Annotated in this window: 55 protein-coding genes (2 of these 55 only partly in view); 48 read left to right on the top strand and 7 right to left on the bottom strand. The window is 37.1% G+C overall.

Going from position 1 to position 57,671, the window contains the following annotated elements:
* The 17 genes from ftsZ to recD2 form a co-directional block, all read left to right on the top strand.
* On the top strand, positions 1-731 hold the 3' portion of the coding sequence (gene ftsZ / locus U8519_RS03180) for a cell division protein FtsZ (RefSeq protein WP_334328875.1). Its footprint begins 499 nt before the window's first position; the window shows 731 of its 1,230 coding nt (coding positions 500-1,230); its start codon lies beyond the left edge, outside the window; its stop codon occupies positions 729-731.
* Positions 732-757: 26 nt separating this feature from the next.
* Positions 758-1,159, top strand: coding sequence for a cell division protein SepF (locus U8519_RS03175; RefSeq protein WP_334328874.1), 402 nt, complete (start codon positions 758-760; stop codon positions 1,157-1,159).
* An 18-nt stretch (positions 1,160-1,177) separates the two neighbouring features.
* Positions 1,178-1,444: a YggT family protein gene (locus U8519_RS03170; RefSeq protein WP_334328873.1), complete on the top strand. Its 267-nt coding sequence runs from the start codon at positions 1,178-1,180 to the stop codon at positions 1,442-1,444.
* Positions 1,444-2,241 carry a YlmH family RNA-binding protein gene (locus tag U8519_RS03165; protein ID WP_334328872.1) on the top strand — a complete coding sequence of 266 codons (798 nt, stop codon included), beginning with the start codon at positions 1,444-1,446 and terminating at the stop codon, positions 2,239-2,241. Before U8519_RS03170 ends, U8519_RS03165 begins: the two co-directional genes overlap by 1 nt.
* Positions 2,242-2,256: 15 nt before the next feature.
* A complete protein-coding gene (locus U8519_RS03160) occupies positions 2,257-3,120 on the top strand; it encodes a DivIVA domain-containing protein (RefSeq protein ID WP_334328871.1) in 864 nt (287 codons plus the stop codon).
* 181 nt (positions 3,121-3,301) lie between these two features.
* Positions 3,302-6,082 (top strand): isoleucine--tRNA ligase, encoded by a 2,781-nt coding sequence (ileS, locus tag U8519_RS03155; RefSeq protein ID WP_334328870.1) that lies wholly within the window; start codon positions 3,302-3,304, stop codon positions 6,080-6,082.
* 3 nt (positions 6,083-6,085) lie between these two features.
* On the top strand, positions 6,086-6,313 hold the full coding sequence (locus tag U8519_RS03150) for a cold-shock protein (protein ID WP_125567703.1): 228 nt from the start codon (positions 6,086-6,088) through the stop codon (positions 6,311-6,313).
* A gap of 42 nt (positions 6,314-6,355) precedes the next feature.
* Complete coding sequence (locus U8519_RS03145; protein ID WP_334328869.1) at positions 6,356-7,777, top strand: MFS transporter; 1,422 nt, start codon at positions 6,356-6,358, stop codon at positions 7,775-7,777.
* Positions 7,770-8,336 (top strand): NUDIX hydrolase, encoded by a 567-nt coding sequence (locus U8519_RS03140; RefSeq protein ID WP_334328868.1) that lies wholly within the window; start codon positions 7,770-7,772, stop codon positions 8,334-8,336. Before U8519_RS03145 ends, U8519_RS03140 begins: the two co-directional genes overlap by 8 nt.
* A complete protein-coding gene (locus tag U8519_RS03135; RefSeq protein WP_334328867.1) occupies positions 8,323-8,637 on the top strand; it encodes a hypothetical protein in 315 nt (104 codons plus the stop codon). Before U8519_RS03140 ends, U8519_RS03135 begins: the two co-directional genes overlap by 14 nt.
* 20 nt (positions 8,638-8,657) lie before the next feature.
* Positions 8,658-9,350, top strand: a complete 693-nt coding sequence (locus U8519_RS03130; RefSeq protein ID WP_334328866.1) for a 5'-methylthioadenosine/adenosylhomocysteine nucleosidase — start codon at positions 8,658-8,660, stop codon at positions 9,348-9,350.
* A gap of 15 nt (positions 9,351-9,365) precedes the next feature.
* Positions 9,366-10,514, top strand: a complete 1,149-nt coding sequence (locus U8519_RS03125) for a cysteine desulfurase family protein (RefSeq protein WP_334328865.1) — start codon at positions 9,366-9,368, stop codon at positions 10,512-10,514.
* A gap of 52 nt (positions 10,515-10,566) precedes the next feature.
* On the top strand, positions 10,567-10,902 hold the full coding sequence (locus U8519_RS03120; RefSeq protein ID WP_334328864.1) for a hypothetical protein: 336 nt from the start codon (positions 10,567-10,569) through the stop codon (positions 10,900-10,902).
* Between the two features lie 16 nt (positions 10,903-10,918).
* Complete coding sequence (gene mnmA, locus U8519_RS03115; protein WP_334328863.1) at positions 10,919-12,037, top strand: tRNA 2-thiouridine(34) synthase MnmA; 1,119 nt, start codon at positions 10,919-10,921, stop codon at positions 12,035-12,037.
* 150 nt (positions 12,038-12,187) lie between these two features.
* On the top strand, positions 12,188-12,838 hold the full coding sequence (locus tag U8519_RS03110; protein WP_334328862.1) for a histidine phosphatase family protein: 651 nt from the start codon (positions 12,188-12,190) through the stop codon (positions 12,836-12,838).
* An 11-nt stretch (positions 12,839-12,849) separates the two neighbouring features.
* Positions 12,850-13,494, top strand: coding sequence for a tetratricopeptide repeat protein (locus U8519_RS03105; RefSeq protein ID WP_334328861.1), 645 nt, complete (start codon positions 12,850-12,852; stop codon positions 13,492-13,494).
* A complete protein-coding gene (gene recD2 / locus U8519_RS03100; protein WP_334328860.1) occupies positions 13,481-15,874 on the top strand; it encodes an SF1B family DNA helicase RecD2 in 2,394 nt (797 codons plus the stop codon). Before U8519_RS03105 ends, recD2 begins: the two co-directional genes overlap by 14 nt.
* Before the next feature lie 566 nt (positions 15,875-16,440).
* On the opposite strand, the gene U8519_RS03095 is transcribed toward recD2, so the two are convergent.
* From U8519_RS03095 to def, 4 genes are all read right to left on the bottom strand, one after another.
* Positions 16,441-17,397 (bottom strand): diacylglycerol/lipid kinase family protein, encoded by a 957-nt coding sequence (locus tag U8519_RS03095; RefSeq protein ID WP_334328859.1) that lies wholly within the window; start codon positions 17,395-17,397, stop codon positions 16,441-16,443.
* Between the two features lie 99 nt (positions 17,398-17,496).
* The gene (gene rnjA, locus U8519_RS03090; protein ID WP_334328858.1) at positions 17,497-19,188 is read right to left on the bottom strand and encodes a ribonuclease J1; all 1,692 of its coding nucleotides are present in this window, start codon (positions 19,186-19,188) and stop codon (positions 17,497-17,499) included.
* A gap of 3 nt (positions 19,189-19,191) precedes the next feature.
* The gene (locus U8519_RS03085; RefSeq protein WP_334328857.1) at positions 19,192-19,404 is read right to left on the bottom strand and encodes a DNA-directed RNA polymerase subunit epsilon; all 213 of its coding nucleotides are present in this window, start codon (positions 19,402-19,404) and stop codon (positions 19,192-19,194) included.
* Between the two features lie 170 nt (positions 19,405-19,574).
* On the bottom strand, positions 19,575-20,135 hold the full coding sequence (gene def / locus U8519_RS03080) for a peptide deformylase (RefSeq protein WP_334328856.1): 561 nt from the start codon (positions 20,133-20,135) through the stop codon (positions 19,575-19,577).
* A gap of 173 nt (positions 20,136-20,308) precedes the next feature.
* On the opposite strand from def, the gene U8519_RS03075 reads away from it, so the two are divergent.
* From U8519_RS03075 to holA, 17 genes are all read left to right on the top strand, one after another.
* Positions 20,309-21,085: a hypothetical protein gene (locus tag U8519_RS03075; protein WP_334328855.1), complete on the top strand. Its 777-nt coding sequence runs from the start codon at positions 20,309-20,311 to the stop codon at positions 21,083-21,085.
* Positions 21,086-21,237: 152 nt separating this feature from the next.
* Complete coding sequence (locus tag U8519_RS03070) at positions 21,238-22,236, top strand: D-2-hydroxyacid dehydrogenase (RefSeq protein ID WP_334328854.1); 999 nt, start codon at positions 21,238-21,240, stop codon at positions 22,234-22,236.
* A gap of 148 nt (positions 22,237-22,384) precedes the next feature.
* Positions 22,385-23,488 carry a thiamine pyrophosphate-dependent dehydrogenase E1 component subunit alpha gene (locus U8519_RS03065; RefSeq protein ID WP_334328853.1) on the top strand — a complete coding sequence of 368 codons (1,104 nt, stop codon included), beginning with the start codon at positions 22,385-22,387 and terminating at the stop codon, positions 23,486-23,488.
* 2 nt (positions 23,489-23,490) lie between these two features.
* Positions 23,491-24,468: an alpha-ketoacid dehydrogenase subunit beta gene (locus U8519_RS03060; RefSeq protein ID WP_334328852.1), complete on the top strand. Its 978-nt coding sequence runs from the start codon at positions 23,491-23,493 to the stop codon at positions 24,466-24,468.
* A 31-nt stretch (positions 24,469-24,499) separates the two neighbouring features.
* Positions 24,500-25,795, top strand: coding sequence for a 2-oxo acid dehydrogenase subunit E2 (locus U8519_RS03055; protein ID WP_334328851.1), 1,296 nt, complete (start codon positions 24,500-24,502; stop codon positions 25,793-25,795).
* Between the two features lie 2 nt (positions 25,796-25,797).
* Positions 25,798-27,225: a dihydrolipoyl dehydrogenase gene (gene lpdA, locus U8519_RS03050; protein WP_334328850.1), complete on the top strand. Its 1,428-nt coding sequence runs from the start codon at positions 25,798-25,800 to the stop codon at positions 27,223-27,225.
* A 207-nt stretch (positions 27,226-27,432) separates the two neighbouring features.
* Complete coding sequence (locus U8519_RS03045; protein WP_334328849.1) at positions 27,433-27,726, top strand: UPF0223 family protein; 294 nt, start codon at positions 27,433-27,435, stop codon at positions 27,724-27,726.
* On the top strand, positions 27,710-28,492 hold the full coding sequence (locus U8519_RS03040) for an inositol monophosphatase family protein (RefSeq protein ID WP_334328848.1): 783 nt from the start codon (positions 27,710-27,712) through the stop codon (positions 28,490-28,492). The genes U8519_RS03045 and U8519_RS03040 overlap by 17 nt, the downstream gene beginning before the upstream one ends.
* A 71-nt stretch (positions 28,493-28,563) precedes the next feature.
* Positions 28,564-30,414, top strand: coding sequence for a translational GTPase TypA (gene typA / locus U8519_RS03035; RefSeq protein ID WP_334328847.1), 1,851 nt, complete (start codon positions 28,564-28,566; stop codon positions 30,412-30,414).
* 236 nt (positions 30,415-30,650) lie between these two features.
* On the top strand, positions 30,651-31,832 hold the full coding sequence (locus U8519_RS03030) for an FtsW/RodA/SpoVE family cell cycle protein (RefSeq protein ID WP_334328846.1): 1,182 nt from the start codon (positions 30,651-30,653) through the stop codon (positions 31,830-31,832).
* Between the two features lie 4 nt (positions 31,833-31,836).
* Complete coding sequence (locus tag U8519_RS03025; protein WP_334328845.1) at positions 31,837-32,109, top strand: YlbG family protein; 273 nt, start codon at positions 31,837-31,839, stop codon at positions 32,107-32,109.
* 7 nt (positions 32,110-32,116) lie between these two features.
* Positions 32,117-32,668 (top strand): 16S rRNA (guanine(966)-N(2))-methyltransferase RsmD, encoded by a 552-nt coding sequence (gene rsmD, locus U8519_RS03020; protein ID WP_334328844.1) that lies wholly within the window; start codon positions 32,117-32,119, stop codon positions 32,666-32,668.
* A gap of 1 nt (position 32,669) precedes the next feature.
* On the top strand, positions 32,670-33,161 hold the full coding sequence (gene coaD / locus U8519_RS03015; RefSeq protein ID WP_334328843.1) for a pantetheine-phosphate adenylyltransferase: 492 nt from the start codon (positions 32,670-32,672) through the stop codon (positions 33,159-33,161).
* A 5-nt stretch (positions 33,162-33,166) separates the two neighbouring features.
* Positions 33,167-34,216: a SepM family pheromone-processing serine protease gene (locus tag U8519_RS03010; protein ID WP_334328842.1), complete on the top strand. Its 1,050-nt coding sequence runs from the start codon at positions 33,167-33,169 to the stop codon at positions 34,214-34,216.
* 63 nt (positions 34,217-34,279) lie between these two features.
* The gene (locus U8519_RS03005) at positions 34,280-34,909 is read left to right on the top strand and encodes a helix-hairpin-helix domain-containing protein (protein WP_334328841.1); all 630 of its coding nucleotides are present in this window, start codon (positions 34,280-34,282) and stop codon (positions 34,907-34,909) included.
* Positions 34,906-37,158, top strand: coding sequence for a DNA internalization-related competence protein ComEC/Rec2 (locus tag U8519_RS03000; RefSeq protein WP_334328840.1), 2,253 nt, complete (start codon positions 34,906-34,908; stop codon positions 37,156-37,158). Before U8519_RS03005 ends, U8519_RS03000 begins: the two co-directional genes overlap by 4 nt.
* Entirely contained in the window at positions 37,133-38,146 is a 1,014-nt protein-coding gene (holA, locus tag U8519_RS02995) for a DNA polymerase III subunit delta (protein WP_334328839.1), read from the top strand. Before U8519_RS03000 ends, holA begins: the two co-directional genes overlap by 26 nt.
* A gap of 89 nt (positions 38,147-38,235) precedes the next feature.
* Here holA and rpsT read toward each other — a convergent pair whose 3' ends face one another.
* Entirely contained in the window at positions 38,236-38,484 is a 249-nt protein-coding gene (gene rpsT / locus U8519_RS02990; protein ID WP_125566624.1) for a 30S ribosomal protein S20, read from the bottom strand.
* A 216-nt stretch (positions 38,485-38,700) separates the two neighbouring features.
* On the opposite strand from rpsT, the gene rpsO reads away from it, so the two are divergent.
* From rpsO to U8519_RS02920, 14 genes are all read left to right on the top strand, one after another.
* Complete coding sequence (rpsO, locus tag U8519_RS02985) at positions 38,701-38,970, top strand: 30S ribosomal protein S15 (RefSeq protein WP_334328838.1); 270 nt, start codon at positions 38,701-38,703, stop codon at positions 38,968-38,970.
* A gap of 187 nt (positions 38,971-39,157) precedes the next feature.
* Complete coding sequence (locus tag U8519_RS02980) at positions 39,158-40,855, top strand: ribonuclease J (protein ID WP_334328837.1); 1,698 nt, start codon at positions 39,158-39,160, stop codon at positions 40,853-40,855.
* A gap of 41 nt (positions 40,856-40,896) precedes the next feature.
* On the top strand, positions 40,897-41,847 hold the full coding sequence (locus U8519_RS02975; RefSeq protein ID WP_334328836.1) for a tetratricopeptide repeat protein: 951 nt from the start codon (positions 40,897-40,899) through the stop codon (positions 41,845-41,847).
* 206 nt (positions 41,848-42,053) lie between these two features.
* Complete coding sequence (gene tuf, locus U8519_RS02970) at positions 42,054-43,244, top strand: elongation factor Tu (RefSeq protein WP_334328835.1); 1,191 nt, start codon at positions 42,054-42,056, stop codon at positions 43,242-43,244.
* A gap of 221 nt (positions 43,245-43,465) precedes the next feature.
* Complete coding sequence (tig, locus tag U8519_RS02965; RefSeq protein WP_334328834.1) at positions 43,466-44,752, top strand: trigger factor; 1,287 nt, start codon at positions 43,466-43,468, stop codon at positions 44,750-44,752.
* A 174-nt stretch (positions 44,753-44,926) separates the two neighbouring features.
* Entirely contained in the window at positions 44,927-46,180 is a 1,254-nt protein-coding gene (gene clpX, locus U8519_RS02960; RefSeq protein WP_334328833.1) for an ATP-dependent Clp protease ATP-binding subunit ClpX, read from the top strand.
* Positions 46,181-46,230: 50 nt separating this feature from the next.
* Positions 46,231-46,815, top strand: coding sequence for a ribosome biogenesis GTP-binding protein YihA/YsxC (gene yihA, locus U8519_RS02955; protein ID WP_334328832.1), 585 nt, complete (start codon positions 46,231-46,233; stop codon positions 46,813-46,815).
* An 845-nt stretch (positions 46,816-47,660) separates the two neighbouring features.
* Positions 47,661-48,905 (top strand): tyrosine--tRNA ligase, encoded by a 1,245-nt coding sequence (gene tyrS / locus U8519_RS02950; RefSeq protein WP_334328831.1) that lies wholly within the window; start codon positions 47,661-47,663, stop codon positions 48,903-48,905.
* Between the two features lie 23 nt (positions 48,906-48,928).
* Complete coding sequence (locus tag U8519_RS02945) at positions 48,929-50,359, top strand: Na+/H+ antiporter NhaC family protein (protein WP_334328830.1); 1,431 nt, start codon at positions 48,929-48,931, stop codon at positions 50,357-50,359.
* Between the two features lie 310 nt (positions 50,360-50,669).
* Positions 50,670-51,611 (top strand): aspartate carbamoyltransferase catalytic subunit, encoded by a 942-nt coding sequence (locus tag U8519_RS02940; protein ID WP_334328829.1) that lies wholly within the window; start codon positions 50,670-50,672, stop codon positions 51,609-51,611.
* Positions 51,568-52,842, top strand: coding sequence for a dihydroorotase (locus U8519_RS02935; protein ID WP_334328828.1), 1,275 nt, complete (start codon positions 51,568-51,570; stop codon positions 52,840-52,842). The genes U8519_RS02940 and U8519_RS02935 overlap by 44 nt, the downstream gene beginning before the upstream one ends.
* Before the next feature lie 23 nt (positions 52,843-52,865).
* Positions 52,866-53,558, top strand: a complete 693-nt coding sequence (pyrF, locus tag U8519_RS02930; protein ID WP_334328827.1) for an orotidine-5'-phosphate decarboxylase — start codon at positions 52,866-52,868, stop codon at positions 53,556-53,558.
* Positions 53,558-54,196, top strand: a complete 639-nt coding sequence (gene pyrE / locus U8519_RS02925) for an orotate phosphoribosyltransferase (protein ID WP_334328826.1) — start codon at positions 53,558-53,560, stop codon at positions 54,194-54,196. The genes pyrF and pyrE overlap by 1 nt, the downstream gene beginning before the upstream one ends.
* Positions 54,196-55,218 carry a quinone-dependent dihydroorotate dehydrogenase gene (locus U8519_RS02920; protein ID WP_334328825.1) on the top strand — a complete coding sequence of 341 codons (1,023 nt, stop codon included), beginning with the start codon at positions 54,196-54,198 and terminating at the stop codon, positions 55,216-55,218. The genes pyrE and U8519_RS02920 overlap by 1 nt, the downstream gene beginning before the upstream one ends.
* Before the next feature lie 52 nt (positions 55,219-55,270).
* On the opposite strand, the gene U8519_RS02915 is transcribed toward U8519_RS02920, so the two are convergent.
* Positions 55,271-56,863 (bottom strand): L-lactate permease, encoded by a 1,593-nt coding sequence (locus U8519_RS02915; RefSeq protein ID WP_334328824.1) that lies wholly within the window; start codon positions 56,861-56,863, stop codon positions 55,271-55,273.
* A 23-nt stretch (positions 56,864-56,886) separates the two neighbouring features.
* Positions 56,887-57,671, bottom strand: the 3' portion of a protein-coding gene (locus tag U8519_RS02910; protein ID WP_334328823.1) for a cation:proton antiporter. It continues 436 nt past the right edge of the window; only the last 785 of its 1,221 coding nucleotides appear in the window; its start codon lies off the right edge, out of view; it ends in the stop codon at positions 56,887-56,889.

Raw genomic sequence — 57,671 nt, 5'->3', positions numbered from 1 at the left:
ACAGCAAGCTATTAGAGATCGTTGATAAGAAGACTCCAATGGGTGAAGCATTTAGTATCGCTGATGACGTTCTACGTCAAGGTGTACAAAGCATTTCTGACTTGATCACATCACCTGGATTTGTTAACTTGGATTTTGCTGATGTTAAGACAGTTATGTCTGATCAAGGATCAGCCCTAATGGGTATTGGTACAGCTAACGGTGAGAATAGAATCACTGATGCAACTAACAAGGCTATTTCTTCACCACTATTGGAAGTTTCAATCGATGGTGCTAAACAAGTCTTGCTTAACATTACTGGTGGTCCGGACTTGTCATTATTTGAAGCTCAAGATGCTGCACAAATCGTTTCAGAACAAGCTACATCTGACGTTAATATTATCTTTGGTACTTCAATCGATGAGACACTTGGCGACCAAGTTAAGGTTACAGTTATTGCTACTGGTGTTGAAAGTGAAGACAAGAAGAGATCAGTTCAAAAACGTCCTCAATTAAACAACCGCATGGCAACACTTGATAATAATGCTCCTGAAGCTCCTAAACAAGCTCCAAAGCAACAACAAAGTGATCCATTAGCTGACTGGGACATCAATCATGATGACAGTTCAAACAACAATGTTTCTGGAGAAAAAGGTGACTTTGAAATCTTTAAGAAACCTGAAACAATTGATTTGAACGATAATGATGATGATTCAACTCCTCCAATTTTCAAGCGTAGAAATAACAAGTAATAAAATAGTTAGAAGGAGAACCTATTATGGCTTTTGAAAAATTAGGTAATTTCTTTGGAATTAATGACGAAGATGGTTATGATGAACAAGACAATGTAGAACAGCCAGCTGCTGATTATTCTGGTAACGAGAAGGTAGTTTCTATGAGTGCTGCAAGTGAACCTAGAACTGCAAGTAGTAAGATAGCAATTTATCAACCAAGAGTATATTCAGATGCTAAAGTAGTTGCTAAACAATTGTTAAACAACAAAGCTGTAATTGTTAATTTCAATAATATAAATGATGAGCAATCAAAAAGAATCGTCGATTTTTTGACTGGTTCGATTTATGCTCTTAATGGTGAGATCAAACGTGTTGGAGACAAGATTTTCTTATGCACTCCACCTAAGTTTGAGATTGATGGAAGCATTCCAGAATTAAATGAATAAAATAGATAGGGGAACCTTATGGATCGTATTTCTTACGGTTTGCCACTGATCATCGGTGGAGCGTTTCAAATATATGAGTTGATCGTATTTGTATATTGTATTTTGACGTTTATACCTGCACTATACAATTCTGTATTTGGTCGTTTCATTGCTAGTCTGGTGGAACCTTTTTTCAGAGCAATTTCGAAGATTATTCCTACAAGATTTGGGATGATTGATTTTTCCCCATTAATTGCTTTAATTATTCTAGAAATAGTACAGAAAGTGATCTTTTATATAATCTAATGACTGAAAAAGAAAATGTAAGCTTAAAAAGTGGATATTTTCGTCCAGAAGAAAAGCCCTTTATTGATAAAATGAGCGATCTGCTACTTAGAACACAAACTATGTATATCCCACAATTGACTGATTTTCTTAATTTAAGAGAGCAGCTGATTCTAAATAATCTCGTCAACAAATATGATGACCTTTATGTTCATTATTTTGGCGGATACGAAGGGGCAGAGAGAGTCAGGGGTATTATTGCTCCTGACTATTTTGTACCTAAAGAATCTGATTTTAAGATTTCAATGTTTGAGATCAGGTATCCAGAGAAATTTGCGAATTTACATCATGGACAAATTTTAGGAGCTTTGACTGGATCAGGAGTTGAACGAGATCACTTTGGAGATATAATAACTGACGGAGAAAACTGGCAATTCTTTGTATTTGACCAGATGAAAGATTTTGTATCTGAACAAGTACAGAAGATCGGACCTTACAAGGTTCATTTGTCACAGAAGAGTTTCAACGAACTCTTGTTACCAAAGGACGATTCACACGACGAAGTAATAAATGTACATTCGCTGCGTCTAGATACTGTTGTAGCAACTGCTTATGACTTATCGAGACAGACAGCCAAAACACTAGTTGAGCATGGAAAAGTCCAAATCAATTGGGTGCCAAACAAAAATGCAAGTTCTTTTATAACGATCAATGATACGTTGAGTGTGCGTGGATATGGTCGAGTAAGAGTTAATGATATTATGGGTAAATCCAAGGGCAATAAATACATATTGTTCGTTAATATTATTAATAAATAAATAGGGGTGGAGATTATGGTATTGTCACCAATAGAAATACATGATAAGGAATTCGAACACAAATTCCGTGGTTACAACCGCGATCAAGTAGATAAATTTCTAAAACAGGTTGCTCAGGATTATGATCTTGCCCTGCAAAAGAACGAGCAGATACAAAAAGAATTGGAAGATACTAAGGAACAATTGAAGTATTTCACCGATATGCGTGATGCTTTGAATCAATCAATTATTGTTGCTCAAGATGCTGCTGATAAGGTGAAAACTAATGCTGAACAAGAAGCGCAAGTGATTGTTGAAGAGTCTCAAAGGAAGGCACGTGATCTGCTAGATCAATCTACTGCTAAGTCGAATCAGATCCTTGAAGATGCTTCAAGTAAGGCTCGTCAAGTGACGATCGAAACTGATGATCTTAAAAAGAAATCGGCTGATTACAGACGTGGCTTGGAAGAGATCTTGCGTCAGCAATTGAATATGATCAAGAGTCCTGAATGGGAGAAACTCTCACAAGATACGTCGACCAATGATTTGAAGCAACGTGTGGGGATGCAAGCTGATTATGAAGCAAATAATCAAAATGCCAATCAGAATGCTGGGCAGAATATGAATATGAACCAAAATTCTGCACCTGAACAAAATAATTTTGATCAGAATAATGCTGATGTATCGGGCGATAATTATGAAAACGCCCAAACAGATTATGAAAATTCATCAGATACCATTCCCAATGAGGAACAAATGAACTATAATAACAATATTCCCGATGAGGAACCGGCAGATCCATATACAGTTAACCATGAACAAAATGCACCAACTTTTAATTTTGCTGATGACCAAACTGATGATGCTGGTACTGATGATAATGAGGAATCTAATAATTAAGAGAACAAGTGCTTAATAAAACATTTTTCAGCGAGCTAACGTATGGTGTGAGGTTAGTAAAATAATTTATTTAGTATATCAGCTCTTAAACAATTTTATAATCAATTACCAATAGGTGGTATAACGAAGAACTCGTCCTAGAATTGGATGGGTTCTTTTTAATTTCAAGAGGGGTGAAAGAATGAAAGTCAAAGATACACTTAACTTAGGAAAAACAAAATTCCCAATGCGTGGAAATCTTCCTAACAAAGAAGCAGAATGGCAAAAAGCCTGGGAAGAAAACAAAATTTATGAAAAGCGTCAAAAATTAAACGAAGGTAAACCAACCTTTGAACTATTAGATGGACCTCCATTTGCTAATGGTGATATTCATATGGGGCATGCTTTGAACAAAGTCTCAAAGGATATTATTGTTCGTTATCATTCAATGAACGGATTCCGTTCACCATATGTTCCTGGATGGGATACTCACGGTCTTCCAATCGAACAACAATTAGCCAAAAAGGGTGTTAAGCGTAAGGAAATCGGTATGTCTGAATATCGTAAGATGTGTTTGGACTTTGCTGAAGGTGAAATCAAGAAACAAATGGCTGGATTCAAACGTCTAGGTGTTTCAGCTGATTGGGATCACCCATACATTACTTATCAACCAGAATTCGAAAAAGAAGAAGTTAAAGTATTCGGTGAAATGGTTGACAAAGGTTATATCTATCGTGGTAAGAAGCCTGTATATTGGTCACCATCATCAGAATCTACACTTGCTGAAGCTGAAATTGAATATAAAGATGTTAAGTCACCTTCAATCTTTGTAGCTTTCAAAGTTCGTGATGGTAAAGATTTGTTAGACAATGATACTTCATTCATTATTTGGACAACTACTCCATGGACAATGCCATCTAACGAAGCAATTTGTGTTAATCCTAAATTTAACTATTCATTGATCAATGCTGATGGTAAGAAATACGTTGTTGCTGAAGAACGTATTAGTTTCTTACAAGAAAAACTTGGTTGGGAAAATGTAGAAATCCTCAAGACATTCAAAGGTGCAGACCTTGAAGGATTAACTGCAACACACCCATTCTATGACCGTGAATCACAATTGATTCTTGGTAACCACGTTACATTGGATGATGGTACTGGATTAGTACATACAGCTCCTGGATTTGGTGCTGATGACTTCGTTGTTGGTATGAAATACAAGCTTCCAGTATTTTCACCTATTGATGAACACGGATGCTTCACTGACGAAGTTCCAGAATACAAGGGTGTATTCTACGATGATGCTAACAAGATGATAACTGAGAGAATGACAGAAAATGGCTCATTGTTGAAGCTTGATTTCTTCACTCACAGTTACCCACATGATTGGCGTACAAAGAAACCTGTTATTTTCCGTGCTACACCACAATGGTTCGCATCAATTGACAAGTTCAGACCACAACTATTGTCAGAACTTGAAAAGGTAAGTTTCATTCCTGATTGGGGTAAAACTCGTCTTTACAACATGATTCGTGACCGTGGCGATTGGGTTATCTCAAGACAACGTGCTTGGGGTGTTCCACTACCAATTTTCTACGCTGAAAATGGTGAACCTATCATGACCAAAGAAATTATTGATCATGTTGCTGATTTATTTGGCAAATATGGCTCAAACGTTTGGTTTGAACGTGACGCTAAGGACTTACTACCAGAAGGTTACACAAATCCCGCTAGTCCAAATGGTAAATTCACAAAAGAAACAGATATTATGGATGTTTGGTTTGACTCAGGAACAGCTCATGCTGGTGTTGCTAAATTACGTGATAATTTAACATTCCCAGCTGACTTAGTTCTTGAAGGTTCCGACCAATATCGTGGTTGGTTCAACTCACTATTGATCACTTCAGTTGCGGCCTTTGGCGTTGCACCATACAAAGCTATTCTTTCTCAAGGTTTCACACTTGATAAGAATGGTGTCAAGATGAGTAAGTCATTAGGTAACGTTATTGCTCCTTCTGATATTGAAAGACAATTCGGTGCTGAGATCATTCGTCTTTGGGTTGCTTCTGTTGATTCAAGTTCAGATGTTCAAGTATCTGTTGATTCATTCAAGCAAGTTTCAGAAACATACCGTAAGATCCGTAACACTCTTAGATTTATGATCGCTAACACAACTGATTATGATCCTAAGACAAATCGTGTAGCGTATGATGATCTTCGTCCTGAAGACAAGTATATTGCTGTTAAGTTGAATGACTTAGTTAAGAATCTTCATGATGAATATGACAGTTACGACTTTGCTGACGTAACTAAGAACGTTGTTCGTTTCATCACTAATGAACTTTCAACTTTCTATCTTGATTTTGCCAAGGATGTTGTCTACATTGACCCTGAGGATTCACATTCACGTCGTTCAATGCAAACAGTTATCTATGATGCAGTTGTTAAGATTGCTAAGTTGATGACACCAATCTTGCCACATACTATGGAACAAGTTTGGGAATACTTGAAGGAACCAGAAGAATACGTTCAATTAACAGAAATGCCGGAAGTTGAAGAACTTGCTGGTTCTGAAGAAATCGAAAAAGACTGGTCAGTCTTCATGAACTTTAGAGACGACGTTCTTAAGTCCCTTGAAGTTGCACGTGCTGATAAGTTGATCGGTAAATCACTTGAAGCCAAAGTAACGGTTTATCCAAGTGAAGAACTTCAAAAGACTTTTGATAAGATCAATAGTAACTTTGGTCAATTGTTGATCGTTTCTCAATTTGAAATCAGTACAGATGCTGCTCCAGCAGAGGCTGACAAGTATGAAGATGCTAGCGTCTTAGTTGAAAAAGCTGATGGTGAAGTGTGTCAAAGATGTCGTATGATCAAGACTGATGTCGGTGATGACTCAAACTTCCCAACTTTCTGTGCTAGATGTGCTAAGATTGTTACTGAGGAATATCCTCAAACAATTGAAGAAGGTTTTGAGGGCTAATATATGTTTCAAGGAAAAATAGTACGTTTTAATACTGAACGTGGTTTTGGATTTATTAATAATGGAGAAGAAGATATCTTTTTCTTTGCGGATTCAATTCTTAATCGTGAAGATTACTTTATTAAGCCTGATCTCAATGTGGAATTTGAAGTTGCTCCTGGATTCAAGGGTCCACAAGCGGTCAATATTACCATATTAGAAGCTGAACAAGATGAAGAAAGCGCTGAATAGTGCTTTCTTTTTTATTGAAATAATTTATTTGGGAGAATTGTTATGAACGAAGAAGTTAATCCAAAGCGGTGGATGGTACTTATTTCGGTAGGAATTTTTACCTTAATGTCTACTCTAGATGGTTCCATTGTTAATATTGCTTTGCCTGTTATCAGTAAAGATTTAAATATCCCAATGAATATGGCCGAGTGGATCGTGTCGATCTATTTAGTTACCATTTGTATTTTCTTATTGTTATTTGGTAAATTGGCCGATTCGATTGGTAAAATCAAGGTTTTTAAAACCGGATCGATTCTTTTCATTATTGGATCGTTGATCTGTGGATTTGGGATAGATCTGCCGATTTTACTATTGGGTCGTGTGGTCCAAGCCTTTGGTGCTTCAATGGCGATGGCCACCAATAATGGAATAATTACTCAAACATTTCCATTAAGAGAGCGTGGATACGCCCTAGGTTACATTGGTTCATTCGTTTCGATCGGTTCTATTGCCGGGCCTGGTATCGGTGGCTTGATCTTGTCACAATTTCATTGGAGCTATATTTTTTGGATCAATCTTCCTATCGGTGCTATCGCTTTGTTATTGGGATATTTGAATTTACCCAAAAAAGAACCGAAAAACCCTGCCAAAATCGATCGACGTGGATTTGCGGTTTACTTTGTGACACTGATACTTTTCTTTGCGGCAATATTCATTGGTCAGTCGGTTGGATTTAGTAATATTTATATTATTTTGACCTTTATAGCGGCCATTGCTTGCTTTGTATTGTTCATTCATCTACAGAAGATCACTGAACAACCGATGATCGAACTGAGAATTTTTAAGAATCATGATTTTACTTTAGGATTAGTAGTAGGCTTCTTGATCTTTGTAACTAACTTCTTCTTTAATGTCGTTTCGCCATTTTATTTGGAAAATGCATTAGGAATGAAAGCTTCGATTGCCGGTTATATCTTGATGATGTTCCCAGTAGTTCAGGTCATTGTTGCGCCGATTTCAGGAAAAATGTCCGCAAAAATAAATCCAATTTTGTTAACGATAGCTGGTTTATTAGTTCTGGCTATTGCTCAAATTGGATATTTATTCTTTAATGTTAATACAGGACTTTGGTTCATCTTATTGTTTATTGGTTTGAACGGTTTAGGAAATGGACTGTTCCAAGCACCTAATAATACAATGATAATGAGTTCCGTTGAACCAAAAGACTTAGGAATTGCTGGTGGATTGAATGCTTTAGCACGTAATCTAGGAATGATTATCGGTGTATCAGTATCAACCACTGTATTGTTCTTATCGATGAGTAATTTTTATGGTAAGTCAGTGACGACCTATATTGATGGCAGACCAGATATCTTTATAGATGGTATGCGTGTTACAATGTCCTTTGCATTAGTAATTTGTTTGATTGCTATAATTATGTCAGTAATTAGATTATTAAAATCACGAGGTTTAAAGAATGAATAAAGAAGATTCAAGATATTATGAAGAAGTAGTTGCTTCGAAGCGCATGTTTGGCGGTAAGATTTTTGATGTTGATGTTGAGCAAGTTATCCTACCAAATGGTGTTCCAGCTATTAGAGAATTAGTTAGACACCATGGTGCGGTTGGAATTATGCCATTTACTTCTGATGGTAAGATGGTATTTGTGCGTCAATGGCGTGAACCGATGGAACAAGAAACATTAGAAGTTCCAGCTGGTAAGATCGATCAGGATGAAGGCTCAGATCTTAAAGAAGTAGCATTGCGTGAAATGAATGAAGAATTGGGACTGACAACGGATCAAATAGAAGAGGTCACTTCTTTTTATTCCAGTCCTGGTTATTCGGATGAAAAATTGACAATGTTCAGAGCTGATAATCTCAAAGAAGTTGAAAACAAGCGTCCGCTTGATCCTGATGAATTTTTGAATGTTGAAAAGTTAACACTTGAAGAAGCCAAAGAACAAATTAAAGCCGGTGTCATTTGTGATGCAAAATCTATCTATGCTGTAACTTATTGGGAGTTAATGAATGCAAAGGCTTAGTGAACTTTGGGATAAGTTCAAGAATGTTTTAGTTGATACTTTTTCTGGCGGTAAAAAAAGCGATCCTAATAGCTCAGTTGTTTCGGCTGATGAGGTAGAAAAAAGACAACGTGAGTTGCGTGATCAAGAACGTAAACGTGTCGAAGAAGAGTATCGTAAGGAACATCCTGATCAAATTGAACAAGAAAAAATGATATCTTTTGAGAATAAGACAAATCGCTTGAAAAAAAGGCTGAACATTGCCATCATTACAGTATTCGGCTTAATTGTGATCGTCTTTTTAGTATTGTTTTTTGTTTAAATAAAAAAGGAGAATTATAAATGAAAATTGGTGTAATCGTTCCAATGGAAGAAGAAATTAAATTGCTCAGAGAATCATTGAGTGATGTTAAGAAAGAGACGACTGCAGGTGTTGAGATCACTATTGGTACTTACAAGACTCATACAGTTTATATGGCTCAAAGTGGTATTGGTAAAGTTCAAGCTGGGATGACTACAACACTTATCAACGATCGTTATCAACCTGACTTGATCGTTAATACTGGTTCAGCTGGTGGTGTCGGTGAAGGATTGAAAATCGGTGATGTAGTTATTTCACGTCGCTTGGCATATCATGACGTTGATGCGACTGGATTTGGCTATGCAGTCGGACAATTACCACAACAACCATTGTATTTTTACGCTGATGAAGATTATGTTGAGAAGATCGAGGCTGCTGCAAAGAGAACTGGTTTAGTATCTCATACTGGTTTAATTGTAACTGGAGACCAATTTATTGACTCTAGCGAAAAAATTGCTACAATTAAAAAGTCGTTCCCAGATGTCTTGGCATCTGAAATGGAAGGTGCAGCTGTGGCTCAGGTGTGTGCACAATTCAAAACACCATTCGTTGTTATTCGTTCAATGAGTGATGTGGGAGACGAAGATGCTAGCGTTAATTTCGACGACTTCGTTATCGAAGCTGGTCGTAAGTCGGCACAAATGTTATTAAATTTCTTGGATCAAGAAGTATAGAAGGGGATTTTTAAATTGGAGTTTACTTATTTAGATAATGCTGCCACGACACCAATGGCTAAGGAAGTTGTTGATGTTATTTCTGAACAAATGGCAAATAATTTTGGAAATGCTTCAGCAACCAATTATTTTGGTCGTCAAGCACGCAAAGTATTGGACGAAAGTCGTCACACTATTGCCCAAAGTATCAATGCCAAAGATTCAGAAATCGTTTTTACAAGCGGTGGAACTGAAAGTGATAATACTGCTGTTATTGAAACGGCTTTGTCACGTCAAAAATTAGGTAAACATATTATTACTACAGCAGTTGAACATGAGGCAATTTTAAAGTCCATGTCATACCTTGAAACATTAGGCTTTGATATTACATATCTCAAACCCAATACTCGTGGTGAAATAACAGTCGATCAAGTGAAGTCTGATTTGACAGACGATACCATTTTGGTTTCTGTTATGTATGGTAATAATGAAACTGGAGCAAAAAACCCAATTGCTGAAATTGGTAATCTGTTGAAGGATCATCAAGCATTCTTCCACACTGATGCTGTTCAAGCATACGGTCAAGAGAATATTGATGTAAAAGCTGAACATATTGATATGATGTCAACTTCAGCTCACAAGATCAATGGTCCCAAATTTATTGGTTTTCTTTACATAAATGATGATATTCATATTCCTTCATTTATCAAGGGTGGCGATCAAGAGACGAAGCGTCGTGCTGGTACTGAGAATGTTCCGGCAATTGCTGGATTCGCTCAAGCAGTTAAATTGATCACTCCTGAGATAAAGGATGAACGTCGTGATCGTTATTTTGGCTTTAAACAAAAGATTCAAGAAATTTTAAAAACAAATAATATTCCATTTGAAGTAAATGGACCAACCGATGAGAATGCTTTGAATCATGTCTTCAATCTCTATCTGCCAGGGGTTGATCGCGGTGTATTGTTAACTAGACTTGATCTAGAACAATTTGCTGTTTCCGGTGGTTCTGCTTGTACAGCAGGAAGCCTTGAACCTTCACACGTCTTAGTAGCTATGTTTGGTGAAGACAGTCCTAAAGTCAACGATTCTATTCGTATTAGTTTTGGTAAAGATAACACCGAGGAAGAGATAGTTAAATTCTCTAATAAATTAGTCGATATTGTTAAAGACTTGACTAATTAGTCATCTTTATTCAAACTTTACTTATGAGAAATTCACTTAGGAGGTTTTTACTATGAGTAAAAAGGCACAAATTTTAGGTGATACAGAGTTCTATGAACTTAGTCCTGAAATCAAAAAATATGCATTACGAGATGTTGGTTTTCAAGAAACTAAACAAGGTAATTTCCGCCTTGAACGTCCCATCAATGGTAGTTCACCATATGATGCCCGTTATGTCTTGAAAGTTTCCATCAATAAAGATTTGGATAATCTTAAATTAGCTACTACGGACAAGAGTGGTATGCATAATCTTAATATCTTTAAATTAAAAGACACTGAAAAAGAAGTCAGTGATCTTAGATATTTATTAGATTTTATGATTGAGAAGAAAGTACTAATCAAGGATTAGAGTGGAGAGGTTTTTTATGGATAATAAGAAGAAGCGCATTGTTGTTGGAATGAGTGGGGGAGTTGACTCCTCAGTTAGTGCACTTCTACTTAAACAACAGGGTTATGAGGTCATCGGTGTGTTCATGAAGAACTGGGATGATTCAGATGACGCTGGAGTTTGTACAGCAACAGAAGATTATGAGGATGTAGCTAAGGTTGCTAATAAGATCGGTATTCCTTACTATTCTGTTAACTTTGAGAAGGAGTACTGGGATCGTGTATTCGAGTATTTCTTGGATGAGTATCGTAAGGGTAGAACACCAAACCCTGATGTTATGTGTAACAAGGAAGTTAAGTTCAAGGCATTCTTAGATTATGCTGAGAAGTTAAATGCTGATTACATTGCTATGGGTCACTATGCACAAAGTTTTCGTGATGATAATGGTGTCGTTCACTTGCTTCGTGGTGGGGATGCTAACAAGGATCAAACTTACTTCTTGAGTACAGTACAACAACATCAACTACAAAAGGCTTTGTTCCCAATTGGTGGAATGCAAAAGTCTGAGGTACGTCGTATTGCTGAAGAGGCTGGTCTATCTACTGCTAAGAAGAAGGACTCAACTGGTGTATGTTTCATCGGTGAGAGAAACTTCAGAAAGTTCCTTGGTGAGTTCTTGCCTGCCCAAGCTGGTACAATGATGACACCTGATGGTGAAGTTAAGGGTAAGCATGCAGGTTTGATGTATTATACAATCGGTCAAAGATCAGGACTTGGAATTGGCGGCAATGGTAAGTCAAATGAGCCTTGGTTCGTAGTTGGTAAGGATATGTCAAAGAACATTCTTTACGTTGACCAAGGATATGATAATCCTAGATTGTATGCTGATCACTTGGAAGCATCAGACTTGTCATTTATTACAGGTTTGGATTACGGTGACGAGTTCCACTGTACAGCTAAGTTCAGATATCGTCAGCAAGATACAGGCGTTACAGTTCACGTATTAGGCGATGGCAAGGTCAGTGTTGACTTTGACAATCCTGTTCGTGCAATTACACCTGGACAAGAAGTTGTCTTCTTTGACGGTGAGGAGTGCTTAGGTGGCGCAACTATCGATGCTGCATATATGAAGGCTAAGAAGTTACAATATATCTAGAGCAAAATTTATTAGAATCTAAAATAGGCAATCGTGAGAATATGATTTCTCGTGATTGCCTATTATTTTTGTATATACCATTGTAACAACTTGAAAAAATTTCTGTAAATCTTCATAATAGTAACTAATTAACTTTGTAAGGTGAAGGATATGGATTTGTATTTTGTCAGACATGGAAAAACTGAATGGAATTTAGAAGGAAAGTATCAAGGTGGACATGGAGATTCTCCATTGTTGCCAGAAAGTTTGCGAGACATCGGTAAATTAGCTGGAAGACTTGAGAATGTAAAAATTGATCATGCATATACAAGTCCACTTCCAAGGGCAAAGACTACTGCGGAGACATTACTGGATGATATAAATCGCAAGATACCGTTGACGGTAGTTGATGGCTTGCGTGAGTTTGACCTTGGCATTATGGAAGGTCAAAAATTTGTTAAACTAGAAAAAGAAATGCCAGAGATCATACATTCCTTTAGATTTGACCCTAGTACATATGATTATGAACGCATTAAAGGTGAATCATTTGAACAAGTCGCCGAACGCACTAATAAGGCAGTTCAAAAGATAGTTGACAGTAGTCCTGCTGACGGTGCAGTCTTGTTCGTTAGTCACGGAGCTGCTTTGGTTACTTGCATTCAATCGCTATTGGGCTCCAAAGTTGCTGATATTCGCAAAGATGGTGGATTATCAAATACTAGTTTGACACATTTGCGTTACGAAAATGGACAGTATAAGTTGGTCAAATGGAATGAAACAGGATATTTAGATAAGAAACTTTCAAGTACAGATACGATCTAATGAGGTATTAAATGGATAAGAAACAAATTGAAAATGAAATAAAAAAATTAGTTAAAGACTTAAATACAAATGACAAACAACTGAGCAAGGTATTGAAGCTATCAGCTTATTTAGTACAAGTTGGTGATCTAGAACAAGCTGAAGAATTGTTATTGCGTTCTTTGACCAATTTTCCTAATGAAAAAGACCTTCGTTATAATTTGGGTAATGTTTATTTCATGGCCGCAAAGTATGACAAAGCAAGTAATATTTTTCAAAAATTGATTCAGGATGATTATGGTTTTGAAGCTTACTTCATGCAAGCTAAGACGTTGGATGAACAAGGTAAGAAACAATTGGCAATCGTTTATGCTTTGACAGCAACTGAGAAGAACTCAGAAGATATCGGTGGCTTGGAACTGATGGCTGATTTGTTGTTATCTAATGGTAATTTTGATGAGGCCATGAACTACTATAAAAAGGCCAATGCCATTAAACCCACTGCAAAATACTATTTTAATATGGCGCTGTGTGCAATGAATTTGGATCAAGATTATCAACCATATTTGGATAAATCTAAAAAACTAGATGAAAAATATTATTTGAAGAATGAAAAGAAATTGTCCAATCTACAACAATTTTTAACAAAGACAGGAGATAGCGATGACAGAAAGTGAAAAAGAATATTTCATTGGCACTGTCAAAGCTATTTTTTTTGAGAATCCTGAAAACTTATTCAAGATTTTTACAATAAAAATCAAAAAAACCAATACTGATTGGGATGGCAGTGACATTGTCGTTACTGGTAGTTTTGGTGAGATATCCGAAGAGGAAGAATACAAGTTTGAAGGCCGCATGGTCGATCATCCTAAGTATGGTAAGCAATTTCAGGCAGATACTTATCAGCATAGTCGTCCTAATGGCCGTAAGGAATTGATAAATTTCTTTTCCGGTGAAGAATTTCCTGGCATTGGTAAGAAAAAAGCCGAAAAAATCGTTGATAAATTGGGAACTGATGCAATTGATAAGATCCTGCAAGATCCTAATGCTTTAGATTTTTTGAAGCTCGGTGAAGAGAAGACCAATGCAATTGTTGAACAAATTTCCAAAAATCATCAAACTGAGCAAGTCTTGTACCAGTTGAATAATTTTGGATTTGGAAATGTCTTGGGAGCTAGGATCTATCAAAAGTATGGAGTGAAGACTCTCGAGATCATCAATGAAGATCCATATAGGTTGGTTACCGAAGTAAAGGGAATTGGATTTAAGCGTGCTGATGAGTTAGCTAAACGCTTAGGAATACCTGAAGATGACCCACGTCGTATCAAAGGTGCCTTAGTGCAGTTTGTGACAGTTTTAATCCAAAGTAGTGGAGATACTTACATTAATAAGGAAGAGCTCTTAAAACGCGCAATAGGGGTCTTACAATCAGGTAACCAAAATGGTGCTGAATTAGGTGAGAAGATTGCTAACTGTTTGAGAGATCTTGTTAACGATGGCGTACTGTTAGTTGAAGATGATCGCGTTTACGACAAAAATTATTTTGATGCTGAATGGTCGATAGCTCAGTCATTAAAGATGATCACGGATACTTATAAGGGCGTATCTTGGAAAGATAAAGAATTCAAAAAAGAATTAAAGCATGTTGAAAAAATGTTTAAGGTCAAATATGACCCTTCACAAGAAGAAGCTATTAAACAATCATTGACCCATTCACTATTCTTGCTTACTGGTGGTCCCGGAACTGGTAAAACAACGATCATCAATGGAATAGTAGCGGCGTATGCCAAACTCAACGATGCAACTTTAGATCCAGCATCGGAGGACTACGCAATTGCCTTGGCAGCGCCGACTGGTCGAGCAGCGAAGCATATGGGAGAGTCAACTGGCTTGCCAGCAATGACGATTCATCGATTATTGGGATTGACCGGTACGGAAGACGATGAATATGCGGAACCAACTTTGGACTGTAAGTTATTGATCATCGATGAGATGTCTATGGTTGATACTAAGTTATTTAGGACTTTGATAACTGCAGTGCAACCAGGCACACAAGTTGTTTTGGTAGGTGATAAAGATCAACTACCATCTGTAGGTCCAGGTCAAATATTCTCAGATTTGATCAACAGTGGCGTCTTCCCAACAACTATTCTGAAAGATATTCATCGTCAGGATGAAAATTCAACGATTATTCAATTAGCACATGACGTGAATGAAGGTATAGTGAATGATGATATTTTTGTAAATAAATCAGATCGTAGTTACATTCGCAGTAATAGTCGTAATGTTCCAGAAGTGTTGTCGCAGATCATTAGTAAATCCAGTGAAAGAGGATTTGATATTTCTGACGTTCAAGTTCTAGCGCCAATGTATCGTGGTATCGCGGGAATCGATAATTTAAATCAGACGATCCAAGATGTAGTTAATCCAATGATGCCTAAGCGCAAGCAAGTGGCTATGGGGAATGTACATTACCGTATTAAAGATAAGGTCGTGTATTTGGTCAATACCCCTGAAGATAATGTCTTCAATGGTGAGATCGGTAAGATCGTCGGTATATTGCTCGCCAAGGAGAATACCGATCACGTTGATAAACTAGTGATCGACTTTGATGGCAACGAAGTGACACTGGATCGAAAAGATTGGACCAATATTTCTTTGGCATATTGTACTTCAATTCATAAAGCACAAGGTTCTGAATTTGAAATGGTGATCTTGCCCTTAGTTAACGAAGAATCACGCATGTTGCGTCGTAATCTGCTTTATACCGCCATCACTCGATCACGTAAGTTGCTGATCATGGTAGGTGACAGGTCAGCCTTTGAGCGTTCTATCACTGACCAATCTTCAGAACGTAATACCACTTTGAAGGAACGTGTTTTTGAAACATTCAAAGTAAAACCTGATAAAACGGATGCTCCTGAGACTAAAGAAGAAATTGTTGAACCGGATCAGCCTAAGGATTATATTCTGACATTAGATATGGTAATGAACAGTTCTATTGATCCGATGATTGGGATGGAGAATGTTACTCCGTTTGATTTTATGAAAAAATAAATTTGGTAGTTATTGCCACTAACGAAGGTCAACAATTCCATCTGCTGTAGGACCGGTTTCAAACTTTGTTTTCAACCTCGCTTGGAAGCCTGTAGTGTCCAATTGTACTAAGCGATAAAATCGCTAAGTACACTTTTTACAGCTGATTCCATTGTTGATCTTCGCTAGTTATGTTATGTACTAATAACATGTCGATTCTATTTTGTGATAACTTAAATAGTATATTTTATTAATCCTTTTATGGTTTCATCCATAGAGGGATTTTTTTTGTATCTCAATCTTAATTCAATAATACAAAAAATGGTTATATCTCAGAAAAAATCTGAAATATAACCATTCAATAAATATATTAAATTTAGCTGGAGGTCAGCAGTAATGGAATCAGTAGCAAAAGTGGTGTTAATGCGGTGATTTTCCGCATTTACAGCACTGGACGACTTTCTGGATTTGCGATTTTTGCAAAGCAAGAAAGCGAGTCATGAGACCGCTTTGTGGCTCAGGACGTTCCTGCTACAGATGTAATTACTGCTGACCGGAAGCGGAAACGGAAATGGAAGCGAAATAAACTATATATCCATCTCTAATGGAATCCAAAAATCATGACGATCGACATGAAAATCAATATCAAAGTTATGCTTACCTAGTTCTTCGCCATCCATTTGACCGTGTTCAGGAGCATAGCTAGTTAGATGATATGATTTTACCTGAGTGTGCCAAACGTTCTTATCTTTCAGATGAGATCCGTTAGCAAATAATTCAGTAAACAATTTAACGAAGGTTAATCCAGATATCTTATGGACTACCACCAGATCTAGTTTTTGGTCGAATGGAGTTGCAAGTGGATCAATAGCAACTCCGCCACCGAAGTAGGGATGATTAGTGGCTGAAACGATATATGCATCATTGAAGTGCTTGGTCACACCATCGATCGTAACGTCTAATGGGAAAGAATCCTGGTTTTTGATAACAGTTACTAAACTGGAAACGTAAGCCAGAGTACCAAGCTTCATTTTATTCAATAAATCTTTTCTTTTAGAATGATTGGTTTCATAGACGGTGAAAGCATCGAGTCCAATACCGATATTATTTACAAAATACTTTGTCTGATCATTGAAATTTGCCTTACCAATGTCAATTGTATTGGGTTCATTCATTGCTAGTATTTTTTGAAGCAGAATGATTGGATTCTGCTTTTTTATTTTGATTCCACGACTGAAGTCATTGCCAGATCCTCCAGGAATATATCCTAAGGGAGTATCCTGATTATGGGATTGTTTAACGCCGTTTAAGGATTGATTGAGAGTTCCGTCACCACCAAGAACAATGATTCGTGCATGATCTTCCAAATTATCGGCAAGGTACTTTGCTATTCTTACACCATCACCATTTTTCTTGGTTGTATGAATTTGATAACTTATTCCAGTTCTATTTAAATAAGTTTCAACTTTTTTCCAAGTTCTGGTGGATTGACCGTTACCAGCACGTTCATTCAAGATGATTTCTAATTTACTAACTTTTGACATACAATTTTCCCCTCAAAAAAACAACTATGTTTCCATTAAATCATAAATCACTAAATTGAGGAAACAAAAAAAGTAGATCCGAAGATCTACTTTTGAAATCTAAATTGAAGTTGAAATCAACATTGGTAAGATGACAGGATTTCTAGCTGTACGTTTGTACAAGAATTCTTGTAATCCTTCAATGATGATACGTTTGAGTGCTGCTTCGGTGACCTTATTATCTTCGTCATCAAAGGCATTCTTGATTAGGTGGAAGACACGTTTTTGAGCTTGGTTGATCAATTCTCCAGATTCACGCATGTATACGAAACCTCTAGAAAGAATATCAGGACCAGCCAAAACAATGTGCTTTTGATAATCGATCGTTGCTACAACTACGACCATTCCCTCTTCTGAAAGAACTTGACGGTCATGGATAACAACATTACCGATATCACCGACACCCTTACCATCGACATAAACGTCTCCAGCAGGGAAGTGACCAGCTACTCTAGCAGAATCACTTGTCAAAGCGAGAACATCGCCGTTTTCTAGTAGGAATGAGTGATCCATTGGAACGTCACACAATTCTGCTAGTTCAGTGTGGATCTTCAACATTCTATATTCACCGTGGATTGGCATGAAGAACTTAGGCTTCATAAGGCGAAGCATCAATTCTTGTTCTGTTTGACCACCGTGACCTGAAGCGTGGATATTGTTTACCTTACCATGGATAACCTCTGCACCAGCTTCTGAAAGTTGGTTGATCAAGTGGTTAACACTGATTGTGTTACCAGGAATAGGGTTACTTGAGAAGATAACAGTATCACCAGGTTGAATAGTGATTTGACGGTGAGTACCATTGGCAATTCTACTTAGAGCAGCAAGTGGTTCACCTTGTGATCCAGTACATAGGATCAATGTTTCGTTGGCAGGAGTACGGTTCAATTCATGCGGATCGATTATCATTTCATCAGGAATATTTAGATATCCTAATTCACGACCGTTGGCAATGGCTTGTTCCATACTTCGTCCGAAGACGGCAATCTTTCTACCTTGTTGCATGGCCGCATCAACAGCTTGAGAAACACGGTAGATATTTGAAGCGAAGGTAGCGAAAATAATTCGTCCTTGGATAGTTTCAAATATTTGATGAATCGTTAGGCCAACTGAACGTTCGGACTTGGAAAATGTTGGTATTTCAGCGTTTGTACTATCAGATAGTAAGCAAAGTACGCCTTCTTGTCCAAGTTGAGCCATACGTTGTAAGTTTGGAGCGGGTAGGCCGGCAACAGGTGTTAAGTCAAACTTGAAGTCACCAGTTTCAACGATGATACCTTGTGGTGTGTGAACAGCAACACCGAGTGTATCAGGAATTGAATGAGTCGTTCTGAAGAATGAAACACTAAGTTTAGGAAACTTAACAACAGTGTCTTCATTGATGACATTCATCTTAGTAGACTTAACTAATCCGTGTTCTTCCAACTTACCATTGATCAATGCACAAGCTAATGGACCGGCATAAACTGGTATGTTTGGAAGTTGTTGTAATAGGTAAGGAATGCCACCGATGTGGTCTTCATGACCATGGGTGATAAACAAGCCCTTGATCTTATCTTGATTTTCAACTAAGTAGCTGTAATCAGAGATTACGTAGTCGATACCTAGAAGTTCATCTTCTGGGAATTTAATTCCGGCATCAATAATAACAAGTTCGTCTTGATATTGAACACCGTACATATTTTTACCGATTTCGCCAAGGCCCCCGATGGCAAAAACGGAAACTTCGTTATTTTTAACTTTTACGGTCATTAACTAAAACTCCGTAAGTTTGTAATTTGGACTTTTTTGTTCGTATTCAAGATGTTGTTCATCAAGTTCTTGAATAAATTCAATATGATAGTCCGTATTTTTTTCAACTGCTTGACGTACTTCAATACTTGATTGAGCGTCAACGTAAATTGATTGTGTAGATTCACGACGGGGGTTATCTAATTCACTTTCTTGGTATAAAACTTTATAAATCACTTATAATTTCTCCTTTAATTAAGTCACGTATAAGTGGCTATTTTTACTTTTAAAAATCAACGAAACAAGTCAGTTTCGTTGCAGCATTTTCCAGTCCATTTGGTTGAAATATCAACAGTTAGCATAATTTTAACATATATGTAGGTCTAAGTATATTGATATGAGTGTAATTATGAGAGGACGACAGTACTTGGATCAAGGTCAAATGGAGCCTTCTTATTGATCTTGTCGTAGTATAAGTGACCGTTTAGATGATCGATCTCATGTTGACAAACGATAGCAGGATAATCTCTAACGCGTAGAGTTTGTTGGTTACCGTCGAAATCATCATATTTGATAGTAATACGATCAGCACGTGGTACGAATCCAGGAACGTCTTTATCAACTGATAGGCAACCTTCACCTTCAGATAGAGCTGCGTTTTGAACTGAGTTTCTTACGATAACAGGATTAATCAAAGTGATTTTTAGAAGTGGCTTGTCAGGATCCTCTTCATTAGGAACCAATACAGAAGCCATCATTTTTGATACACCTACTTGAGGGGCAGCCAAACCTACACCAGCACGTAGTTGGTGTTTTTCAGCAAACTTTTCATCTTGACTATTAACTAGATATTCCATCATGTCATGAGCTAATTGTCTATCCTCATCGCTCAATGGGAACTTTACATCTTGAGATACTTTTCTTAAAACTGGATCGCCATCACGGACGATATCTTTCATTAAATACATATTTTCCTCCAAGTTATATTTGAATTTATTAAATTAAAAAATACAAGTACTTACATTATAAATTAATTTCCAGAAAATTTTGAGTAAATCTAAGAAAAACTTTTTTACCAGCAACATTTTACCTTATTTGGAATATAATAAAACAAAATAATACTTTTCAGGGGAGAAAAGTCATGATCAAACGAGCATGTTTAATGATAGGGGAGTTAATTTTCTTTTTCTTAATATTACTTGTAACGACGAATCAGGTAGATGGTTCATTTAAGGATGGTCCTAATCTTGGTCGATATATTTATGAAGAACATCAAGTGGTGACTCAAAAACAATATGATGAAATCAACGAAATCAATGATCGCCTACAAACTGGGAAGAAGATTCAGAACTTATATGTTGCTATTTTGGATGATGATCCTACTAAACCGGATGATAGTGACAAGATATATAAGTATTTAGGAATTAAATTTTACGACGAAGATGCTGAGAGCATCTTGAAGGAATGGCCTGATTATAATGAAAACAAGGATAATCTAATTATTTTGTATCATAATCAAGGTCGAGTGGGTTTTGTTCCATCGGAACTGTCGCAATTTTATATAACTGATTACAAATTCTGGAAGATTACTCTTGGCAAAATGAATGGGATCAGATCCGGCGGTATTGATACTCAAATAGATGGTTTGGTAAATATTTCAAACCTCTTGGTGCGTCCAATTTTATATAGTGTGAATGTTAAAGATGCTAAGAGTTCGAAATGGTGGGATGTTAAGAGTGAGTTTTTTGGTGAATTGATGTTTTTTGGATTTGCCATTTTTATTTTAAGTATGCTTATCTATTTCATAATTAATTCTGCAGGTGCAGATTACGCTCCGGACAATTATGATAATGGATTTTATGATGGTTATAGTTATTCAAACTATCAAAATCATGACGACGATAATAATGATATTTAAAAAAATTTTTTTAAGAAAGAACAGGGACAAAACATGGTCCTTGTTCTTTTTTTCACATTCAAATAGTTAGGAAAATCAGTTAATTACATGCTAAAATTTAATTTGTATGTTAGCGCTACCAGAAAATTTAATTCATTTTAGGAGGATTCATTATGAGACTTATTGATTACGGTGTTAGAGACGATGAAAAGAAGTACATTGAAGAGTGGGCAAAGATAAATAAAGTAGAAGTAAAAATCGTTCAAGAGCTATTAACACCTGAAACAGTAGAATTGGCCAATGGATTTGATGGGATTGTTGCTTATCAACAATTGCCATACGATCCGGTTGTTTTCGATAAAATGAATGAATATGGAATTCACGTTATCTCATTGAGAAATGTCGGGGTAGATAATGTTCCATTCGAAGCATTAAAGAAGAACGATATCAGATTGACTAATGTGCCTAGTTATTCACCTGAGGCAATCGCAGAATATTCTGTAACTGGCTTAATGGCATTATTGCGTAATATGAAACATATGATTCGCAAGGTCGATCAATATGATTTTGAATGGGCACCAGACATTGGACGTGAATTAAATCAATTAACGGTTGGAGTTGCTGGTACTGGTAGGATTGGCCGTGCCGCAATCAAGATCTATGAAGGTTTTGGAGCAAAGGTCATTGCCTATGACAAGTATCGCAATGACGAATTAGATAAAAAAGGCATGTATGTGGATACATTGGATGAGTTACTGAAACAAGCTGATGTTGTTACATTGCATCTTCCAAGTTTGGGCAAGGGTAATACAGTGATCAATGCGAAGACGATTGCTGAAATGAAAGATGATGCCGTAGTAGTAAATACTGGTCGTGGTGATTTGATCAACACCCAAGATTTATACGATGCCGTTGCTAACGGTAAGCTATATGGCGCTGTATTAGACGTCTACGAAAATGAAGTAGGTATTTTCAATACTGATAGAACTGATCAAGAATTAGACGATAAATTGCTTGAAAAACTGATTCAGAGTCCAAGAATCATCCTTACACCGCATATTGCCTTTTACACTACAAAAGCTGTAAAGAATATGGCAACAATTTCATTGAATTCAATGGTAGATGAGTTAAACACTGGTACATCAGGGAATGAGATTGACTTAGACAAATAGTTAAAATTTTCACAAACTTTTCTGAAAATTTTTTTCGTGAAAACCTTTGAATTGCCTTGTTTTTTAACACATCAATGGTAAACTAAATTTATGTGAAAGCCCTTACAGATTCACAAGGGTTAGTTTCTTTATGAAAGGACTGTGGAGAATGGCAAACGAACCAATTGTTGATTTTGAAGCAATTAAAAATGATTTAACTAATGTACCGAAGCCTATTCAGATTCTGAATGAAAACGCTGAAGTTGTAGATCAAGCTGCATTCGATTCATTTTCTGATGATGACTTAGTAGAATTTATGAAAAAAATGGTCTGGGAACGTGCTTTGCATGAACAGACTATGAACTTCTCACGTCAAGGACGTATGGGATTCTATGCACCTACTGAGGGTGAGGAAGCATCTGAAATGGGTACTGTATTGGCAATGAAGGATCAAGATTACTTGTTGCCTGCATACCGTGATGTTCCACAATTAATTCAACACGGGGCCACTGTTACTGAGGCATATCTATGGTCAAGAGGACATGTAATAGGCAATAAGTTCAAGGCTCGCTCAATGATGCCACAAATTATTATTGGTGCTGCATACAACGAAGCTGCCGGTGTTGCTATGGGTATTAAGAAGAATAAAGAAGAAGATGCTATTGCATTTACATACACTGGTGACGGTGGTACTTCTCAAGGTGATAGTTATGAAGGTATGAACTTCGCTGGAGCATTCCAAGTTCCTGCATTGTTCATCGTTCAAAACAATGGATTTGCCATTTCAACACCTCGTAGGAAACAAACTGCTGCTCCAACATTAGCTCAAAAGGCTGTTGCTGCAGGTATTCCATCTGTTCAAGTTGATGGTATGGATATCTTAGCTTGTTACCGTGTTGCTAAAGCTGCACGTGATTACATGGTTGCTGGTAATGGACCAGTTATGATCGAAACACTTACATATCGTTATGGTGCTCACTCAAGTGCTGGTGATGATCCTAAGCGTTACAGAACAAAGGAAGAAACACAACCTTGGTTCGATAAAGACCCACTTATTCGTTTGAGAAAAGTTCTTGAAGATAAGGGTCTCTGGTCAGAAGAACAAGAAGATAAGTTAGTTGAAGAATACAAAGCATCATTCAAGGAAGATATTAAGAAAGCCGATGATGTTCCAGCTGATAAAGTTTCAGATATGTTGAAACGTACATTCGAAATTCCAACTCCAGAAATGAAAAAAGAAATTGAAAAATTTGAAGCAAAGGAGTCGAAGTAAAGATGGCAAAGAAAACCTATATTCAAGCAATCACTGATGCTCTAGACATTGTCTTGGAAGACGATCCAAAGACATTGATCTTCGGTGAAGATGTTGGTAAAAACGGTGGTGTATTCAGAACCACACAAGGCCTTCAAGACAAATACGGTGAAGAACGTGTCTTCGATACTCCTTTAGCTGAATCAGGAATCTTAGGATTAGCAACTGGTTTAGGTTTAACAGGTTGGCGTCCAATCCCTGAAATTCAATTTATGGGATTCTCATTTGAAGCAATCGATCAAATCGTTGGACAAGAAGCTAGAATGCGTTTCCGTTTTGACGGAGAAAAGACATCACCTATAACAATTCGTACACCTTATGGTGGTGGTACACATACAGCTGAAATGCACGCTGATAACTTGGAAAACTACTTCACTGGTGCACCTGGACTACGTGTTGTAATGCCAAGTAACCCATACGATGCTAAGGGACTATTGATTTCATCAGTTGAAAACAATGACCCCGTACTATTTATGGAAAACTTGAAGTTATATCGTTCAATGAAAGACGATATTCCTGATGGCAAGTACACAGTTCCATTGGACAAAGCAAATGTTGTTCGCGAAGGTAATGATATTACTATCGTGGCATATGGTGCTGAAGTCAATGAAGCTAAGAAAGTTGCTGAAAAACTTGCAGATAAGGATATTTCTGTTGAAGTTATCGACTTAAGAACTGTATCACCAATCGATACAGAAACAATCTTCAAATCAATTGAAAAGACTCACAAAGTTGTAATCGTTCAAGAAGCACAAAAGATGGCAGGAGTTGGAGCACAAGTTGCTTCAGCAATCGCTGAAGGTGCTGTACTTTCGCTAGATGCACCAGTTGGTAGAGTGGCTGCTCCAAATAGTGTTTATCCATTTGCTCAAAGTGAAGATTACTGGATTCCGGGCGCAGATGAGATTGAAGAAAAAGTAAATGAGATTTTAAATTACTAAAGGTTACAGATAGAAAGGAAGGAAACCAGCCATGGCTTACAAATTTAAACTACCAGAATTAGGCGAAGGGATGGCCGAAGGTGAAATCGCTAGCTGGCTTGTCAAAGAGGGAGATACAGTCAAGGAAGACGACTCACTTGTAGAAATCCAAAATGACAAATCAGTTGAAGAATTACCTTCACCTGTATCAGGTACCGTAAAGAAAATCGTTGCTCAAGAGGGTGACACTGTAGAAATCGGAGCTACATTAATTATTATTGATGATGGATCTCCAGATACTGGTGATGACGACGACGAAGCTCCAACAGCAGATACTAAGGAAGAAGCTAAGTCTGAAGCACCTGCAGAAGACAAAGCAGAAGCCGCACCAGCTGCAGAAGCAACTGGATCCGCAAATGATAACTACTTGGCTATGCCATCAGTTCGTCAATATGCAAGAGACCAAGGTGTTGACTTATCACTAGTAACACCAAGTGGCAAACATGGTCAAATCACTAAAGCTGACGTTGACTCATACAAAGCTGGAGCACCAGCCGCAAGTGCACAACCTGCTGCTGCAGAAGCTGCACCAGCCGCAAAGGCAGCCGGCCCAGCAGTTAAACCTTACAAGTCTGACGAACCAGAACTTGAAACACGTGAAAAGATGAGTATGACTAGAAAAGCTATTGCTAAGGCAATGCGTAGTAGTAAAGACATCGCTCCACACGTTACAAGTTTTGATGACGTTGAAGTTTCAACATTGATGGCTAACCGTAAGAAGTACAAGGCAGTTGCCGCTGATAGAGACATCAAACTAACATTCTTGCCTTATATCGTAAAGGCCTTAGTTGCCGTAATGAAAGAATATCCAGAATTCAATGCATCAATTGATAACACAACTGATGAGATTGTTTACAAGCATTACTACAATGTTGGTATTGCTACAAACACTGATCATGGTTTGTATGTACCAAATATCAAGAATGCTGATTCTAAGGGTATGTTTGAAATTGCCAAAGAAATCACAGAAAATACACAAGCTGCATATGACAATAAGCTAAATGCTAAGTCAATGTCAGGTGGTTCAATCACTATTAGTAACGTTGGATCAATCGGTGGCGGCTGGTTTACACCAGTTATCAACCAACCCGAAGTTGCTATTCTAGGTGTTGGTAAGATTGCTAACGAACCATACGTTGATGATGATGGAAACATTGCCGTTGGTAAGATGTTGAAACTTTCATTGACATACGATCACAGATTGATCGATGGTGCTTTAGCACAAAACGCATTGAATCTATTAAAGAAATTGTTGCATGAACCAGACATGTTACTAATGGAGGGCTAGTTATGGCTGAGAATGTTATTGAAAAAGATACTGTTATCATTGGTTCAGGCCCTGGTGGCTACGTTGCCGCTATTAGAGCTTCCGAATTAGGACAATCAGTTACAGTTATTGAAAAATCAGATACAGTTGGTGGTGTATGTCTAAACGTTGGATGTGTTCCTTCAAAGGCACTTATTACAGCTGGACATAGACTACAACAAGCCAAAGACTCATCAACTTACGGTATTACTACAAGTGACGCAGTTATTGACTTCGCTAAGACACAAGCTTGGAAGAACGAAAAAGTTGTTGCTCGTATGACAAGCGGTGTTGAAATGTTACTTAAGAAACATCACGTTGAATTGATCAACGGTGAGGCTTATTTGGATAACGATAATCAATTGCGTGTTATGCCAAGTGGCCCACGTCAATTCATGGATAACGGTGGCGGCCAAACTATCAAGTTCAAGAACTTGATCTTGGCTACTGGTAGTCGTCCAATTGAAATTCGTGGATTCAAGTTTGGTGACCGTGTCATCGACTCAACTGGTGGTTTAAATCTTCCTGAAGTACCAAAAGAATTTGTAATCATTGGTGGTGGCTACGTAGGTACAGAATTAGCCGGTGCATATGCTGACTTAGGTTCACACGTAACAATCCTTGAAGGATCACCACAAATCATTCCTAACTTCGAAAAAGACATGGTTTCAATTGTTAAGAAGAACCTTGAAAAGAAAGGTGTAACAATTATTACAAATGCCATGGCTAAGGAAAGCAAAGAAACTGACAATGGTGTTTCAGTTACATACGAAATCGATGGCAAACCAACAACTGTTGATGCAGATTACTGCATGGTAACTGTTGGACGTCGTCCAAACACAGACAACTTCGGTCTAGAAATGACAAATGTTAAATTGTCAGATCGTGGCTTAGTTGAAGTAGACAAACAAGGTCGCACATCAGTTGACCATATTTGGGCTATTGGTGATATCGTAGCTGGACCAGCTTTGGCTCACAAGGCATTCTTTGAAGCTAAGACTGTTGCTGGAGCAATCTCTGGTAAAAATACAGAAAACGATTATATTGGCGTTCCTGCAGTCTGCTTTACAGATCCAGAATTAGCTACTGTTGGTATTACTCAAACAGAAGCTAAAGACAAGGGTATTGACGTAAATGTAGCTAAGTTCCCATTTGCTGGTAATGCTCGTGCCGTAAGTTTGGATGCTGCAGAAGGATTCGTTAAATTGATTGCTGACAAAGAAACAGGCACATTACTAGGTGGACAAATCGTTGGACCTGGTGCAAGTGACTTGATTTCTGAGTTGAGTGTTGCTGTAAATTGCCAATTGAATGCAGAAGATATTGCATTGACAATTCACCCACATCCAACATTAGGCGAACCAATTCAAGAAGCAGCCGATATTCTAATTGGATATCCTACACATATTTAATGTTATTAACACTTAAGCGATGCAATTGCATCGCTTTTTTTGTATAGTAGAGAGAGTGGAAGGGTACGGTAACTTTTGAGGATTACTTAAATAATATGAGTGCCACGAAGTGACGCTCGTATTATTTGTAGTAAACGTAGAAAGTTGTACCCTGTAACTCGTTTAGAGTGGAAGAGTTAAATATGAAGCAAAGGGGCAAATATACTGATGCAAGAAAATTACAGTTATCCGTTGAATAGCGATTGGAATCAGGATGAGATCGTCAAGGTAATTGCACTTTATAATGCAGTGGAAATGGCATATGAGCACGGAATAAAGCGGGAAGACTTCTTACAAAAGTATCGAACCTTTCAACAAGTTGTTCCAATGAAAATGGAACAAAAGCAATTGGATAAGTATTTTGAATTAGAGTCAGGTTATTCGATCTATCAAGTATTCAAACAGAGTCAAAAAACTCAGAATAATGGGAAAGTCAGGATTTATAATGGAAATAACAACTAAGGAAATAGACAAATTTGTTGTAGAAGTTTTGGAAGATGTTGGACGTAGCTTAATCATCGATACAACAAAAAATAAATTAGTTGATACTAAAAAAAATCGAAATGATTTGGTGACTAATTTTGATAAGTCGACTGAGAAGTTTATTGTTTCAATGATCAAAGAGGCATATCCAGAGGCTACCATTGTTAGTGAGGAAGGATATGGCGACGTTGTTGAGAATATGGATGGATTAGTCTTCTTCGTTGATCCAATCGATGGTACGATGAATTTTGTCAAACGTGGTGACGATTTTGCTTCAATGATCGGTGTTTATTTAGATGGCCAGCCATATATTGGTGGAATCATCGATGTTATGCAAAAGAAAATTTTTCATGGTGGACCAGGTTATGGGATATACTGTGATGATAAAAAAATAAATGAACCAGAAGATAAAATATTACAAGATGGATTAGTTGATATAAGTGCCCCTATGGCGTTAAACAATTATCTTAATACTCAAGAAGTAGTTAAGAAGAGCAGTGGTTTACGCGTTTATGGTAGCGCTGGAATAATTTTTGAACATTTATTATTAGGTAAAGAAGTTATGTACATGTCATATTTAGCTCCGTGGGATTTAGCAGCTGGACGAGTATTGTGTGAAGGTGCAGGTTTAAAGGTCACAAGTGTTGACGATACCCCTGTAAATATGCTAAAATCACAAGTCGTAATAGCTGGCACGCAGAACGTTGTTTCTGAAGTGCTTAAGACGGTTAAAAATTGTGACTGAACTGTGAATTACAATCACAGTTTTTTTATTGCAAGTGATTATTATTGTCGTTTATGGAAGGAAGAAATACTTTGACTGAAAAAAGAAGAGAAGATATTAGAAATATTGCCATTATCGCCCACGTTGACCACGGTAAGACTACCTTAGTTAATGAAATGCTAAAACAATCAGATACATTAGGCGAACATTACCAAATCCAAGATCGTGCAATGGATACTAACGCCATTGAAAAGGAACGTGGTATCACAATTCTTTCAAAGAATACTGCTGTTGATTATGACGGTAAGAAGATCAATATTTTGGATACACCAGGACACGCGGACTTCGGTGGTGAAGTTGAACGTATCATGAAGATGGTTGATGGTGTTCTACTTGTTGTCGATGCTTATGAAGGAACAATGCCACAAACACGTTTTGTTTTGAAGAAGGCCTTGGAACAACACCTTACACCAATCGTTGTTATCAACAAGATTGATAGACCAGGTGCTCGTCCTGAAGAAGTTGTTGATGAAGTTCTTGAATTGTTCATCGAATTAGGTGCTGACGATTCACAACTTGATTTCCCTGTTATTTATGCTTCAGCTATCAACGGTACATCAAGTTATGATTCAGATCCTGCTAAGCAAGAACACACAATGAATCCATTGTTTGACACTATTCTTAAGACAATTCCTGCTCCTATCGATAACTCAGACGAACCTCTACAATTCCAAGTTGCTTTGCTTGATTACAACGATTATGTTGGTCGTATTGGTATCGGACGTGTATTCCGTGGAAAGATCAAGATCGGTGATAACGTTACAGTTATGAAACTTGATGGTTCAACTAAGAACTTCCGTGTTACTAAGATCTTTGGTTTCATGGGACTTGACCGTGTTGAAGTTAACGAAGCTAAGGCTGGAGATTTAATCGCTGTTTCTGGTATGGAAGATATCTACGTTGGTGAAACTGTTTGTCCAGTTGACCACGAAGAAGCTCTACCATTGCTACGTATTGATGAACCAACACTACAAATGATGTTCCTACAAAACAACTCACCTTTCGCTGGTCGTGAAGGTACAGAAGTTACAGCTAGAAAGATCGAAGAACGTCTAAAGAAACAACTACATACTGATGTTTCTCTAAAAGTTGAAGATACTGATCAAGCTGGTGCTTGGATGGTTTCAGGACGTGGTGAACTTCACTTGTCAATCCTTGTTGAAGAGATGAGACGTGAAGGATTCGAATTACAACTATCTCGTCCAGAAGTTATTTACAAGAACATTGATGGCGTAAACAGCGAACCATTTGAGGAAGTTACAATTGATACACCTGATCAATATGTTGGATCTGTTATTGATTCAATGTCACAAAGAAAAGGTGATATGAAGAACATGGAAAGTACTGGAAATGGTCAAACACGTTTGATCTTCTCAGCACCTTCACGTGGATTGATCGGTTACTCAACAGAGTTCTTATCAATGACTGGTGGTTACGGTATCATGAATCATACTTATGAGGAATACAAACCAGTTGTTAAGAATTGGGAACCAGGTAGAAGAACTGGTGCTTTGGTTTCAATCAACCAAGGTCCTTCAACTACATACAGTTTGCAATCAGTAGAAGACCGTGGACAATTGTTCATCGGTGCCGGTGTTGAAGTATACGAAGGCATGATCGTTGGTGAAAGTAACCGTGATCAAGATATCGCTGTTACTGTTACAAAGGGTAAGAACCTTACAAATACTCGTGCTGCTGGTAAGGATCACGCTGCTGCTATCAAGACACCTAAGGAAATGTCACTAGAACAATCAATCGAATTCCTAAACGAAGACGAACTTTGTGAAGTAACACCTAAGAGTGTAAGACTACGTAAGAAGATTCTTAACACAAACGAACGTAAGAAGTATGACAAGCAAAGAAAGATGTCTAAGAAGGCTTAGTAAGACTTTATAGATACTAATATCATTAATAGCTCGTTATAGCAATTTGGATACATCATCTATCCGTTGCCATAACGGGCTTTTTTTTTGCAAATATAAAATAAAATTATTATTTTTCATTAAGTAGAATTTCTTACACATAACTTGTCTTCAGCAAATCCTTAGCACATTTCGTTTTCTACATCTGTAAATTCATCAGTGGTATAATCTTAGTATTAGATTTTAGGAGTAAAAATGTGAAAAAATTAAGGAAAATAGATTTATGGATCTTGATCCCATATCTTCTCCTTTTAGGTATCGGTGTGGTTATGGTATACTCTGCCAGCTTTTATAATGCCATGTCGACAGGAGGAAGTTCAAACCAGTATTTAATCAAGCAAAGTATATATGCTGTCTTAGGATTGTTCTTTTGTTTTATTTTTTTCATGCTCAAAGAACGAGTTTTGAAAAATCAAGGATTGATAGGGCTAGTAATGGCCGTCTTAGTAATATTGCCGTTGATGGCCCTGATTATTGTTGGTAAGCTACACCCAAGCAGTAAGATAAACGGTGCATCAGCTTGGATTCCCATAGGTCCATTCAATTATCAACCACTAGAAATGGCTAAGATAGCTTTAATTTTGTATTTAGCGTTAGTTTTGACTAATAAAGAAACAAAACTTCTTGATAAACAATCACTAAAGACTATTTGGAAAGAGATTCAAGTTCCTATCTTAACGGTTATGGTAGTTATTTTACTTGTACTTTTTCAACCTGATTTTGGTGGCGCAGCCATATTAAGTTTGATAACTTTGATCTTAGTTTCTTCATCTTCAATACCAGGTAGATTTATTGCTACATTGAATACCTCACTGATCGTTTTAGTGTCGGCAGTAGTAACATTTATTATCAAAGTACAACCAGCTTCTATTGCAAAGTCATATCAATTCCAACGTTTCATGGCGATGCTACATCCATTTAAATTGGAACAAACGGCGGGTAATCAGTTAGTTAATTCGTTTTATGCGATTAGTAATGGGGGATTATTCGGTGTTGGTCTAGGTAATAGTATTCAAAAACGTGGTTATCTGCCTGAGCCTCATACTGACTTCATTATGGCGATTATCAGTGAGGAGTTAGGGCTATTAGGTGATGTAGTAGTTTTGGGATTGTTGGCATTAGTTGTAATGCGAATAATTTTATTAGGAATCAGGACTAAGAATACTTATCATTCATTGGTTTACTACGGTGTGGCTGTAATGCTTATGGCACAGACAGTGTTGAATGTGGGTGGATTGCTAGGACTAATTCCGTTGACAGGTGTTACATTACCATTTATTAGTTATGGTGGATCTAGTTTGCTTATCTTGTCAGCTGCGATGGGAATCGTTATGAATTTAGAAGCAACTGAAATTTTTAATAAACAAGAACAAAGGTGATTTTATGTATAAAAAAGTGGAGCGTCAGGCAATGTATGTCTGGGTCTACTCAATGAAGTGGAAGAAGAAACTTCAACGATTTGGTACGATTCATTATGTCTCACCTAAGATGAAGTACATTTTGATCTATGTGAACGCAAGTCGTGCTGCTGAAGTCAAAAAAGAATTGATTTCAAAGAATTACGTCAAGAGAGTTACGATGGCTCACCGCAAAGAGTTGGACGAACATTTCGTGCTCAAAAGTGATGCAGATAAACGAGATAATTTAGAGGAGTAATTATTAGATGAAAGTAGTATCTGGAAAATTTGGTGGTTTAAATTTAAAACCTGTTCCCGGAAATAATACAAGACCTACTTCTGCAAAAGTTAAAGAAGCCGTCTTTAGTATGATTTCACCCTATATGAATTATGGCAATGCATTGGATCTATTTGCCGGAACTGGCAGCTTGGGAATCGAGGCTGTTTCTCGAGGGTATGAGAAAGCTTATCTAGTGGATAAAGCATATAAGGCAATTAACACTATCAAAGAAAATATTGATAAGACTCACGCTGAGGATCAGTTTGTAGTGACTAAATCAGCTGCCACAGAGGCTTTGAAGAAGTTTGCGGAGCTTGGTGTGCAATTTGATTTGGTCTTCTTAGATCCACCTTATCGTATGAAGATAACTGAACAGATAATCAAAGATATGGTCGAAAATAACTTGCTGACAGACGATGCAATTATTGTTGACGAAACAGATTATGATGTTGATTTAAGCGACTTTGATAAGGTCAGCTTGATTCGAGAGAAAAATTACAAAGATACTAAAGTAGCACTGTACAAGTTTGGAGGCTAGCATGGCAGACAGAATTGGGATATATGCTGGAAGTTTTGATCCAGTAACAAATGGTCATTTGGATATTATTCGGCGCTCGTCTAAGCTATTTGATAAGTTAATCGTAGCGACGATGACTAATACTTCCAAGAACTATATGTTCACATATGAAGAGAAGAAGCACTTCATTGAAAATGAAATAAAAGATTTAAACAATGTTGAAGTAATTAACGGTAATGGACAGCTTACGACTAAACTCGCTAACGAATATCACGCACAGTTTCTAGTCAGATCTATGCGCAGTGGCGATGATTTCGTCTATGAAGCTGGGATTGCAGCAGTTAATAAGACATTGGATGATAATATTGAAACAATATTTTTATTGGCTGATTCAAAGTATGCTAATATATCATCATCAATGATAAAAGAAGTTGCCAAATTCAATGGGAATATTTCTCATCTTGTGCCACATGCGGTAGCAACTGAATTGACAAAACGATTGCGGAAGGATTAAGTCAATTGAAATTCAATAAAACCAGAAACAAAGTAATTGGTGGAATATTTATTTTTGTCATGGTAGTTGCTTTTTTCGTAATGCCTACGGGGTATTACTTAGAAGTTCCTGGTAGTGCTGAATCAACTTCACAATTTGTGAAGGTCAATGGTAAGCATGATAAGAAAAAGGGAGACTACTTACTTACAACAGTTGGAATTGTTCCTGGATCTCCGTTCACCATGCTGAAGTCGTTGGGAAATGACTTTGAAACTATTTATTCTCGAGAAGATCTAATGGGGGATGAAAATAGCCAAGAGTATTTCCGAGTGCAGCAGTATTACATGAAATCGGCTCAGAATAATGCTATTCAGGCGGCGTATTCAGCAGCTAAGAAGCCGTTTACCAAGAAATACTTAGGCGTTTATGTAATGGACGTGTTGGATAACTCTAAGTTTAAAGACAAATTACAAATTGGTGATACCATTACATCGATCAATGGTTATAAATTTAAGAATGCCGACCAATTTATAAAGTATGTTAAGAAGCAAAAAAAGACTTCAACTATTAAAATTAATTTTTTGAGGGATGGCAAGAAAAAAACTGCTAGTGCAGGCTTGGTCAAGCTCAAGCAAACTAAGCGCTATGGCTTAGGAATTACTTTAACCGACAATACAGAAGCTAAGGGAAACCCACCAACTAAGATCAATGCTGGTGACATTGGCGGACCTTCTGCTGGGTTGATGTTTACATTACAAGTATATTCACAAATTGCTAATAAGAACTTGAAAAATGGACGTATTGTTGCTGGTACAGGAACGATTGCACCTGATGGAACTGTTGGTCCGATCGGTGGAATTGAGAAGAAGGTCTATGCAGCGTCACAAGAAGGCGCCACGATCTTCTTCGCACCTGATGATCCGGTAACAAAACTAATCAAAAAATATGATCCAACGTACGTCAATAACTATCATTTGGCTAAACGAGCTGCGAAGAAGATTCACACTAAGATGAAAATTGTTCCAGTTAAGAGCTTAGATGATGCAATTAAGTACCTCGAAAAAACTTCTAAATAATTATTAAGACCTAGATTAAATATCTGGGTCTTTTTTTACGTAATTTTTTAAGAGGTGATAAAAATGGACAAAGTATTAGATTATATTGTTGAAAATAAAATATTGATTGGATTAGTCGTGATATTATCTGGATTTGGGATATATCAGATGGCTTTTTCTAAAGGACCTAGTACTAATGTTGCTCCGGCAGTGAGAATGGAGCAACCGGTGTCAAAGGAAGATGTAAAAACAACTCCAAAAAAAGAGTCAAAAAAAGTTAATAAGGAAGTTGCTGTTGATATTCAAGGTGCTGTGAAGGTACCAGGGGTATATCGTTTAAAGCCTAATTCCATTGTTCAAGAGGCGATTGGAAGGGCTGGTGGTTTCACTGACGGGGCGGATACCAGATCAATCAATCAGGCTCAACGAGTGACGGATCAAATGCAAATTATCGTACCCAAAATTGGAGAGTCCAATAATAATACGGTAACGTCCAACGTAACGAATTCAGGAGCTGAAGATAAACAAGTAAATATAAATACAGCTCAGGTAGAGGATTTTCAGAAGGTAACAGGTATTGGTCCTAAAAAAGCAGAAAAAATCATTGATTATAGAAATCAAAATGGTAATTTCAATAATTTAGAAGATTTAACTAAGGTCTCGGGAATTGGTGATAAAACTTTGGAATCTTTACGTGATCAATTGACTGTATGAAAGATTATTTACTTTTTCCAGCTATTTTTTGCTGTCTGGTGGTTGCTCTAGTTTTTGAGCACAGTTATTTTTTGATTTTTCTTACTATAATATTAGTTTTAAGAATTTTATTATTAAAAAATATAAAATTATTACTATTAACAATTGTTGCTGGTGTGGCATTCGCTATTTATGCGCAAATAGTTAATAATGATGACCATTATCCAAAAGATGTGGAAACTGTTTTTCTATCTCCGGATAACATTAAGGTTTCTGGCGACGTCCTTACTGGAATTGGCTCTAACGATAAGGATAAATTTCAAGTTTATTATCGGATTAAGACTGAAGAGGAAAAACACCGTTTACAAAATTTAAATGAGATAGTTGAGCTTAAAATAAAAATCAAATCAATTGATAAAATTAATCCACCTAGGAATCCAGGAGAATTCAATTATGCGAAATATTTAGAACACAATCGAATCAAGTACAGGTTTTTTGTTGATGAAATAATTAGTATTGCTCCCAAAACCAATTTAACTTATAAAGATAAATTAAATGTTTTACGAATACATCTAATCCAGAAATTCTCCCAACTTCCAAAGTGGTTACGGATTAACGCAAACAGTTTATTGCTAGGTTACAACAATAACGAAGAACCAGATTTTTTAAGTGATTTAAGTACCTTAGGAATTATTCATTTATTCAGTTTGTCTGGATTACATGTATTGATTTTACTTTCAATGATTAGAAAAACAGGTTCGTTTTTAAAAATCACTAGAGAATCTATCGATACAATAATGCTGTTGATTTTGCCAATGTACGCAATACTAGTGGGTTCAAAGCCTGGCATTTGGCGAGCAATAGTGCTGGCGATCGTAGGAATAGTGGCGCAGAAATTGGATCTGAGTTGGAGTAAAAGCTCGATATTTGGTTTAACCGTTGCTATTTGTCTATTGATCAATCCATATTCGATGATGGGGATGGGTGGACAGTTAAGTTTTCTATTATCATTTGCATTGTTGTATTTGTATGATGGCAATATGATGATCAGTACGATTAAAATGAACCTGGTTAGTTTGCCGATCATTATTTATGCAACCTACCAGTTCAGCTGGTTGATCTTATTAGCAAATATAATCTTTGTACCGATATTTAGCTTCTTTATTTTGCCAGTGACAATAGTTTCGGCTTTTACTGTTAACAGTAGTATTTGGCACTATTTTAATACGGTATTTGAAGTTATCTATTCATTGATCAACAAAGTTGCACATAGGAATGAATATGAATTTATAACTGGTACGATCCCACTATTGGCAGTGATTGTTTTAATAGTATTGGGTTTATTCATTGCTGAACGCAAGGGAATCAATAGGAAGTTACTGAGCAGTTATCTGGTGATTCTGTCATTGTGTATTATCAGCAATAAATATCCGCTTCAAGGTAAGGTTTCAATGATCGATGTCGGTCAGGGAGATAGTATCTTGATCACTACACCATTGCTTCGAAAAACCTATTTGATCGATACTGGTGGTAAATTGGGCTTTCCTAAGAAAAAATGGCAAGAGAGAAAGTCACTTAATCAGGTAGAGTTATCTACCATTCCGTATTTAAAACGGCAGGGAATAAGTAAAATCGATAAAGTTTTTCTTTCTCATAAGGATGTGGACCATATCGGTAATTTAAATACTTTAGTGGACAGATTTCCTATTAGAGAAATTAATTTTGGAACAGGATTGGAACAAAATAAAATTATTTCTGAACTGATCGTTCACAATCCGCAGATAAAATTTAATTCTTTAAAGACAGGTGATCAGTTTGAAGAGGCAAAGATTAAATGGCATATTTTGTGGCCCAAAGTACGATCAATTGGAGAAAATGGTGATTCATTAACACTTCTGGCTAATATCAATGGGACTAAGTGGTTATTTACCGGAGATTTGGATATCGAAGGAGAGAAAAAAATAATTTCTGAGCAAAACTTCAAGGTCGACTATTTAAAAGCGGGTCATCATGGTTCTAAAACATCAAGTGGGGATGATTTTATTAAGCAGATTGCTCCTAAGTGGGCTTTTATTTCCGCTGGGGTAAACAATCGCTATGGTCATCCCAATAAAGAGACCATTGAAACATTCGATAAAAACCGAGTTATTCATTTGAATACGGCTGATTATGGTATGATTATTTGGTATTATTATCCATTTAATAATAAAAATGGAATATCGACATTTTTAAAGGGTGAAGTAGTTGAAGATAGCGGAATTAAAACGTAATTTAAAAGAAAATAAAATTGATAATGTTTATTTCGTAACCGGGAATGAACAAGTATTTATCAAAGATATTCAAGAAGAATTCAAAAACCTATTGTTGCCAGAAGAACGTGATATGAATTTTTCGAGCTTTGATCTGGAAGAAACCTCGTTGGATGACATGATCAATGAAGCTATTTCTGCACCGTTTTTTGGTGAAAAAAGATTAGTCTTTGTTGAACGTCCATATTTCTTAACAGCAGAAAAAGTGAAAAACTCAGTCGATCAAAATGTAGATCTCTTAACTAGATACATACAGAATCCAACGCCCTCAACGATATTAGTTATCTTTGCTACGTATCCGAAGTTGGATGCTCGTAAAAAAATAGTTAAACAACTGAAAAAAGTAGCAACTAATATTGATGCCAGTCAGATGGACAGCCATTTATTAGTTAAAACTATCCGTAATTTTTTGCAATCTGACGGATATCAGATCGACAATGACGCTTTAGAGCTGTTGATCAATAAGACGCAAGGTAATTATTCGCAGATCATTAATCAAATGAACAAACTCAAGTTGTATGCTCTGCAGTCGAAAAAAATTGATTTGAAAGCTGTGAATGAACTAGTTCCTCAAAGTCTGGACGATAATGTTTTTGAATTGATGAATCAAATTTTAGGTAAGAATGTCTATCAGGCTGAAGAATTATATCATCAATTCTTGTTGCAAAAGATAGATCCAATCCTGTTAGTAGCAATAATAATGTCGCAATTAAGAACATTGATCCAAACTAAAGTATTAAGTAACCGGGGATTAACTGAATCAACAATCGCTAAAAATCTAAAGTTGCATCCTTACCGAGTAAAAATGACATTGAAGCAATCTCGTAATATGGGAATACCTCAATTAACAGAGATGTTTCATTCGATTGTCGATTTAGATTATCAAATCAAGTCAGGACAAGGGGATAAGGAACTATTATTTGATCTCTTCATTGCTAAGTTTGCTTAAACCCAAAATACCCGTTGTCGCATTTAAGGCGATAACGGGTATTTTGGGGCAAAAAAAATAAGCAACATCAGTCGCTTATATTAATTTTATTAGTTCATTTTTGCAAGTCTTGACTTATCACGAGCAGCTTTGTTGGCTTTGATCAAACCTTTTGACTTAGCCATGTCGATTGCACGAACAGCTGTACGGAACATATCTTCCTTGTTGTCAGTGTTGTTAGCAGCTGAGGCTTCAAAGTTCTTGATAGCTGAACGCATTGCACTTCTTTGTGAAGTGTTGCGAAGGTTGGCCTTTTCTTGTTGCTTTACACGCTTGATAGCTGATTTAATTTGTGGCATATATTTCACCTCCGATTACCTAGTAAACTTAAACTCAATACATAGAATTATACCCAATCGGTAGTTTCAATGCAATAAATAGTTTGATTTTTTTTAACAGACTTGAAAAATAATGAGAAATGTAGTAAATTATTTAATTGTGTTAACCATGCTCTGTTTGACGATTCACCAACGTTTTGCATAGTGTGGCTAAATTATAAGGAAAAGGTGAATGAAATGGCTATTTCAAAAGAAAAGAAAACTGAAATCATTAAGAAGTATGCACGTAAAGAAGGAGACACAGGTTCTCCAGAAGTACAAATTGCTGTTCTTACATATGATATTAACTCATTGAACGATCACTTGAAGATCAACAAGAAGGACCACCATTCATATGTTGGTTTGTTGAAGAAGATTGGTCACCGTCGTAACTTGCTTAAATATCTTAGAGATAATGATGTTCAACGTTACCGTGAATTGATCAAGTCACTTGGTCTACGTCGTTAATAATAACTCAGTTAGGAGACTCCCTTTGGGAAGCTCCTATTTTTTTTACATAATTTCATTATTGCATTGTGGTGTGATAGAATAAAATCTAGGTATAGCTCAAGTAGTCTACTTTAAATTAAGGACTTAAAAAAACACAATCAAATATGATGATCTATGCTATTTATATGAAATGAGAGATGAAAAAATGAGCAAAAAAATTAAAATCGTCCTTTTAAGTGGTGTACGTGAAAATGGAAAGAACATGTATGCCGTTGAGGTCAACGATGAAATTTATATTCTAGATATTGGTCTACAATATCCAGATAATGATTTATATGGAATCGATGTTGTCGTTCCAGATATGACTTATATCAAAGAAAACATCGACAAAGTTGTCGGAATCTTCTTATCACACGGACATGCTGATGCGATTGGTGCATTGCCATACTTGATCGGCGACTATGATATTCCTGTTTTTGGTTCAGAAATGACCATTGAATTAGCCAAAATCGTTTGTTCAAATGATAAGAGAAGTAAGAAATTTAATAATTTCCACATTATTGATGAGAATACTGCCATTGATTTTGAGGAAGCCACAGTGTCATTCTTCAAAACAACACATTCTATTCCTGGATCACTTGGTATTGATGTTAAGACTTCTGAAGGTCAAATCGTTTATACTGGTGACTTCAAGTTTGATCAAGCTGCAGTTCCTACATACAAGACAGACTATGCTAGAATCGCAAAAATCGGTAGTGAGAGAGTATTAGCCTTGTTGAGTGATTCAGCTAATGCGGAATCTCCTTACGAAAATTCAAGTGAACGTGATATTTATGAGTATATCCTTGATACATTCAGTTATCATAATGGTCGAATAATTGTAGCTCAAGTCGCATCAAATATTCAAAGAATGCAACAAGTTATAGATGCTGCTGATAAGACTAACCACCGTGTTTACTTATCCGGTACAGATGCTGAAAAGATTCTAAAAACAGCTATGAAATTAGGATACTTGAAGATTGCCAATAAAGAATTGCTCGTAAGTACTAAAGAACTTAAGACGATCGATCAAAACAAGTTAGTAGTTATTGAAACTGGACGTATGGGCGAGCCTATCAAATTATTGCAAAAAATGGCTAATCCTGCTTCTAAGACTAAGTTTCAAATTGAAGAGGGAGATTTGGTATTCATCGCTACAACTCCTTCTCATGCAATGGATACAACCTTTGCTAAGACCCGTGACGCTATTTATCGTACAGGTGCCGAGGTTAAGTCATTAGGTGATGAAAAGCATTCATCAGGCCACGCCAATAAGTCTGATCTACAATTGATGATCAACTTATTAACTCCTGAAAATGTGGTTCCAGTTCAAGGTGAATACAGACTTCTAGATGCACATGCCCGTATTGCACATGAAACAGGGATGCCATATCAAAATATTTTCCTAACTAAAAAAGGCGACGTCCTAAACTATGAAAATGGACAATTTTACCTTGGTAAAGGTGTTAATGCTGGAGATACAATGATCGATGGTATCGGAGTAGGTGACATTGGAAGTATTGTCCTACGTGACCGTGAATTATTAGCTGAGGATGGTGTTTTCATCGCTGTTGCAACAATTGACCGTAAGAAGAAAAAAGTTGTAGCAAAGCCTAAGATCACTGCTCGTGGATTTGTTTATATGCGTGCAAGTAGAGATCTATTAAGTGAAAGTTCCGATATCATTGTTAATACTATTGTTGATTACTTACAAAATAGTAAAGACTTCGATTGGTCAGATTTGAAGCAAAGTGTTCGTGACAAGTTAAATCACTTCTTGTATGAACAAACAAATCGTCACCCAGTGATATTGCCAGTAATTATGGAAGTTAATCAAAACAGACATAGAAAATCTAAGAAATAGGTCGACCTCGGTCGATCTTTTATTATAAAGAGGTACTTTTAATGGACGACTCAAATAACCTAAAACGCATACTGGATCAAGCTGCGGATGCCTATGACAAGGGCAATTGGGATGATGCAACGGAACTATACACACAAGCATATGGAATGCGACAATCGTTTGATATCAATCAAGGATTGGCTGCTTCTTTGTTGAACTCAAAAAGAGCTGATGAAGCTGAGGCCGTTATTTTAGATTATTTTAATTATTATTTGAGTGATCCAGAAGCTGCAAGCTTGGCAACAGATATTGTGATTGAGAATAACGACTATTTATTAGCAAACCAGATGCTATATTTTTACGCTACCAATCCCTTATCTACGATTCAGAAGACGTTTATTGATGGATTTGAGAATCGGGTCAGAATTTCTGAAAGTCGTCATATCCGCTCATTTAAGCCACGGATGAAACAAATTGAAGAGTCCTTGAATTCAATTGTCACACAACCAATAATCGATCAAATACAGCTGATAAGAAGTCTCAGAGAGTTTGACATTGAAAATTATTTAAGAAGTGCCAAAAATTTATTGGGAAATCCATTACTACACCCGCTACTAAAGAGTGAAACTGTCGAGAATTTGTTCAAGCTAGGTATCAATGAGGATATTGATATTTCATTTTATGGTGAAAATAAAAAATTCAATCCATCGAAGCTGAAGCCTATATTATCAACAAGTGTGTACTTAGAAATGTGTGATGAATTGGAAAAAATCCTTGTTGATAGTGAAAATGAAGTACAGTTGGAGAACATGAGAAGTGAACTCTCTTTATATGCTGCAATGGTATATCCATTTGGAGAAGATATTATAAAAACGCCAACACTCTGGACAAGAGTATTCCTTTTGCGGTATGGTTTACTCGATGAGTCTCTAGTTGGGGACGATCCGGAGCTTCCAGAGGTTAAAAAATGGATTAAAAGATTCGATTCTTTAATAAATACCTTTCAACAGTGAAATAAAATAAACTTTTTTCACTTATAGTATTTACAATTTTGACCGCGCCCCGTATAATCCAAAGAGTATATTTTTAGTAGGCGAGTTATACTGAATTACTTTGCTTTCGCCACTGAAAGTAGTATAATTTTTCAGTAAAGAGCCATCTAAAGAACATTTTCTTTGGATTAATCTTATGAAATGAAATTTTAGGAGGATTCTTTGTAATGGCAGAAAAAGAACATTATGAGAGAACTAAGCCCCATGTAAATATTGGGACAATTGGTCACGTTGACCACGGTAAGACAACACTTACAGCCGCAATCACTAAGGTATTGGCTGACAAAGGTTTAGCTAAGGCTGAAGACTACGCTGATATTGATAAGGCCCCAGAAGAAAAAGAACGTGGGATTACTATCAACACAGCTCACGTTGAGTATGAAACTGAAAAGCGTCACTATGCACATATTGATGCTCCAGGACATGCTGACTACGTTAAGAACATGATCACTGGTGCTGCACAAATGGATGGTGCCATCCTTGTTGTTGCTGCAACTGATGGTCCTATGCCACAAACTCGTGAACACATCCTTTTGGCTCGCCAAGTTGGTGTTGAATACATCGTTGTATTCCTAAACAAGACAGACCTTGTTGATGATGACGAACTTGTTGACTTAGTTGAAATGGAAGTACGTGAATTACTTTCAGAATACGATTATCCTGGGGACGATACACCTATCGTTCGTGGATCAGCTTTGAAGGCTCTTGAAGGTGACCCAGAGGAAATCAAACATGTTGAAGAACTTCTTGACATTATTGATGACTACATCCCAACACCTAAACGTGAAACAGACAAGCCATTCATGATGCCTGTTGAAGATGTATTCACAATCACTGGACGTGGTACTGTTGCTTCTGGTCGTATCGACCGTGGTGAAGTTAAAGTCGGTGATGAAGTTGAAATCGTTGGTTTGAAGGAAGATGTTGAAAAATCAACTGTTACTGGTCTAGAAATGTTCCGTAAGACATTGGATCTTGGTGAAGCCGGAGATAACGTTGGTGTTCTTCTTCGTGGTATTAACCGTGATCAAGTTGAACGTGGACAAGTTCTTGCTAAACCAGGTTCAATCCAAACTCACACAAAGTTCAAGGGTGAAGTTTATATCATGACAAAAGAAGAAGGTGGACGTCATACTCCATTCTTCTCAAACTACCGTCCTCAATTCTACTTCCATACTACTGACGTTACTGGTGTTATCGAATTGCCAGAAGGCGTTGAAATGGTTATGCCTGGTGACCAAGTTACTTTCGAAGTTGACTTGATTGCTCCAGTTGCCATTGAAAGTGGTACACGTTTCACTGTTCGTGAAGGTGGACGTACTGTTGGTGCTGGTGTTGTTACAGATATCTTAGACTAATCTCTTTGATCAAATGTTGATAACAAACCTTTAAAATTGAGTTGAGACTTAGGTCTCAGCTCTTTTTTTATAGAATTTCTATATAAAAACAAACAAAAGTATCATATAATGTTAAAGTAATGTCTGAAAAAGGCTTAGAATCAGCGTCAAATATTTACAATACTGCCGTTTTAGGGTAATATTACAAAGTATGAGATCGTGAAATATACCGGAGGGATAAAATGTCTGCTAAGGCTAAATTTACAAAAAAAGAAAAAAACACTGGTGAATTAAAATTTGAAATTGACCAAGATACAATCAAAAAAGGTTTAGACACTGCTTTTGATCGTGTTAAAAAGAACTTGAACGTACCTGGATTTAGAAAGGGTCGTGTACCTCGCCAAATCTTTAACCGTATGTATGGTGAAGAAGCACTTTATGAAGATGCTTTGAACAATGTTTTGCCAATCGCATATCAACAAGCTGTTGATGAAACTAAGGTAGAACCAGTTGATCAACCACAAATTACTGTTGATTCAATGGAAAAAGGTCAACCTTGGGCTATTAGTGCAACAATCACTGTTAAGCCAGAAGTTGAACTTGGTGACTACAAAGGTCTAGAAGTTAAGAAACAAAAACGCAATGTTATGAAGGCTGACGTTGAAGCACGTCTTGAAGAACTACAAAAGCAACAAGCTGAATTAGTTCTTAAAGATGGTAAAGCTGAAAATGGTGACACAGTTGTTATCGACTATGTTGGTTCAGTTGATGGTAAAGAATTTGATGGTGGTAGTGCACAAAACTATTCACTAGAATTAGGTTCAAATTCATTTATTCCTGGATTCGAAGACGCATTAGTTGGTCACAGTGCTGATGAAGACGTTGACGTAAAGGTTACATTCCCAGAAGATTACCAAGCTAAGGATTTAGCTGGTAAAGATGCCATCTTCAAGACAAAGATTCATGAAGTAAAGACAAAGGAATTGCCTGAATTAGATGATGACTTTGCTAAAGACGTTGACGAAGACGTTGACACACTTGATGATCTTAAGAAGAAGATTCATGATGAATTGAAAGATCAAAAGAAGCAAGCTGCTGAAGATGCTATCCAAGAAGAAGCAATCTCTGCTGCAGTTAAGAATGCTAAGATCGACGAAATTCCTCAAGCTATGATCGATACAGAAGTTGACAACCAAATGAACCAATACTTGGCTAACTTGCGTCGCCAAGGTATCGATCCTAAGTTGTACTACCAAATGACTGGTACAAACGAAGACGACTTGAAGAAGCAATTTGCTAAGGATGCCGCAGAACGTGTTAAGACTGACTTAGTTATTGAAGCAATCGTTGCTAAGGAAGATATCAAACCTTCAGACGATGAAATCAAAGACGAAATCAAGTCATTAGCTGACGAATACAACATGGAAGAAAGTGCTGTTAGAAATGCACTTTCAGATGACATGTTAGCACATGATATTGCTGCTAAGAAAGCAATTGAAATGATTGTTGATTCAGCTGAAGAAAAATAATTTCGATTATTTGTTAAATTAAGAGGCCGTCAGGTCTCTTTTTTTGTGGGTGTGGTATGGTTAAAGTAGTCGGTGTGATTAGGGGATTTAGTCTGTATAAACTAATTACTTTACTACTAATCACTTAAATGCTAGACTTTCAAAGTATCGGAACTATTGAAGGAGAAAATGCATATGTTTGATAGTACAGAAACTACAGGTACAATCAGTTGTTCTTTCTGCGGAAAGACTCAAGACCAAGTTAAAAAAATCGTTGCTGGACCCGGTGTCTATATTTGTAACGAATGTATTGATTTATGTAAAGAGATCATTGATGAAGAATTAAAAGATAGTGCACCATTAAATCTTGATAACATCCCAACACCAGTTGAGATCAAACACATTCTTGATGATTATGTAATCGGCCAAACTGCTGCTAAGCGCGCACTTTCAGTTGCTGTTTACAATCACTATAAGAGAATTAACAAAATGGAACATTCAAAAGATGGTGAAACTGAACTACAAAAGAGTAATATTGCCTTAATCGGACCTACTGGTTCAGGTAAGACTTTCTTAGCTCAAACATTAGCTCGTATTTTGAAGGTACCATTTGCTATTGCTGATGCTACAACATTGACTGAAGCAGGTTATGTTGGTGAAGATGTTGAGAACATCTTACTTAAGTTATTGCAAAATGCTGACTTTGATGTTGAAAAAGCTGAGCATGGTATTGTTTATATCGATGAAATTGATAAGATCTCAAAGAAGAGTGAGAATGTATCAATTACGCGTGATGTATCAGGTGAAGGTGTCCAACAAGCTCTCTTGAAGATTCTTGAAGGAACAATTGCTAGTGTGCCACCACAGGGTGGTAGAAAACATCCACAACAAGAGCTTATCCAAATCGATACAACAAATATCTTATTTATCGTTGGTGGAGCCTTTGATGGTATCGAACAAATCGTCAAGAATCGTTTAGGCGATAAGACAATTGGCTTCGGTGCTGAACAAGCTGAAACGCAATCTCTTGATGAAGAGAAGAGTTTGATGCAACAAATCATTCCTGAAGACTTAATGAAGTTTGGTATTATACCAGAATTTATCGGTCGTATTCCGATCGTTACAGCATTGGAAAAACTTACTGAGGATGATTTGGTTGAGATCCTTACAAAGCCTAAGAATGCTCTTATTAAGCAATATCAAGAACTATTGTCACTCGATGGAGTTGAATTACAATTTACTGATGGTGCGTTGAAGGAAATCGCTAAGATGTCAATCGAACGTAACACCGGAGCTCGTGGTTTACGCTCAATTGTTGAAGAAACAATGCTTGATACAATGTTTGATATTCCTGGACGTAAAGACGTTGAACGTGTCAAAGTAACTAAAGATGCAGTTCGTAAGCTAAAAGAACCAGAATTGATTCTTAAAGATGGAGAGGTTGCCTAATTGGGCAGCCTTTTTTGTTTTATGATAAAATACTTACATTGAGGTGAATTATGCAAGTAAATAATGTATCTATGAACTTGAGTGCAGTAAGTTCAAAGCAGTATCCAGATGAAGGGTACCCTGAAATAGCCCTATTAGGCCGTTCTAACGTCGGTAAGTCATCATTGATAAATACTTTAATCAATCGCAAAAGCTTTGCTAGAACGTCTAGTACGCCTGGTAAGACGCAGACACTTAACTTCTACAACATAGAAGACTTGTTGTATCTAGTCGATGTCCCAGGTTATGGCTTCGCTAAAGTGTCTAAGAAGCAACGTGAAGAGTTTGGAGCGATGATCGAAGAATATCTGACAACTAGAAGTGTCCTAAAGGGTGTTGTTATCTTAGTGGACGGTCGTCATGCACCAAGTGATGATGATATTTCAATGTACCAGTATGTTAGTTATTATCATATTCCAACGCTGATCGTAGCGACAAAGATGGACAAGATCAAACGGAATCAATGGAACAAGAGTATCAGTCAAGTTACCAAGTCAATGCAGATCAATCAAACCGATGATCTACAATTATTTAGTGCTGAGACAAAGTATGGCAAAGATGAAGTGTGGGAATGGATTGAAGCTCATATGAAATAGTGCTTAGTTTGTCCTTAGATGCCGCTGACAGTGGGTAACAATTCCATCTGCCGTAGGACCGGTTTCAAACTACGTTTTCAACCTCGCCTGGAAGCCTGTAGTCTTCCAGGACGTCCGGTGTACTAAGCGATAAATCGCTAAGTACACTATCACGGCGGATTCCATTGTTACCACTGTCAGCTAAGTTTGTATTGTTATTTTTATATTACTGAGATTAGCTAGCATATCAAAAAACTATTTTGATATGCTATTTTTTAAGAGAAATAAAATTTAGCTGTAAGTCAGTAGTAATGGAATCAGTAGCTATAGTGGTGTTAATGCGGCGGTTTTGCGCATTTACAGCACGGATGTCTTGGTTGACTTGCGGTTTATGCAAAGCAACCAAGCAAGGTATGAGACCTTGGCTCAGACCGGTCCAGCTACAGATGGAATTACTATTGACTGGAAGCGGAAGCAAAAGAAACTTTTTGTAATTCAAATAAAGCCAGTCACAAGTATTTCAAAACCTAAAATTAAAAATTATTTACAAAAATTAAATATTTTTAATAAAAAACACTTGCATTATTTTGATTGTCTGCTAATATAACTTACATAAATTAAATTTCAGCTTCACAATAAGTAATCAATTACCTGAGTGTTAAGAGAATTGACGGTTGGTGCGAGTCATGCAGGGTAATCTGATAAAATACCAAGCTGAGGTTTCGTGTCCGACGTTACAGGAGTAAAGAGCAGATAATCTAATTATCTGAATTTGGGTGGTACCGCGCAATTAGCGTCCCTGCATATACTGCAGGGGCGCTTTTTTATTCCCAGCAACTCGGGCAAAAAAATAGGAGGAAATTTACATGAACATTATTGATGAACTTTCATGGCGTGGTCTGATCAACCAACAATCTGATGAAGAGGGCTTAAGAAAGTTAGTCGACGAGAAAGACATTTCACTTTATTGTGGAATGGATCCAACAGGAGACTCAATGCATATTGGTCACTTGTTACCATTTATGACATTGAAGCGTTTCGGTGATATGGGTCATCATCCATATATCGTTATCGGTGGAGCTACTGGTTCAATTGGCGATCCAAGTGGTAAAAAAGCTGAACGCCCAATGCAAACAATGGAACAAGTTAATCACAACGTTGAAGCTCTAAGTAATCAAGCTAAGAGAATTTTCAAAGATTTCACAATGGTTAATAACTATGATTGGACAGCTCCAATCGGAATCTTAGACTTCTTACGTGATTACGGTAAATTGTTTAACGTTAACACGATGTTAGGTAAGGAAATTATTTCCAGTCGTTTGGAAGCAGGTATTTCCTTTACAGAATTTACCTATCAAATCTTACAATCATTGGACTTCCTAACACTTTATCGTCAACACGATATTCAATTGCAAGTCGGTGGTGGTGACCAATGGGGTAACCTTACAGCTGGATTGGATCTAATTCATAAGGCTGAAGGACCAGACGCCAAGGTTTATGCTTTGACAATTCCATTGTTGCTAAAAGCCGATGGTACTAAATTTGGTAAGACCGCTGGTGGAGCTGTATGGCTCGATGCCAAGAAGACATCACCATATGAATTCTATCAATTCTGGTTCAACCAAGATGACAAAGACGTAATCAATCTTCTTAAGAAATTTACTTTCTTAAATCAAGATGAGATCGCAGCTTTAGCTGAAAAAGTTAAGACGGCACCTGAAAAACGTGAAGCACAAAGAACTTTGGCAGAAGAAGTTACTAAATTCGTTCACGGAGAAGAAGCACTTAAAACAGCAGAAAAAATTACTGAAGTTCTCTTCTCTGGCGAAATTCAAACCTTAACAACGGATGAAGTGGCACAAGCCTTTCATGGAGTACCAAGTGAGGAAATCCCTTCAGATGAAATCAACTTGGTAGATCTATTGATTGCCGCAAATGTCGATAAGTCAAAACGCCAAGCACGTGAAGACATTCAAAACGGTGCTATCAGAATCAACGGGGAAAGACTAACTGATACAACGACAATGATCGATCCTAAAGATTCATTTGATGGTAAATACATCGTTATCCGTCGTGGTAAGAAAAAGTACTTCTTAGCCAAAATTAAATAAATTTAATTAGGGCGATGAATAGTATGAGAAAAGATAAAAAACTAAGTACATTAGAGAGTTTAATTGTAATGGTAGTAATGTTTGGAATATTAGGAACTATGATGATCGGTTTCGGTATGACACCTCAAGTTCCAATTCTTTTGACATTTACTTTGTTACTGTTTTATGGAAAGTTTCGTGGTTTTAGTTGGACCGAGTTGCAAGATGGAATCGTTGAGGGTGTCAAACCAGGTATCATTCCAATGATAATTTTCGTAATGATTGGAGTCTTAGTAGCATCATGGTTGATTTCAGGAGTTATTCCGACAATCATGGTTTATGGTTTAGAGATCCTTAATCCACATTTCTTCTTATTTACAGTTTTTGTAAGTTGTTGCTTAGTTGGTGTTATTGTCGGTAGTTCATTTACGACTATTTCAACTTTAGGAATTGTTTTCATGGGTATTGGACACGTCATGGGTATTGGTCCTGTACTTACCGCTGGTTCAATTGTTTCAGGTTCTTTGTTTGGTAATAACATGTCACCATTATCTGGGACAACTAATTTATCAACTGGTATTGCTGGAGTTAAGAATGTTTTCAGTCACATTAGAACAATTTCACACACAGCGTTAATATCTGCTGCAATAACTGCTATTATCTTTTTATTCATCGGCCACAGTAATGGTCAAGTGGATATGAGTTCAGTTCATCATATCGTTAATGCATTGCAAGCTAATTTCTTCGTATCACCATGGATGTTATTACCAATCATCGTTTTGATCGGTTGTGCTATTATGCAAGTACCAGCCATCCCTACATTGTTGAGTGGTTCATTGACAGCTATCATCATGGATATGTTCATTAATCACACATCATTCAAGACAATCAGTACTGTGATCATGCAAGGATTCAAACTTAATTCATCTGACAAACAGATCAATGCCATCGTTAGTGGTGGTGGTGTTTCTAGTATGCTAGATAGCATTTCATTGATCTTAGTAGCTTTGACACTTGGTGGTGTCTTACTAAAACTTGGTGTCGTAGAGAATTTGATCGGCAAGTTAAGTAGTAAGGTTAATACACCAGGCAAATTGGTTAGTGCGTCAATGCTTAGTGCAATTGGTGTTAACTTTTTAGTTGGTGAACAATACATTTCAATCATTTTACCCGGAACAACTTTCCGCGGTAACTTCAAGAAGTTAGGAATCCAACCTCAATACCTATCACGTGTACTTGCAAGTGGTGGTGCTGATATCAATGCATTAGTTCCATGGGGCGTTAGTGGTATTTTCATTTCAGGTATTTTAGGAGTAAGCCCATTTGCCTTTATCCCATTTGCCTTTTACGTTTGGATGAACCCTCTGTTGACCGTTGCTTTTGCATTTATCTTTGGCAAGAATTACATGAAGGATTCAGAGACTAGTTCAGAAAAAATTTCCTTCAAAAAACCAGTTTTAAACACTAATAATTAAATATAAAAAATAAAATAAAACGACTTTCGTTGACTGATATAACAGTCTGAAAGTCGTTTTTTGTATTGTAAAAAATCAAATTAGTTCTTGACGATTATTTGCAATTAACATATAGTATTTCCAACGAAAACTTTTAAGCAAGTCCAGTGAGGCTTGAAAGGTTACATACAGTTTTCGTAATAAAATTATGAAAAAATAAAAGAAGACAACTTTTAATCGGATCCAGTGAGGTCCCAAAGGTTATACGAGTAAACTCCAACTTTGGGACACTGAATCTGACAGTGTCCCTTTTAATTTGGAGGAAAAAGCAATGAAGCACATACTTTCAATGTCAGATTTAACAAACGAAGATGTATACGGATTGATCGATACAGCAATCGATTTCAAGAATGGTAAGAAATCAGATATCGGCCAAGATAAATTTGCAATGAATTTGTTCTTCGAAAACAGCACGAGAACAAAATCAAGCTTTCAAGTAGCGGAAATGAAATTAGGTATGAAGGAAATTGCTTTCGAAGCATCAACTTCTTCAACAACAAAAGGCGAGAGCTTATACGATACAGTGAAAACAGTCGAGAGTATCGGTGCTAGTGTGGCAGTAATCCGTCACAGCCAAGATAAATATTATGAAGAATTAGTCAACAACAATGTCAACATTCACATCATCAATGGTGGTGATGGAACTGGTCAACATCCTTCACAATCTCTACTAGATCTAATGACGATCTATGAACACTATGGTCACTTCGAAGGTTTAAAAGTTGGCATCATCGGTGATTTAAGTCATTCACGTGTGGCCCATTCAAACGCTGAAATTTTAACAAGATTAGGTGCAGAGGTAAGCTTCGGTGGATTAGATTCATGGTATACCGAAGAATTCCAAGCAATCGGTTCACATATGAATGTCGATGAACTTTGCCAAGAAATGGACGTTGTTATGTTGTTAAGAGTACAACATGAACGACTAAGTTCAGAAGAGAACCAAAACTTCTCTAAAGAAGATTACTTTAACAAATATGGTTTAAACATGCGCCGAGTTGAAATGATGAAGCCTGATGCTATGATCATGCATCCAGCACCAGTTAATCGTGGAGTTGAAATCGCAGACGACGTAGTAGAATGCGACAAGTCATACATTTTCCCTCAAATGACAAATGGTGTGTACATGAGAATGGCAATGATCGAAGCGGTACTCGAAGGAGCAAAAATTGACAGTGAAACTAATCAAGAACGCCAAGCTGTATTACGATAATCAAATCTTAGACAGGGATGTTTTAGTCGAGAACGGTAAGTTCAAAGAAATAGCCCCAGAATTAAACATAGAAGATGCTGAAGTAATAGATGCTAAACATAATTTAGTGACACCGGGACTAGTCGATGTACATGTGCACTTTAGAGAACCAGGACAAGTACATAAAGAGACGATCAAGACCGGTAGTGCAGCCGCAGCCCATGGTGGATTTACCACTGTTGGAGCCATGCCAAATGTTACGCCAGTACCAGACGATGTTGACAAGTTCAAACATCAGATCGAATTAAATCAGCAATCAAGTATCAAAACTTTGCAGTATGCACCTGTTACATTAGAAGAGACATCTGATAAATTAAGTCCGATTGAAGATCTTGATGCGGCTGGAGCCTTTGCTTTTTCTAACGATGGGCATGGGATCAACAATGCCAAGACAATGTTTGATGCCATGCAAAGAATTGCACAATTAAATAGCCATTTGGCGGCACATGTTGAAGATCAGAACTTATTCAATAAGGGTGTCATCAATGCTGGAGCTACAGCTACGAAGTTAGGTCTTCCAGCAATTGAGCGAGTTGCTGAAACTTCACAGTTGGCAAGGGATCTACTTCTTGCCAAGGAAACTGGAGTGCATTACCATGTATGTCATATTTCGACTGCTGACAGTGTTCAATTGATTAGAATCGCTAAGGATGCTGGTATCAATGTAACTTGTGAGGTAACCCCACATCATTTATTACTAAGTGATGCCGATATTATTGAGAATGATGCTAATTTCAAGATGAATCCTCCACTAAGAAGTGAAACGGATCGTGAAGCCTTGATAGCAGGTGTACTAGATGGCACAATCGACATGATTGCGACTGATCATGCACCGCACGCAGTCGATGAGAAGAATCAAGGATTTTTAAAGAGTGCCTTTGGTATCACAGGAATTGAAACCTCATTCCCATTAATGTATAAGCTATTTGTCAAAAGCGGCATGATGAATATTAAACGTCTACTAGACATCATGTCTACACGCCCAGCAGAGCTTTTTGGACTAGATGCGGGTAGAATTCAACTTGATAAAGCAGCTGATTTTACGATAATAGATTTGAATGAAGAATATTATTTTAAAAAAGAAGACTTCCTATCTAAAGGTGTGAATACACCGTTTGTTGGTAGTGAATGGAATTGTTTTGGTAAGATCAAGAAGACATTTGTGAATGGTGAGGAAGTTTATTCGGATTAAAAAGAGGGAGGAACAGGTAAGTAATGAAGAAGCCAGTAATAATTGCGTTAGATTTTGCAGATGATTTTGAATGTATCGAATTTTTGAGTCAGTTTCCAAAGGACGAAAACTTATTCGTCAAGATAGGTTTGGAAATGTTTTGTCAGTTTGGATATCCATTTGTTAGAAGTTTGAGAAATCGTGGATATAATATTTTTCTCGATTTGAAACTTCATGATATTCCTAATACTGTTCGTAGAACTTGCGAAATGATTGCCAAGTGGGATGTTCAGATGCTGACAGTTCATGCCAGTGGTGGTGCAGAAATGATTGCTGCAGCAAAGCAAGGACTTAGAGGAACTGATACTAAATTGTTGGCCGTTACACAATTGACGTCATTAGGACAAGTTGAGTTAGCCAACGAATTACAAGTTCCGCTACAATCTCAAGACTATGTAACACATCTAGCAAAACTAGCATACGATAACGGAGCAGATGGAGTTATTTCATCAGCACTTGAAGTTCCGCTCATCAAAGAAGCAACTGGTGAAGACTTTCTCTGTATTACTCCAGGTATCAGACCAAAATCGGCCCAAGTTGGAGATCAAAAGCGTGTTGCTACACCAGCTAAAGCGCGTGTATTGGGCAGTGATGGTATTGTTGTTGGTCGTCCAATTACTCAAGCTGATAACGGTTATGTTGCATATCAGAATATTTGTAAGGAGTGGAATAAATAATGGATAAAAAAGAAGTAGCAAGAAATATTGCGAGTGAATTGTTAGATATCAAGGCGGTGACACTGAATCCTAAGAGCCCGTTTGTCTGGGCTAGTGGTATCAAAGCACCGATATATACTGACAATCGTTTGACAATTGCTTATCCAAAATTCCGCCAACAAATTGCCAAAGATTTGGCAGATTTAATTAAGGATACCTATCCAGATGTTGAAGTTATCAGTGGAGTTGCGACCGCCGGAATTCCTCATTCAACTGGAGTATCAAATATTTTAAACCTTCCGTTAAATTATGTACGGGCTCAGCCCAAGGATCATGGTAAAAAAGGTCAAATCGAAGGACGCTGTAAAAAAGGTGACAAGGTGGTCTTGATCGATGATTTGATTTCTACTGGTGGCAGTATCTTAAAGGCAGTTCATGCCGTTCGAGAAGCAGGAGCCGAAGTAATCGGAACAGCAGCAATCTTCTCATATAATTTGCCAGAAAGTACTACAAACTTTGCTAACGCTGATACAAAACTCGTCACTTTAACAAATTACCCTACAATGATCGAAGTTGCTCAAGAACAAAATTATGTCGAAGCCGAAGACATGGAACTATTACAGCAATGGTACAAAGAACCAGAAAGTTGGGGTAAATAATGGACTTATATAAATGCATGCGACCATTGATTTTTAAAGTGGATCCCGAAGTAGATCATCATTTAGTCGCTGACGGCTTGAAGGTGTTCAACGATAATTCTCAAATATTACGTAAACTGTTTTATACGAAGAAGCGTCCTAATTTACAAGTTAAAATCAAAAATTTAACTTTTGATTCACCTATTGGAATTGCGGCTGGATTTGATAAGAAAGCTGAATTCTATAATAGTTTGGGTGCCCTAGGTGCTGGTTTCGTAGAAGTCGGTAGTGTTACTAAGAGTGCGCAAGCCGGCAATAAGAAAAAAAGAGTTTTCCGTTTGCCAGAAGATAATGCAATTATTAATCGTATGGGATTGAATAACGATGGAATCAAGACAACTAAGGCACGTCTAGAATCGCATCCAGCCAATGTCAAAATTGGTCTGAGTTTAGCACCTGGACATGGATTAACTGATGATCAGAAAGTTTCGGAAATGATCGAAGATGTCAAAGAAATACATGTTGATGCAGATTATATTGCATTGAATATCAGTTGTCCTAATCAAAAGGGTGTTGCTACTTTGCAGCACGTTGATCTACTAACAAATTTATTGACCGGTATCAAGGAACTTAATATTGAAGAACCAGTATTTTGCAAGTTCGGAAATGATATTGATAACGATGAGTTGGTTTCAACATTACATTCTGTTGAAGGCCTGCTAGACGGAGTTATTTTGACTAATACTAGCGGAATGAAGCGTGAAACATTACATTCTGCGAATAAAAAAGAAAATGGTGGTTTGAGTGGAAAGCCGATCTTTGAAACTTCTATCGCCATGACTAAGTTAATACATAGTGAATTTCCAAATATGCCGATTATTTATTCCGGTGGTGTTTTCACACCTGAAGATGCTGAAGAAGCATTGAATGCTGGTGCAACTTTGGTAGAAGTTTACACAGGATTCATTTATAATGGTCCAACTATGATCGAACGTATCAATCGATATTTATCAGAAAAACAAATGATTGCTGCATTAAAATAAAAAAACTGCGTTTGCGTAAGCAAATGCAGTTTTTTCGTACATTTATAATTTTTTAGATGAATGAGATGAAGACAAATCCAATAATTCCCACTAATAAACAATATATAAGCGAAGGAGATAATGTTTTACGTAAAATATTTCCTTCTTGACCGTTTAAACCAACGAGTGAACTTACAGCAACAATGTTGTGAACACAGATCATGTTACCGGCGGCAGCACCTATTAATTGCGCAGATAGGACGATCTGTTGTGAAATATGGGCGTTGCTGGCTATGTCTGATTGTATCTGCCCGAAAGTCAAAGTTGAAACGGTAGCACTTCCTGTAACGAATGCACCCAAAGCCCCAAGGAACGGAGCAATGAAGATCCATCCGGCAGAGAAGTACTGAGAGACAAAACTGGCTATGTACATTGGCATACTTTGCAGATGACCACTGTTGTAATTTGAATTAGTGAATACTTGTACCATTATCAATGTAACGATCAAAGCGATAGCAGTTGACTTCATTGATTTGATCACATTGACACTGGTAGGAATTAAGCTCTTCAATGATCTGACTTGAATCAACAATCCGATAATTACGGCAATTGTTAATAAAGTTCCGGGTGAATAGAGGAATTCCCAATCGGAGTTTAGTCCTTTGATACCCATAATGTTTTTCCAAGATAGGTTCAAAAATTCAGTCAAGAAAGTTTTTAGAGGTGCAATGACACGCGATAGTAGTAACAAAACTACGACCGTAATGTAAGGAGACCAAGCCTTTATTAGAGACATTTCTGAAGTTTCTTCTTCTTTGTTGGAGTTTTCCTTCATCGTCCATGGTTGAGAAAAACTTACTTTTGGTATTAAGAATTTTGTTCTAATAGAAAGTATGGCAATAATAATTGTAATGAATGGTGCTAGAATTGATACGAATTCGTAACCGACGAATGATGCTGAAATCAAGGCGATCCCACTGTAACAGATTCCGATGAATAAGGTCCATGGTAAGAATTCTAACCAATTTTTTAAGCGAGTGTTTTTATCTTTGCCGAATAAGAAAACTAGTAAAAAGACTAGCATTGTTGGCATTAAGGAACCAGCGAACAAGTCGATTCTAGTTAAACTTTGACCGACTGAATTGAGAAAAGCAGGATTATCATTAACGTTACTCAAACCAACCGTTAATGGTGTACCAACGGCACCGAATGCAGCCGGAGTTGAATCGGCAACTAAGGCGAGTACCACTGATGCCATTGGTGAGAATCCTAAGGCAATCATCAGAGGAGCAGTAACCATTGCAGGAGTACCAAAGCCCGAGACACCTTCGATCAGTCCACCGAACAAGTAAGCAATCAAAATAGTTTGAACTCGCATATCGGATGACAATTTTTCAAAGCCAATGTTAATTCTGGTAATTGCACCAGTGTGTTCCAGAGTTCTCAACATGATCAGCGCACCAAAAAGTATCCAAATAATAGGTAGAGATTTGTGTATCGCTTGTAAAATAGAAGCTAATAAAATATTAGGATTCATTTTCCAAAACGTTGCCCCAAGAATCATAACAACGACAGCACTGATGGACATTCCCTTTGTAGCGGGTAAATTCAATATTCCCAGTAAAACCATCGGTAATATAACGGCTGAAAGTGCTATAAGTATCATAAGTGATCCTCCAAAATTTTGTATTAGTCATATAAATTAGCATTAATAAATCGATTTTCAGCCTCAAAGTCAATATCATTGGGATCGAAGATCACATTATTTTTTGAAGATAATTTCGCGGAATGCTTAAGTAAGAATGGCGCGAGTAGGGTAGTCAAAATAATTGCAGTAATTATCGCAGAATAGTAACTTGAACTTATTAATTTAGATTGATAACCGATTTGAGCAATGATCAAGGCCATTTCACCACGTGATACCATTCCAGCTCCTACCATATAGGATTCTGAAATTGTAAAATGTGACAGTTTAGCTCCCAATCCTGCACCGAATAATTTAGATATTACAGCAGTCAAGGTAAGTATGGCAATAAAATCGATATAGCTGCCTAATCCGGTCAATTTCATATTCAAACCAATGCTCACAAAGAAGACTGGAATGAAAATAGCAAATCCAATTGGCTCAATACTTTTGTCTACTTCATTTCTAACTTCAGTTTGAGAAATTGCTATTCCTGCGAAAAAAGCGCCAACGACTGAACTAAGTCCTAATAGATCAGCTAAATAAGCCATTCCAAAGCACAAAATCATTGCCATTAGTGTTGGGCCAACAGGTACGAATAAATTCTGACCAAGTTTTGCCATGATCGGCGCCAGAAATTTGACGACAAAATAAATAGCAATAAAAAATAATATTTGTCCCCCAAAGGTGATCAACAGCGAGTTGGAATTACTGCCTGTCCCTACAAGACTGATCATAACACTTAGGATGATCACAGCAAGAATATCGTCCACAACTGCAGCTCCCAAAA

The sequence above is a fragment of the Companilactobacillus sp. HBUAS59699 genome (genome assembly GCF_036913575.1).
Taxonomy (GTDB): domain Bacteria; phylum Bacillota; class Bacilli; order Lactobacillales; family Lactobacillaceae; genus Companilactobacillus.
This window is presented reverse-complemented; position numbering and strand designations above follow the sequence as displayed.

What these genes read in the sequence shown, in the direction of transcription:
- U8519_RS02945 (WP_334328830.1), top strand. Translation starts at nt 48,929, where the DNA reads ATGAGAAAAGATAAAAAACTAAGTACATTAGAGAGTTTAATTGTAATG.
- U8519_RS03065 (WP_334328853.1), top strand. Translation starts at nt 22,385, where the DNA reads ATGGCAAACGAACCAATTGTTGATTTTGAAGCAATTAAAAATGATTTA.
- U8519_RS02915 (WP_334328824.1), bottom strand. Translation starts at nt 56,863, where the DNA reads ATGATACTTATAGCACTTTCAGCCGTTATATTACCGATGGTTTTACTG.
- U8519_RS03095 (WP_334328859.1), bottom strand. Translation starts at nt 17,397, where the DNA reads ATGTCAAAAGTTAGTAAATTAGAAATCATCTTGAATGAACGTGCTGGT.
- tuf (WP_334328835.1), top strand. Translation starts at nt 42,054, where the DNA reads ATGGCAGAAAAAGAACATTATGAGAGAACTAAGCCCCATGTAAATATT.
- lpdA (WP_334328850.1), top strand. Translation starts at nt 25,798, where the DNA reads ATGGCTGAGAATGTTATTGAAAAAGATACTGTTATCATTGGTTCAGGC.
- yihA (WP_334328832.1), top strand. Translation starts at nt 46,231, where the DNA reads ATGCAAGTAAATAATGTATCTATGAACTTGAGTGCAGTAAGTTCAAAG.
- U8519_RS03040 (WP_334328848.1), top strand. Translation starts at nt 27,710, where the DNA reads ATGGAAATAACAACTAAGGAAATAGACAAATTTGTTGTAGAAGTTTTG.
- U8519_RS03135 (WP_334328867.1), top strand. Translation starts at nt 8,323, where the DNA reads ATGCAAAGGCTTAGTGAACTTTGGGATAAGTTCAAGAATGTTTTAGTT.
- U8519_RS03140 (WP_334328868.1), top strand. Translation starts at nt 7,770, where the DNA reads ATGAATAAAGAAGATTCAAGATATTATGAAGAAGTAGTTGCTTCGAAG.
- rpsT (WP_125566624.1), bottom strand. Translation starts at nt 38,484, where the DNA reads ATGCCACAAATTAAATCAGCTATCAAGCGTGTAAAGCAACAAGAAAAG.
- U8519_RS02920 (WP_334328825.1), top strand. Translation starts at nt 54,196, where the DNA reads ATGGACTTATATAAATGCATGCGACCATTGATTTTTAAAGTGGATCCC.
- coaD (WP_334328843.1), top strand. Translation starts at nt 32,670, where the DNA reads ATGGCAGACAGAATTGGGATATATGCTGGAAGTTTTGATCCAGTAACA.
- U8519_RS03105 (WP_334328861.1), top strand. Translation starts at nt 12,850, where the DNA reads ATGGATAAGAAACAAATTGAAAATGAAATAAAAAAATTAGTTAAAGAC.
- pyrF (WP_334328827.1), top strand. Translation starts at nt 52,866, where the DNA reads ATGAAGAAGCCAGTAATAATTGCGTTAGATTTTGCAGATGATTTTGAA.
- U8519_RS03055 (WP_334328851.1), top strand. Translation starts at nt 24,500, where the DNA reads ATGGCTTACAAATTTAAACTACCAGAATTAGGCGAAGGGATGGCCGAA.
- rnjA (WP_334328858.1), bottom strand. Translation starts at nt 19,188, where the DNA reads ATGACCGTAAAAGTTAAAAATAACGAAGTTTCCGTTTTTGCCATCGGG.
- U8519_RS03005 (WP_334328841.1), top strand. Translation starts at nt 34,280, where the DNA reads ATGGACAAAGTATTAGATTATATTGTTGAAAATAAAATATTGATTGGA.
- U8519_RS03145 (WP_334328869.1), top strand. Translation starts at nt 6,356, where the DNA reads ATGAACGAAGAAGTTAATCCAAAGCGGTGGATGGTACTTATTTCGGTA.
- clpX (WP_334328833.1), top strand. Translation starts at nt 44,927, where the DNA reads ATGTTTGATAGTACAGAAACTACAGGTACAATCAGTTGTTCTTTCTGC.
- U8519_RS03130 (WP_334328866.1), top strand. Translation starts at nt 8,658, where the DNA reads ATGAAAATTGGTGTAATCGTTCCAATGGAAGAAGAAATTAAATTGCTC.
- tig (WP_334328834.1), top strand. Translation starts at nt 43,466, where the DNA reads ATGTCTGCTAAGGCTAAATTTACAAAAAAAGAAAAAAACACTGGTGAA.
- ileS (WP_334328870.1), top strand. Translation starts at nt 3,302, where the DNA reads ATGAAAGTCAAAGATACACTTAACTTAGGAAAAACAAAATTCCCAATG.
- U8519_RS03165 (WP_334328872.1), top strand. Translation starts at nt 1,444, where the DNA reads ATGACTGAAAAAGAAAATGTAAGCTTAAAAAGTGGATATTTTCGTCCA.
- tyrS (WP_334328831.1), top strand. Translation starts at nt 47,661, where the DNA reads ATGAACATTATTGATGAACTTTCATGGCGTGGTCTGATCAACCAACAA.
- recD2 (WP_334328860.1), top strand. Translation starts at nt 13,481, where the DNA reads ATGACAGAAAGTGAAAAAGAATATTTCATTGGCACTGTCAAAGCTATT.
- U8519_RS03000 (WP_334328840.1), top strand. Translation starts at nt 34,906, where the DNA reads ATGAAAGATTATTTACTTTTTCCAGCTATTTTTTGCTGTCTGGTGGTT.
- rpsO (WP_334328838.1), top strand. Translation starts at nt 38,701, where the DNA reads ATGGCTATTTCAAAAGAAAAGAAAACTGAAATCATTAAGAAGTATGCA.
- def (WP_334328856.1), bottom strand. Translation starts at nt 20,135, where the DNA reads ATGTATTTAATGAAAGATATCGTCCGTGATGGCGATCCAGTTTTAAGA.
- U8519_RS02940 (WP_334328829.1), top strand. Translation starts at nt 50,670, where the DNA reads ATGAAGCACATACTTTCAATGTCAGATTTAACAAACGAAGATGTATAC.
- rsmD (WP_334328844.1), top strand. Translation starts at nt 32,117, where the DNA reads ATGAAAGTAGTATCTGGAAAATTTGGTGGTTTAAATTTAAAACCTGTT.
- U8519_RS03075 (WP_334328855.1), top strand. Translation starts at nt 20,309, where the DNA reads ATGATCAAACGAGCATGTTTAATGATAGGGGAGTTAATTTTCTTTTTC.
- U8519_RS03170 (WP_334328873.1), top strand. Translation starts at nt 1,178, where the DNA reads ATGGATCGTATTTCTTACGGTTTGCCACTGATCATCGGTGGAGCGTTT.
- U8519_RS03150 (WP_125567703.1), top strand. Translation starts at nt 6,086, where the DNA reads ATGTTTCAAGGAAAAATAGTACGTTTTAATACTGAACGTGGTTTTGGA.
- U8519_RS03175 (WP_334328874.1), top strand. Translation starts at nt 758, where the DNA reads ATGGCTTTTGAAAAATTAGGTAATTTCTTTGGAATTAATGACGAAGAT.
- U8519_RS03110 (WP_334328862.1), top strand. Translation starts at nt 12,188, where the DNA reads ATGGATTTGTATTTTGTCAGACATGGAAAAACTGAATGGAATTTAGAA.
- U8519_RS03160 (WP_334328871.1), top strand. Translation starts at nt 2,257, where the DNA reads ATGGTATTGTCACCAATAGAAATACATGATAAGGAATTCGAACACAAA.
- pyrE (WP_334328826.1), top strand. Translation starts at nt 53,558, where the DNA reads ATGGATAAAAAAGAAGTAGCAAGAAATATTGCGAGTGAATTGTTAGAT.
- mnmA (WP_334328863.1), top strand. Translation starts at nt 10,919, where the DNA reads ATGGATAATAAGAAGAAGCGCATTGTTGTTGGAATGAGTGGGGGAGTT.
- U8519_RS03120 (WP_334328864.1), top strand. Translation starts at nt 10,567, where the DNA reads ATGAGTAAAAAGGCACAAATTTTAGGTGATACAGAGTTCTATGAACTT.
- U8519_RS03070 (WP_334328854.1), top strand. Translation starts at nt 21,238, where the DNA reads ATGAGACTTATTGATTACGGTGTTAGAGACGATGAAAAGAAGTACATT.
- U8519_RS02975 (WP_334328836.1), top strand. Translation starts at nt 40,897, where the DNA reads ATGGACGACTCAAATAACCTAAAACGCATACTGGATCAAGCTGCGGAT.
- U8519_RS02980 (WP_334328837.1), top strand. Translation starts at nt 39,158, where the DNA reads ATGAGCAAAAAAATTAAAATCGTCCTTTTAAGTGGTGTACGTGAAAAT.
- U8519_RS03060 (WP_334328852.1), top strand. Translation starts at nt 23,491, where the DNA reads ATGGCAAAGAAAACCTATATTCAAGCAATCACTGATGCTCTAGACATT.
- U8519_RS03045 (WP_334328849.1), top strand. Translation starts at nt 27,433, where the DNA reads ATGCAAGAAAATTACAGTTATCCGTTGAATAGCGATTGGAATCAGGAT.
- U8519_RS03025 (WP_334328845.1), top strand. Translation starts at nt 31,837, where the DNA reads ATGTATAAAAAAGTGGAGCGTCAGGCAATGTATGTCTGGGTCTACTCA.